Origin of the sequence: Halomonas sp. CSM-2, assembly GCF_002119345.1 — a bacterium.
GTDB classification, from domain to species: domain Bacteria; phylum Pseudomonadota; class Gammaproteobacteria; order Pseudomonadales; family Halomonadaceae; genus Vreelandella; species Vreelandella janggokensis.
The window spans coordinates 115,093-156,328 of the sequence record NZ_NBYR01000011.1; the positions used below are offsets into that span (position 1 = coordinate 115,093).

At 59.4% G+C, this 41,236-nt stretch carries 51 protein-coding genes, 3 tRNA genes and 2 rRNA genes (1 of these 56 cut by a window edge); 41 read left to right on the plus strand and 15 right to left on the minus strand.

Annotated features, from left to right (window positions below; all coding sequences use genetic code 11):
- From B7L15_RS19565 to B7L15_RS11390, 24 genes are all read left to right on the plus strand, one after another.
- Positions 1–62: the end of a hypothetical protein gene (locus B7L15_RS19565; RefSeq protein WP_176243673.1), read on the plus strand. The gene continues 97 nt to the left of window position 1, outside the view; only the last 62 of its 159 coding nucleotides appear in the window; its start codon lies beyond the left edge, outside the window; it ends in the stop codon at positions 60–62.
- On the plus strand, positions 59–214 hold the full coding sequence (locus B7L15_RS19570) for a hypothetical protein (RefSeq protein ID WP_176243674.1): 156 nt from the start codon (positions 59–61) through the stop codon (positions 212–214). Before B7L15_RS19565 ends, B7L15_RS19570 begins: the two co-directional genes overlap by 4 nt.
- Positions 211–873, plus strand: coding sequence for a transglycosylase SLT domain-containing protein (locus B7L15_RS11285; RefSeq protein WP_085919075.1), 663 nt, complete (start codon positions 211–213; stop codon positions 871–873). The genes B7L15_RS19570 and B7L15_RS11285 overlap by 4 nt, the downstream gene beginning before the upstream one ends.
- Positions 861–1,238 (plus strand): hypothetical protein, encoded by a 378-nt coding sequence (locus B7L15_RS11290; RefSeq protein WP_085919076.1) that lies wholly within the window; start codon positions 861–863, stop codon positions 1,236–1,238. Before B7L15_RS11285 ends, B7L15_RS11290 begins: the two co-directional genes overlap by 13 nt.
- Positions 1,235–1,537, plus strand: a complete 303-nt coding sequence (locus B7L15_RS11295) for a hypothetical protein (RefSeq protein WP_085919077.1) — start codon at positions 1,235–1,237, stop codon at positions 1,535–1,537. The genes B7L15_RS11290 and B7L15_RS11295 overlap by 4 nt, the downstream gene beginning before the upstream one ends.
- A gap of 9 nt (positions 1,538–1,546) precedes the next feature.
- Positions 1,547–1,888 carry a DUF2730 family protein gene (locus tag B7L15_RS11300; RefSeq protein ID WP_085919078.1) on the plus strand — a complete coding sequence of 114 codons (342 nt, stop codon included), beginning with the start codon at positions 1,547–1,549 and terminating at the stop codon, positions 1,886–1,888.
- A complete protein-coding gene (locus tag B7L15_RS11305; protein ID WP_085919079.1) occupies positions 1,885–2,184 on the plus strand; it encodes a VpaChn25_0724 family phage protein in 300 nt (99 codons plus the stop codon). The genes B7L15_RS11300 and B7L15_RS11305 overlap by 4 nt, the downstream gene beginning before the upstream one ends.
- A 2-nt stretch (positions 2,185–2,186) precedes the next feature.
- Positions 2,187–2,735 (plus strand): DUF3486 family protein, encoded by a 549-nt coding sequence (locus B7L15_RS11310; protein WP_085919080.1) that lies wholly within the window; start codon positions 2,187–2,189, stop codon positions 2,733–2,735.
- Positions 2,735–4,249: a terminase large subunit domain-containing protein gene (locus tag B7L15_RS11315; protein ID WP_085919081.1), complete on the plus strand. Its 1,515-nt coding sequence runs from the start codon at positions 2,735–2,737 to the stop codon at positions 4,247–4,249. Before B7L15_RS11310 ends, B7L15_RS11315 begins: the two co-directional genes overlap by 1 nt.
- A complete protein-coding gene (locus B7L15_RS11320) occupies positions 4,243–5,832 on the plus strand; it encodes a DUF935 domain-containing protein (RefSeq protein ID WP_085919082.1) in 1,590 nt (529 codons plus the stop codon). Before B7L15_RS11315 ends, B7L15_RS11320 begins: the two co-directional genes overlap by 7 nt.
- Positions 5,832–7,058 carry a PBECR2 nuclease fold domain-containing protein gene (locus tag B7L15_RS11325; RefSeq protein WP_085919083.1) on the plus strand — a complete coding sequence of 409 codons (1,227 nt, stop codon included), beginning with the start codon at positions 5,832–5,834 and terminating at the stop codon, positions 7,056–7,058. Before B7L15_RS11320 ends, B7L15_RS11325 begins: the two co-directional genes overlap by 1 nt.
- Complete coding sequence (locus B7L15_RS11330) at positions 7,058–7,504, plus strand: phage virion morphogenesis protein (protein ID WP_085919084.1); 447 nt, start codon at positions 7,058–7,060, stop codon at positions 7,502–7,504. Before B7L15_RS11325 ends, B7L15_RS11330 begins: the two co-directional genes overlap by 1 nt.
- Positions 7,505–7,653: 149 nt before the next feature.
- Positions 7,654–8,319, plus strand: coding sequence for a hypothetical protein (locus B7L15_RS11335; RefSeq protein WP_085919085.1), 666 nt, complete (start codon positions 7,654–7,656; stop codon positions 8,317–8,319).
- A gap of 46 nt (positions 8,320–8,365) precedes the next feature.
- Positions 8,366–9,490: a phage protease gene (locus B7L15_RS11340; protein ID WP_085919086.1), complete on the plus strand. Its 1,125-nt coding sequence runs from the start codon at positions 8,366–8,368 to the stop codon at positions 9,488–9,490.
- A gap of 37 nt (positions 9,491–9,527) precedes the next feature.
- Positions 9,528–9,965 (plus strand): hypothetical protein, encoded by a 438-nt coding sequence (locus tag B7L15_RS11345; protein WP_085919087.1) that lies wholly within the window; start codon positions 9,528–9,530, stop codon positions 9,963–9,965.
- Positions 9,966–9,980: 15 nt separating this feature from the next.
- Positions 9,981–10,883, plus strand: a complete 903-nt coding sequence (locus tag B7L15_RS11350; RefSeq protein WP_085919088.1) for a Mu-like prophage major head subunit gpT family protein — start codon at positions 9,981–9,983, stop codon at positions 10,881–10,883.
- A 65-nt stretch (positions 10,884–10,948) separates the two neighbouring features.
- Positions 10,949–11,512 (plus strand): hypothetical protein, encoded by a 564-nt coding sequence (locus tag B7L15_RS11355; protein ID WP_085919089.1) that lies wholly within the window; start codon positions 10,949–10,951, stop codon positions 11,510–11,512.
- Between the two features lie 3 nt (positions 11,513–11,515).
- Positions 11,516–11,929, plus strand: coding sequence for a gp436 family protein (locus B7L15_RS11360; RefSeq protein WP_085919090.1), 414 nt, complete (start codon positions 11,516–11,518; stop codon positions 11,927–11,929).
- A complete protein-coding gene (locus B7L15_RS11365) occupies positions 11,929–12,492 on the plus strand; it encodes a phage protein Gp37 (RefSeq protein WP_085919091.1) in 564 nt (187 codons plus the stop codon). The genes B7L15_RS11360 and B7L15_RS11365 overlap by 1 nt, the downstream gene beginning before the upstream one ends.
- Positions 12,493–12,494: 2 nt before the next feature.
- Complete coding sequence (locus B7L15_RS11370) at positions 12,495–12,740, plus strand: DUF2635 domain-containing protein (protein ID WP_085919092.1); 246 nt, start codon at positions 12,495–12,497, stop codon at positions 12,738–12,740.
- On the plus strand, positions 12,737–14,215 hold the full coding sequence (locus tag B7L15_RS11375; RefSeq protein ID WP_085919093.1) for a phage tail sheath subtilisin-like domain-containing protein: 1,479 nt from the start codon (positions 12,737–12,739) through the stop codon (positions 14,213–14,215). The genes B7L15_RS11370 and B7L15_RS11375 overlap by 4 nt, the downstream gene beginning before the upstream one ends.
- 36 nt (positions 14,216–14,251) lie before the next feature.
- Entirely contained in the window at positions 14,252–14,602 is a 351-nt protein-coding gene (locus B7L15_RS11380) for a phage tail tube protein (protein WP_085919094.1), read from the plus strand.
- Positions 14,602–15,039, plus strand: coding sequence for a phage tail assembly protein (locus tag B7L15_RS11385; RefSeq protein ID WP_139839368.1), 438 nt, complete (start codon positions 14,602–14,604; stop codon positions 15,037–15,039). Before B7L15_RS11380 ends, B7L15_RS11385 begins: the two co-directional genes overlap by 1 nt.
- A gap of 65 nt (positions 15,040–15,104) precedes the next feature.
- Entirely contained in the window at positions 15,105–16,976 is a 1,872-nt protein-coding gene (locus B7L15_RS11390; RefSeq protein WP_085919095.1) for a phage tail tape measure protein, read from the plus strand.
- A 2-nt stretch (positions 16,977–16,978) separates the two neighbouring features.
- Here the strand turns inward: B7L15_RS11390 and B7L15_RS11395 are convergent, their stop codons facing one another.
- Complete coding sequence (locus B7L15_RS11395; RefSeq protein ID WP_085919096.1) at positions 16,979–17,449, minus strand: hypothetical protein; 471 nt, start codon at positions 17,447–17,449, stop codon at positions 16,979–16,981.
- A gap of 35 nt (positions 17,450–17,484) precedes the next feature.
- Here B7L15_RS11395 and B7L15_RS11400 point away from each other — a divergent pair, with 35 nt between their 5' ends.
- The 11 genes from B7L15_RS11400 (at position 17,485) to B7L15_RS11445 (ending at position 24,941) form a co-directional block, all read left to right on the plus strand.
- The gene (locus B7L15_RS11400) at positions 17,485–18,648 is read left to right on the plus strand and encodes a DNA circularization protein (protein ID WP_085919097.1); all 1,164 of its coding nucleotides are present in this window, start codon (positions 17,485–17,487) and stop codon (positions 18,646–18,648) included.
- Positions 18,641–18,817, plus strand: coding sequence for a phage baseplate assembly protein (locus tag B7L15_RS19970; RefSeq protein WP_369596860.1), 177 nt, complete (start codon positions 18,641–18,643; stop codon positions 18,815–18,817). The genes B7L15_RS11400 and B7L15_RS19970 overlap by 8 nt, the downstream gene beginning before the upstream one ends.
- Positions 18,757–19,692 (plus strand): phage baseplate assembly protein, encoded by a 936-nt coding sequence (locus B7L15_RS11405; protein ID WP_085919098.1) that lies wholly within the window; start codon positions 18,757–18,759, stop codon positions 19,690–19,692. Before B7L15_RS19970 ends, B7L15_RS11405 begins: the two co-directional genes overlap by 61 nt.
- Positions 19,686–20,273, plus strand: a complete 588-nt coding sequence (locus tag B7L15_RS11410; protein ID WP_085919099.1) for a phage baseplate assembly protein V — start codon at positions 19,686–19,688, stop codon at positions 20,271–20,273. Before B7L15_RS11405 ends, B7L15_RS11410 begins: the two co-directional genes overlap by 7 nt.
- Entirely contained in the window at positions 20,273–20,710 is a 438-nt protein-coding gene (locus B7L15_RS11415; protein ID WP_085919100.1) for a phage GP46 family protein, read from the plus strand. Before B7L15_RS11410 ends, B7L15_RS11415 begins: the two co-directional genes overlap by 1 nt.
- Position 20,711: 1 nt before the next feature.
- A complete protein-coding gene (locus B7L15_RS11420) occupies positions 20,712–21,770 on the plus strand; it encodes a baseplate J/gp47 family protein (protein ID WP_176243675.1) in 1,059 nt (352 codons plus the stop codon).
- Entirely contained in the window at positions 21,761–22,357 is a 597-nt protein-coding gene (locus B7L15_RS11425) for a YmfQ family protein (RefSeq protein WP_085919102.1), read from the plus strand. Before B7L15_RS11420 ends, B7L15_RS11425 begins: the two co-directional genes overlap by 10 nt.
- Positions 22,351–23,271 (plus strand): gp53-like domain-containing protein, encoded by a 921-nt coding sequence (locus tag B7L15_RS11430; protein ID WP_085919103.1) that lies wholly within the window; start codon positions 22,351–22,353, stop codon positions 23,269–23,271. Before B7L15_RS11425 ends, B7L15_RS11430 begins: the two co-directional genes overlap by 7 nt.
- A 15-nt stretch (positions 23,272–23,286) precedes the next feature.
- Entirely contained in the window at positions 23,287–23,853 is a 567-nt protein-coding gene (locus B7L15_RS11435; RefSeq protein WP_176243676.1) for a tail fiber assembly protein, read from the plus strand.
- 151 nt (positions 23,854–24,004) lie between these two features.
- Complete coding sequence (locus tag B7L15_RS19975; protein ID WP_139839369.1) at positions 24,005–24,157, plus strand: Com family DNA-binding transcriptional regulator; 153 nt, start codon at positions 24,005–24,007, stop codon at positions 24,155–24,157.
- Positions 24,150–24,941: a DNA adenine methylase gene (locus tag B7L15_RS11445; protein WP_085919106.1), complete on the plus strand. Its 792-nt coding sequence runs from the start codon at positions 24,150–24,152 to the stop codon at positions 24,939–24,941. The genes B7L15_RS19975 and B7L15_RS11445 overlap by 8 nt, the downstream gene beginning before the upstream one ends.
- A 237-nt stretch (positions 24,942–25,178) precedes the next feature.
- On the opposite strand, the gene B7L15_RS11450 is transcribed toward B7L15_RS11445, so the two are convergent.
- The 7 genes from B7L15_RS11450 to B7L15_RS11480 all read right to left on the minus strand — a co-directional run bounded on the left by B7L15_RS11450 (position 25,179) and on the right by B7L15_RS11480 (position 29,825).
- Positions 25,179–25,254: transfer RNA gene (locus B7L15_RS11450), tRNA-Thr, on the minus strand.
- Between the two features lie 18 nt (positions 25,255–25,272).
- Positions 25,273–25,347: transfer RNA gene (locus B7L15_RS11455), tRNA-Gln, on the minus strand.
- A 6-nt stretch (positions 25,348–25,353) separates the two neighbouring features.
- Positions 25,354–25,429 (minus strand) — tRNA-Phe (locus B7L15_RS11460).
- Positions 25,430–25,507: 78 nt separating this feature from the next.
- Entirely contained in the window at positions 25,508–25,786 is a 279-nt protein-coding gene (locus tag B7L15_RS11465; protein ID WP_085919107.1) for an oxidative damage protection protein, read from the minus strand.
- Positions 25,787–25,819: 33 nt separating this feature from the next.
- Positions 25,820–26,914, minus strand: coding sequence for an A/G-specific adenine glycosylase (mutY, locus tag B7L15_RS11470; RefSeq protein ID WP_085919108.1), 1,095 nt, complete (start codon positions 26,912–26,914; stop codon positions 25,820–25,822).
- 80 nt (positions 26,915–26,994) lie between these two features.
- On the minus strand, positions 26,995–29,331 hold the full coding sequence (locus B7L15_RS11475; RefSeq protein ID WP_085919109.1) for an AsmA family protein: 2,337 nt from the start codon (positions 29,329–29,331) through the stop codon (positions 26,995–26,997).
- 23 nt (positions 29,332–29,354) lie between these two features.
- On the minus strand, positions 29,355–29,825 hold the full coding sequence (locus B7L15_RS11480; protein WP_085919110.1) for a GNAT family N-acetyltransferase: 471 nt from the start codon (positions 29,823–29,825) through the stop codon (positions 29,355–29,357).
- Positions 29,826–30,027: 202 nt separating this feature from the next.
- On the opposite strand from B7L15_RS11480, the gene hisB reads away from it, so the two are divergent.
- From hisB to hisF, 4 genes are read left to right on the plus strand one after another with little or no spacing between them, the layout of a single operon-like run.
- On the plus strand, positions 30,028–30,621 hold the full coding sequence (gene hisB, locus B7L15_RS11485; protein WP_085919111.1) for an imidazoleglycerol-phosphate dehydratase HisB: 594 nt from the start codon (positions 30,028–30,030) through the stop codon (positions 30,619–30,621).
- 10 nt (positions 30,622–30,631) lie between these two features.
- On the plus strand, positions 30,632–31,273 hold the full coding sequence (hisH, locus tag B7L15_RS11490; protein ID WP_066319841.1) for an imidazole glycerol phosphate synthase subunit HisH: 642 nt from the start codon (positions 30,632–30,634) through the stop codon (positions 31,271–31,273).
- Positions 31,274–31,284: 11 nt separating this feature from the next.
- Positions 31,285–32,031 carry a 1-(5-phosphoribosyl)-5-[(5-phosphoribosylamino)methylideneamino]imidazole-4-carboxamide isomerase gene (hisA, locus tag B7L15_RS11495; RefSeq protein ID WP_085919112.1) on the plus strand — a complete coding sequence of 249 codons (747 nt, stop codon included), beginning with the start codon at positions 31,285–31,287 and terminating at the stop codon, positions 32,029–32,031.
- On the plus strand, positions 32,028–32,801 hold the full coding sequence (hisF, locus tag B7L15_RS11500; protein WP_085919113.1) for an imidazole glycerol phosphate synthase subunit HisF: 774 nt from the start codon (positions 32,028–32,030) through the stop codon (positions 32,799–32,801). Before hisA ends, hisF begins: the two co-directional genes overlap by 4 nt.
- Before the next feature lie 39 nt (positions 32,802–32,840).
- On the opposite strand, the gene B7L15_RS11505 is transcribed toward hisF, so the two are convergent.
- A complete protein-coding gene (locus B7L15_RS11505) occupies positions 32,841–33,440 on the minus strand; it encodes a YjaG family protein (RefSeq protein WP_066319837.1) in 600 nt (199 codons plus the stop codon).
- Between the two features lie 119 nt (positions 33,441–33,559).
- On the opposite strand from B7L15_RS11505, the gene B7L15_RS11510 reads away from it, so the two are divergent.
- Positions 33,560–34,246, plus strand: coding sequence for a type 1 glutamine amidotransferase (locus B7L15_RS11510; protein ID WP_085919114.1), 687 nt, complete (start codon positions 33,560–33,562; stop codon positions 34,244–34,246).
- Between the two features lie 13 nt (positions 34,247–34,259).
- Here B7L15_RS11510 and mnmH read toward each other — a convergent pair whose 3' ends face one another.
- The 4 genes from mnmH to B7L15_RS11530 form a co-directional block, all read right to left on the minus strand.
- On the minus strand, positions 34,260–35,366 hold the full coding sequence (mnmH, locus tag B7L15_RS11515) for a tRNA 2-selenouridine(34) synthase MnmH (RefSeq protein ID WP_085919115.1): 1,107 nt from the start codon (positions 35,364–35,366) through the stop codon (positions 34,260–34,262).
- On the minus strand, positions 35,363–36,400 hold the full coding sequence (selD, locus tag B7L15_RS11520; RefSeq protein ID WP_085919116.1) for a selenide, water dikinase SelD: 1,038 nt from the start codon (positions 36,398–36,400) through the stop codon (positions 35,363–35,365). The genes mnmH and selD overlap by 4 nt, the downstream gene beginning before the upstream one ends.
- A gap of 54 nt (positions 36,401–36,454) precedes the next feature.
- On the minus strand, positions 36,455–37,828 hold the full coding sequence (radA, locus tag B7L15_RS11525) for a DNA repair protein RadA (protein WP_085919117.1): 1,374 nt from the start codon (positions 37,826–37,828) through the stop codon (positions 36,455–36,457).
- Between the two features lie 77 nt (positions 37,829–37,905).
- Positions 37,906–38,352: a copper resistance protein NlpE N-terminal domain-containing protein gene (locus B7L15_RS11530; protein WP_085919118.1), complete on the minus strand. Its 447-nt coding sequence runs from the start codon at positions 38,350–38,352 to the stop codon at positions 37,906–37,908.
- Between the two features lie 161 nt (positions 38,353–38,513).
- On the opposite strand from B7L15_RS11530, the gene hisC reads away from it, so the two are divergent.
- The gene (hisC, locus tag B7L15_RS11535; protein ID WP_085919119.1) at positions 38,514–39,575 is read left to right on the plus strand and encodes a histidinol-phosphate transaminase; all 1,062 of its coding nucleotides are present in this window, start codon (positions 38,514–38,516) and stop codon (positions 39,573–39,575) included.
- Between the two features lie 278 nt (positions 39,576–39,853).
- On the opposite strand, the gene rrf is transcribed toward hisC, so the two are convergent.
- Both rrf and B7L15_RS11545 read right to left on the minus strand, forming a co-directional pair.
- Positions 39,854–39,969 (minus strand): 5S ribosomal RNA (rrf, locus tag B7L15_RS11540).
- A gap of 148 nt (positions 39,970–40,117) precedes the next feature.
- Positions 40,118–41,236: ribosomal RNA gene (locus B7L15_RS11545) — 23S ribosomal RNA — on the minus strand; the annotation flags it as partial.

The window sequence follows — 41,236 nt, forward strand, 5'->3', positions numbered from 1 at the left end:
ACATGCGCCTGCAAGACACCGTCGAGCGTGCTGAATCCGCGCTAAGCGAGGAACACCCATGAACTACGTATTCGCCATGGTGCTGTGCCTCGCGTTCAGCGTGATGCACGCTCTGACCGCTAGCGACAGCCTTTACTGGCTCCTGGTCTCGGACGTAAACGTTGCGATTTGGCTGTGGGTTGCCTGGCATCTTGGCCGGAGGAAACGCTCATGATGCATGACGTCAAAAGCTTCCTACGCGCCAACTCCACATGGCTGGCCATGTCAGGCGTGTTGCTCGTGATGCTGATGATCGAAGCGTGCCAACCCGCCGCTGCCCAGGTTCCCGCTGCCGCCAGCCAGTACAAGCGTGAGCTGACGCGCGTGGTGCAGCAGGAATGGGGCATGAATGGCCGGGTGGCCGTCCACGCTGCGCAGGTCCACCAGGAGAGCGCCTGGCGCGCCAACGTCGATAGCCCCGTGGGTGCGCAGGGGCTGAGCCAGTTCATGCCCTCCACGTCCCAGTGGATCGCCGAGATCTACCCAGACCTGGGCAGCGCTGCACCTTACTCCCCAGGCTGGGCAATGCGCGCACAGGCCCGCTACAACCGCTGGCATTGGCAGCGGATCAAAAGCACCGCTGACCAATGCCAGCGCTGGGCCATGACGCTTAGCGCTTACAACGGCGGGCTGGGCTGGGTGAACCGCGATAGACGTCTAGCAACCGCCGCCGGTGATGACGCCGGTAAGTGGTTCGGGAGCGTCGAGCGCTACACCAACCGGGCAGGCTGGGCAAAGCGCGAGAACCGCCATTACGTTAGCCACATCCTGCTAACCCTCACGCCCCGCTATACGCGGGCAGGCTGGCAAGGGGGTGCGCCATGTCCTTCCTGAAGCTAGTACCCGGCAAGGTCTGGATGGCGGTGCTCGCCCTGGGGCTGACGATTGTCGGTTGGTTCATCAATGAACACCGTATCGACACACTCCAGGCCGAACGCGATAGCGCCCTCGACGGCCTCCAGCGCGCTAATGAGCTGGTGACCGAATGGCGCGGCGTCTCCGAGCAGCTCGGCACCAACCTCAACAATGCCAGGCGTGAGCGCGCCGAGGCTGAGGAAGCGGTCAAGGCATTGCAGGCGGAGCTGATCGAGCAGGCGGCGGATTACCAGCCCATACGCCAGCGCATTGAAGACGCCCCCGATACCGACGACGGCCCAGTAGCCCCGGTGTTACGAGACACCCTGGAGCGCCTGCCATGACCATCAGAGCCGTTGTGATCATCGCCGCTGGGGCAACATTGGGCGCCTGCGGAAGCACGCCGCCTGAGCTGCCACAGCCGCCCGCTATCAACGTCTACCAGTGCGTCACCCCGGCGGGCATGACGGCCCCCGAGCCGCAACCGAAGCGACCGCGCGGCGAGTACACACAAGACGACGTGGCGCTCTACATCACCGAGCTACACCGGTGGGGAACGCGCGGCTGGCTCAAGCTCGCCCGCGTGCGTGAACACGCTGACCAATGTGCAAACAGCGCCGAAGACGATGAAGAAAATAACTAAGGGGACGTCATGGAGGTAATCAACTGGGCGGCCGCCAAGCTGTTCTTTGACATTCTGCAGGCACTCATTCTGGCAGGTGTGTCGATTTACGTCTGGTGGACAAACCGCACACGTGCCACTGGTACCGCGATCACAACCGCTAACGTGCGAATTGATGACGTCGAGAAACGAATGGTGAACCTGGAGCATCAAGTGGAGCGCCTACCTGACCATGAAGATATCGAAAAGCTGCAAGAGCAGATGACAAAAACCAATTTGTTATTAGCTGAGATCAGTGCAGGCCAAAAAGCCATGGCGAACCAGGTTAACCGAATGGATGACTACTTGATGAACCACCGGGGGACCAAATGAATTACCAAGACTTTGAAACCGAGGGCCGTCGCTTGACGATCCTGCGCATTCTGGCCCGCCGCAACCAGTTCACGACTAACGAATATTCGCTCAACGATGAGCTGAAAGGCGCGTATGCCCACATCGTCAGCCGCGACAAGCTGCATGGCGATCTCGCCTGGCTAGAAGAACAAGACCTGGTGATTGTGCAGCAACCCCGCGCCGGTTGGCTGATCACCCTAACCGGTCGCGGTGCCGACTGCGCTGAAGGCTTGGCTAACGTACCCGGCGTCGCCAAACCGCGCCCAGGAGTTTAATCATGCCGCCTCGCAATAAGGTGTTTGACCTGCCGCCAGAGGTGCGTGAGGCGCTAAACGAGAAACTCGTGAGCAGCGGCTTCCAGGGCTACGAAGCGTTAGCCGGGTGGCTCAGTGAGCGCGGTTATAACGTTTCCAAAAGCTCCGTACATCGCTATGGCCAGGATCTCCAGGAGGAGTTTGAAGAGGCAATGGGCGACGTGCGTAAAACCACCGAGCTAGCCCGTGCCATGGCCAGCGAAGGCGAAGACGAAAGCGGCCACCTCATCGACGCTACCGCACGCATCGTGCAAGACCAGCTGCTGCGGATCTCAATCGCCATGCGTAAAGCCGAGCACGAACCCGACGTGGCGGCCAAGCACCTAAGCAGCGTGACCAAGGCGCTGGCTGATATTGGCCGTGTTTCTTTGAGCCAAAAGAAATGGGCGAAAGAGCTTCGGGTGGAAGTCGCCAAAGAGGCAGCGGAGAAGGCCGAGAACAGCATGGCAACGCAGGGCATGAGCCGCGAAGCCATCGACGCGATCAAGCGCGATATTCTGGGGATAGCCTGATGACAGCCGAGCTCCCTGAATCCGTTCTGCTGCCGTATCAGCAAGCCTGGATCGAAGACGAATCCGACCTAAAGCTCGGTGAGAAGAGTCGCCGTACCGGCTTGACCTGGGCGGAAGCGGCGGACGCCGTGCTAACGGCCAGTAGGTCCAAGGTCGCCGGTGGCACCAATCACTTCTATGTGGGCTCCAACAAGGACATGGCCATCGAGTTTATCGATGCCTGTGCCATGTGGGCCAAGGCGTTCAACCGCGCCGCCTCGCACATCCAGGAAGAACTTTACGAAGATGAGGATAAAAACATCCTCACCTTTACTATCCACTTTTCCAGCGGCTTCAAGATCCAGGCGCTCAGCTCACGCCCCAGCAACATGCGGGGCCGCCAGGGCAACGTCACCATTGACGAAGCCGCCCACCACGATCAGTTGGCAGAGGTACTCAAGGCTGCGCTCGCCCTCACCATGTGGGGCTCAAAAGTGCGTCTGATCAGCACGCACAACGGCGTCGAGAACCTGTTCAATGAGCTGATTCAAGATAGCCGTGCCGGTAAGAAGCGCTATAGCATTCACCGCATCACCCTGGATGACGCTTGCGAGCAAGGGCTGTACCAGCGTATCTGCCAAGTGCGTGGCAAGCCCTGGAGCCTGGAAGCCGAAGAGCAGTGGAAAGCCAACCTGCTGGCCGATACGGCCACACGGGAAGACGCGCTGGAAGAGTACTACTGCGTACCCAAAGCGGGCGGCGGTGCTTACCTTTCCCGCGCCATGATCGAAGCGCGCATGGTTGAAGCCCCCGTGGTTCGCTTTGAAGGCAGTGCCGAGTTCAACGCGGTACCGGAGCACTACCGCGCCCTAGAGATCAACGCCTGGTGCATTGAACACCTGCTACCACTACTGGAAAAACTCGACCCTAAGTTGGCTCATTGCTTTGGGGAAGACTTTGGCCGCAGCGGGGATTTAACTGTGATTGCCCCGATGGCCCTCACTCAGCAGCTGGTGCGCCAGGTGCCGTTCCTGGTCGAACTACGCAACGTCCCGTACAAGCAGCAAGAGCAAGTGTTGTTCTTTATTGCTGATCGCCTGCCACGGCTGCAAGGCGGTGCGTTGGATGGGCGTGGCAACGGTAACTACTTGGCCGAGCAAGCAGCGGAACGCTACGGCAGTATCGTCGACGTCGTGATGCTTTCCCAGAGCTGGTACCTCAACAACATGCCACCTTTCAAAGCGGCGTTTGAAGATGAGCTGATCAGCCTTCCTCGCGACAGCAATGTGGTCGATGACCTGCGCGCCCTTCAAGTTATCAAGGGCGTGCCCAAGCTGCCCGATGCCAAAACCGGCGATAGTAAAGACCGTCACGGCGACGCCGCTATTGCCTTGGTATTGGCGTACTACGCAAGCCTGATGGACGTGACCCCCATCGACTTCACCCCCGCGCCCCTGCCTGGTGTTTCTCGCCAGGATGACGACAGCGACGACATTGAACACACCGGATTCGGCATAGGAGGTGGCGCATGGTAAGCCCCAAAGCACTCATCAAAAAACTGTTTGGGAATGAAAGCAGTCAGGCGCTGGAAGAGGAACAGACCCAGGATGCCCGCGTTGGCCAGCTCAAGCGCGAATTTGCCGAGCACCCCACGAAGGGGCTAAACCCGCACAAGCTCTACCAGATCCTGGAGAGTTCAGAGCAAGGCGACCTGAAAGCGCAGTCAGAACTCTTCGACGACATGGAGGAGAAAGACCCGCAGATTGGGGCCGACCTCGGTAAGCGCCGCCAGTTAAGTGCAGAGCGTGAATGGCAGATAGTCCCGCCCGACGGCGCGGATGCACGCGAGAAGAAAGCCGCCGAGCAAGCGGCGGAAGTGTTCAGCGGTATTGAGGTGGAAGACCTTATCCTGGACCTGGGCACCGGCATCGGCCACGGCTGGGCCAACTTGGAGCTTGCCTGGGGTCGCGATGGCGCGATGCGCTACATCGAGCAGCCGACGCTGCGCCCGCATTCATGGTTTCGCCTGCACCCGGATGACCAGAACTGCATTACCCTGCGCGACATGAGCGCCACCGGTGCCGAGCTATGGCCACTGGGCTGGATTCAGCACCGCCACCGCGCCAAGGCGGGCTATGTGGCACGCATGGGCCTGCACCGCATGCTGGCCTGGCCGTACCTGTTTCAAAACTACGCCCTGGGCGACCTGGCGCAACTGCTCGAAATCTACGGCATGCCCGCCCGCATCGGTAAGTACCCGAAGAACGCCACCGATAAAGAGAAAGCCACACTGCTGCGGGCCGTCGTTAGCTTGGGCCAGAACGCGGCGGGCATCATCCCAGACGGTATGTCGCTGGAATTCCTGGAAGCCGCTAGCGGCCGCGCCGATGTGTACAAAGCCATGATGGACTGGTGCGAGCGCGCCAAGGCCAAGGCTATCCTGGGCGGCACGCTCACCAGCGGTACCGGCGAAGGTACCAACACCAACGCCCTGGGCAATGTGCATGAACGCGGGCAAATGAGCCTGATCCGTTCCGACGTGCGCCAGTACGCGGGTAGCATTGGCAAGCAGATCCTATGGCCCATGGCGGCGCTCAACTTCGGGATCGAGAAGCCCAGCCGCGCCCCGCGCTTCTACCTCGACACCGGCGAGACCGAAGACCTGGAACGCCTCTCCAAGAGCCTGCCTACCTTCGTGGACATGGGCGCGCAGATTCCCAGATGGTGGTTCCACGAGAAAAGCGGCATACCCAAGGCTCAGGAAGGCGAAGAGGTGCTAATGCCAAAGGCATCGCCAAGCCCCCTCAGTGCGCTACGTTTGGCACAGCCTACCGCCAGCAACAGCCGCCTCGCAGCCCTTCGCCTGGGCGATAGCAATGAGCCAGACGCCGCTGATCTCCAACTGGAGCGCCTACAGCGTGAAGGCGACGCGGCGCTCGAACCCTGGGTGGAGCGTATCCGCGCGTTGGTCGATGAAGTCGAAAGCCTGGAAGAACTGCGCGACCGCCTGGTCGAGCTGGCCCCCGACCTGCCGGTTGAAGACTTCGCCGAGGTGATGACCGAAGCCCTGGCCGCTGCCCACGTGGCTGGTCGCTACGACATTATCGAGGGGGTCTAATGCCTGCCGCCGAGTTTGGCTCTCTGCCGTTTGCCGAACAGATCGAGGCCATGCGCGAAAAGGTGGCCATCCCCACCAACACCTGGTCGGATGTCTACGGCGCAGAGAATGACCAGGCGTTTATGGTCGCCGGTGCCAGCCGCCAGGCCATCGTTGAGGACTTTCAGCGCTCCATCCAAACGATGATTGAGGAGGGCAAGACGCTGGCCGACTTCCGTAAGGACTTCGACCAGATCGTCGAACGCCACGGTTGGTCGTACAAGGGCAGCCGCAGTTGGCGCACCCGCGTCATCTACGACACCAACCTGCGCCAGAGCTACGCAGCCGGGCGTGAACGCCAGATGGAAGACCCGGAGCTGCGCCGCTTGCGTCCCTTTGGGCTGTACCGCCATGGCGGTAGCGAGAACCCGCGCTCCGCCCACCTGGCCAACGATGGCCGCGTGGTGCCGCTGGATGATCCCTGGTGGGATGTTTGGACGCCTCAAAATGGCTACGGCTGCAGCTGCAAAAAGTACATGATCAGCCGCCGCCAGGCGGAGCGAGAAGGCTACACGGTCTCGGAGCAAGGCCCCGAGATCGAGTACATCGAGCGCACCATCGGCGAGAACGGCCCTAAACCTCGCACGGTGCGCGTCCCCAAAGGCATCGACCCCGGCTTTGACCACCGACCTGGCAGCGGCCGCGCAAGAGGCATCACGCCCAGGCCCAACAGCCAATCCACTACGCGTTCCGGCACTGTTACGCCCGCACGTCAGGCACAGGACGACATGCCCGATTACCGTGAGGCCACCGCCGAACTCCTGGAAGCAGGTCAGCCGCCCGAGCGTTACGTGGATGACTTCCTGGAAACCTTTGGCACCCGGCGCGGTGGTGACACGCGGCGCTTTACCGATGCCGTGGGCGAGTCGCTGCCCATCAGCGAGGATCTATTCCGCGACGGTCGCGGCGGGTGGTCGCTGCCCACTGCTGGCGAAAACCTCGGCGCGTTGGCCCGCACCCTGCGCGAGCCGGATGAAATCTGGACAGCCCTGGAAACCATCGAAGGCGAGCGGCCGCGCCTGCGTCGTCGTTACCTGGCGCGCTTCGCCCTGGATGGCGGCGAGGAAGGCTTGTTCATGGTCGATTGGGGCCGCGATGGCTGGGCTGGCCAGCGCCTGGACGATGCCGCCGCGCTGGAAGCCTGGCGTCAAGGCGTGCGCCTGTATCGTCGTGAGGAGGAAAGCTGATGGCAGGCATTACGCTCGAACACCGTATTGATGACAAGCAGGTTATGCGCGCCCTGGGCGAGCTTAACCAGCGAGGTCGAGACGCCCAGCCTGCGTTTGCTGCGATTGGCGAAGATCTGGACCGGTCTACCCGCGACCGCTTTGATGAGCAAGTCTCGCCCAGCGGTGACCCATGGGAGCCGCTCTCCGACGCGTACCGTAAGCGCAAGCCCCAGCGGCAGGATGAGATCCTGGTGCTCAACGGCTACCTGCGCGACACCAACCGCTACGACGCCGGGCCGGACTATCTCGAATACGGCACCGACCGCATCTACGGTGCCAGCATGCATTTCGGTGATGAGGAACGCGGCATACCAGAGCGCAACTGGCTCGGCTTCTCAAACGACGATGAAGAGAACGCAATAGAGACCCTGCTGGACTACCTGGGCGAGCCATTGGGCGAATAATCAACGCGGCCCTGTGAGCGCCGCTAAGCCCTTACCCGCTACGCTGCCCGACTTTTCCCCGCAAGGCGCGTTAGACCCGCGTTAGATTTTGATTTAGCTTGGCCTTTCATGCTTCAGAGGGCTGCATCGTGTCGAACAAAAGAACGTGGTTGGTTGAGACCATCAAGGCAGACGAAACCCGTGAGCTATTTACTGACGGGATAGACGTAGCGTTAGGAGCGATATTTGAGTCCGATTTTTTAAGCCAAGTTCCGTTCGCTGGCATGGCAGTCAAAAGCTACCAGGCCGCTAAAGTTATCCAAGAGAGAATGCTGATTAAAAAGCTTGCCAAGTTTCTTTACTATCCAAGCCAGATGAGTGAAGCCGAGAAGCGTAAATTTTCTGCCCAGTTTGAAGACGCAGAAAAAGAGGAAGAATTTGGTGAGCAGATGCTGGTTCTGATCGATCAATCAGAAGACACGATAAAACCCGAAATTATTGGCAAGCTTATACACGCTCACGCAAAAGGGCACTTTGACCTTGCAGCCTTGATGCGCTTGTCCAAAATGGTCACCCGGTCTTTTGCAGAGGACCTTGATTATTTAAAGAACATGGATGGTCAGCATCAACGACGTGATAGCGATATCGAACATAGCCTTAACACCGTGGGCTTTTTGCGCCTAAAAGCTTATGAATATGGTCAGATGGGAGAAAGTGAAATTGCTCCAAGCGACATCGGCTATGAGAAAACGGTTTATGGTACCTGGGTAACAGAACTGGGGTTAATCGAAGGCCCACCTCCAGATCCTGAAGAACCTAACACTCTTTTTTCCTAAAGCGCTTTAAATCCACGCCCCGCCCTAAGCCCCCGATCATGGGGGCATGACAACACAAAGCCTTCACACCAAGCCCCGCGCTATCCATGTCGCCGTCTGCGCTCTCCGCGTGCAGATCACCGACGACAAAACGCGCCTGATGCCCGCTGGCACCTTTCACGCACCGCGTGGGGCTGCTGAGGGCTCTGGCCCGTGGCACCTATCTGCCGAAGCTGCTCAAGCGATTATCCGCCTGGCCGCTGCGCGCAGTACTGATATCGCCATCGACTACGAACACCAAACCCTTTACAGCGAACAGAACGGCAAGCCCGCGCCTGCCGCTGGCTGGGTCGACCCGCGCTCGCTTGAGTTTCGGGACGATGGCCTTTACGGCGCGATTGCATGGACCGCCAAGGCCCGCGCGGCGATCACGCCGGGACCAAACGGCGAGCCGCCTGAATATCTCTACCTCTCCCCCGTATTCCCGTACGACGCCAACGGTGTGCCGCTCGACCTGCTGCACCTGGCGTTAACCAACACCCCCGCCATCGACGAAGGTGCCGCGCAGCTTGCCGCTGCACGCATGTCGGTAACGCACGAACCCTCCGAGGAGACTGACACCGTGGACCGTGAACAACTGATTGCCGCACTCGGCCTGGCCAAAGAGGCCACCGACGAACAGATCGACAGCGCCATCGCCGCGCTGAAAACCGCCGCCGACGATGCCGCCGCATTCCGCCAGGCATTGGGTGCCAAAGACGACGCAAAACCGGATGAAGCCGTCGCCGCACTCAAGGCAAAAAGCGCTACTGCCCCGCCGGACATGACCCAGTACGTGCCCATTGCGGTATTCAAAGAGACCACCGACCAGTTGGCCGCACTGAGAGCCAACAGCAACTCCGCCGAGCTGGACGCGCTGATCAAGGAAGGCCTTGACGACGGGCGAATCCCCGGCAAAGCCACCGCCGATTGGCTGCGCGAGCAAGGCATTGCCGCGTGCAAAGCCCACCTTGAGGGCGCGCCCAGCATCGCCGCGCTAAAAACCGGCCAGACCCAAACCCAGGGCAAGCAGCCCGACGGTGGCAAGGGCGGCGATGACGACAAGCTCAACGAATCAGAGCTGGCCGTCTGCAAAGCGATGGGGCTGACGCCTGAACAGTATCGCAAGGCGAACCCGGCCCCAGCCGAGTAAGCCCCGCCGTTAACCCAACAGCCAAGAGGATCACCCCGTGACCGCCGCTACCAAAAACCGAAACACCGCCACGCGCTTGGGCTTGTCTCGCGGCCTGTTAGTCGCCGCTAGTGCCCAGTGCTTTGCGGGCACCATCGCTGTCATTAACGGCGATGGTTATACCCAACCCGGCACCACCGCCACCGGTTTAACCGCTGCGGGGGTATTCAGTTACTACCAGGACAACACTGACGGCGCTGACGGCGACGAAGTTGTCGAGGTCGAGCGCGGCAACTTCTGCCTGGACAACTCCACCGGTGCCGATGAAATCACCCGTGCCGACATCGGCAAGGTTTGTTTCATCGTTGATGACCAGACCGTGGCCAAAACCGACGGCACCACTACCCGCTCCCCCGCTGGCATTGTCGACGACGTCGACGATGCGGGCGTGTGGGTCAACATCGACCCGACTAACGGCGTTGCCGCTAGCGCTTGATAAAGGACTGACTTCATGAACCTTACTCCCGCTAACTTGCAGGCCTTGTTCCGGGCCTACAACACCAACTTCCAGCAGGGCTTTAGCTCGCTGGGGGAACAGGCCGCGCTGTACGAGACCTTCTGCACCGTCGTGCCCAGCACCACCGCCGTTGAGGTGTACCCCTTCCTCAAGTCACTGCCGCGCCTGCGCGAATGGCTGGGCGACCGGGTTATCCACTCACTGGAAGGCGGCGAGTTCAGCTTGAAGAACCGAAAGTTCGAGCTGACCGAGGGCGTACCCCGCGACAACATCGACGACGACACCTACGGACTTTGGTCCCCGGTCTTTGAGGAGTTCGGCCGCAGCTCACGTGAGCACCCAAACGAACTTGCCGTGGAAGTGCTGGAAACCAACCCGGAATGCTACGACGGCCAGCCGCTGTTTGATGCCGACCACCCCGTGCTGGATGAAAAGGGGCAAGAGATCTCGGTGACAAACGACATGGGAGGATCGGGCGACGCCTGGTACGTGATGGACAACACCCGCGTGATCAAGCCCGTCGTGTTCCAGAAGCGACGTGACTACAACTTCCGCTCGATCACCGACTTGAACGATACCCAGGTCTTCATGACCGACAAGTTCCTGTTCGGCGTAGACGCCCGCGTGAATGCCGGTGCAGGGCTATGGCAGCTCGCCGTTCGCTCTCGCCAGCCGTTTACCGCCGAGAACTATGAAGCGGCACGCCAGACTTTGACGAAGATGAAAGGCGACCATGGCCGCCCCCTGGCGCTGCGTCACTCGCACACCATGGTGCCCAACTCAATGGAAGGCGCTGCCCGTGCCGTGCTGCAAAGCCAGCTTGCCGCTGGCGGTGAGACCAACAAGTGGGCCAACACCTCGACGCTGGTACTCAACCCCTGGTTAGCCAGCGCCTAACGGCACGTTAACCGGTGATGAATCGCAGTGCCTGCCCCGGCGGGCACTGCGCAACGGAGATCCTCATGGCAACACGTAAAACCACCACGACAAAGGCCAAGCAGCCTACACGTGCAAAACCGACCGAGGCGAAAGCCGAGTCGGTAGCAGAAACGCCAGCCGAAGCTAGCGCGCCGGAGACTGACCAGGAAGCCCCGAAAGCGAGCACCGATGCAGCGGCTGTGCAAACCACGCCGGAAGCGAACGAGGCCGCAGTTCAGCCGGTACCTGAAACGCAAACACCGGCGGATGCCGGAGCGGCCACCGCCGATCAGGAAGCCCAGGCTAACGCAGGCGCGGCAACACCAGCACCTCAGCCTGCCGAGATCCAGGGCAATACCGTCTCGGGTGATGGCTCTGGTAACGCGCTGCCGCCTATCGAAGAGGCAGAAATTGACGCCGTGATGGTGCGCACAAAGCGCCGGGTCAAAAGCCGCCGCCGTGCTGGTCATCGCTTCAACCGCGAAGGCACCGCCATCGCTCTTGAGCTTCTGAGTGATGATCAGCTCAAGCAGCTACGCAGCGACCCTGCGCTAGAGGTCATGGACTGCACGGTTCCAGTGGCAGGTTTCAGCGAGCCGGAGGCCTAACCCATGCCCTACTGCACTCAGTCGGACCTCATCGAGCGCTTTGGCGAGAACGAGCTGCTTGACCTCGCTTCCGACGATACCGGCTTGGCCATTGATACCCCTGTCGTGCAGGGCGCTATTGCCGACGCCAGCGGCGAGATCGACGGCTACGTGAGTGCAGCGGGCTACACCGTGCCGCTTTCCAATGTGCCGCGCATCATCACCGCCTACGCCTGTGACATCGCCCGTTATCGGCTATCCGATGACCGCGCCACCGAGCAGGTCACCAAGCGCTACAACGACGCGGTGAAGTTCCTACGCAGCGTCGCCAAGGGCGAAGTGCGCCTCGGCATCGCCTCATCGGAAAGCGCAGCGGGAAGCGCTGGCAGCGTCATGATGGACACCGGCCGCCGCGTGTTTAACGGGGGTGGCTTCTAATGCTGGCCAAGATCGAAGACGCCATCATCGACCGCTGCAAACGGGTGCTCGGTGATCGCGTAAAGACCGTCGAAGACCTGCCAGGCAAATGGAACCAAAAGACCCTGCGTGCAGCGCTACGCAAAGTGCCAGGCGTGTTTGTCGCCTGGGGCGGCGCGCGCGGTGACGGCGACCTGGTCCAGCCCGCGACTCAAAACCGCTACGTGGTGTACGTGGTGACCGGCCACGCCAGCGGCGAGCGCGAACGCCGCCGGGGCAATACCCGCCAAGTGGGTGCCTATGAACTGCTCGAACGCGTGGTGCCCGCCGTGCATGCGCTCACCGTGCCTGATGTGGGCAGCCTGACGCTTGAGAGCATCGACAACCTCTACGCCGATCACTTCGACAAAGAAGGCGTTGTTGTTTACGCGGCTGCCTTCCGACTGAAAGTGCTGTGGCCAGGAGCCTTGAGCGTCAACGACCTCTACCCCTTCGAGCTATACACCGGCACCCACCACGTCGGCGGCGATGACGATCCCGACACAGAGAGCCGCGTCGAGCTACCCCAACCCCAGGAGGACTAACCGTGCCATCCATTTACGTTAAACCGCGCCTGCGCGATGCCAAAAAGCCCGACCAGGGCGTGCTGCTGGTGCGCCGCGAAAGCAACGGCAAGCCCATCCCCGCTGAGGGCGCGCACGTTGAGCATACCCCCTACATCCGCCGCCGCTTGCGCGATGGCGACTTAGTGCGCGCCCCGGCCCCGGTGAAAACCAGCCGTGCCAAAGCTAGCGCAAAACCGGATGCCACGCATAAGGAGGCTAGCCAATGATTACCTCTGGTGTCTTCAACGACATTCCCTCGGCGCTTCGCACGCCAGGCGTATTGATCGAGTTCGACGCCCGCCTGGCCAACAGCGGCGTATGGCAGACCCGCCTGCTGGTTATCGGCCAGCGGCTGGAAAGCGGCGAGAAAAACGCCCTGAGCGCTGACCGCGTGACCAGCGGCGAGCAGGCCGACCGCTACTACGGTCGCGGCTCCATGCTCGCTGAGATGCTGCGCGCAGCGTTAGCGATCGACCCCTACATGGAAACGATTGGCCTCGCGCTGGATGACCTGGTCGCGGGCACTACCGCCAGCGGCTCTATCGGTGTGGCGGGTACCGCCCTGCGCGGCGGTACCTTAGCGCTGTACATCGGTGGCTACCGTGTACGCGCCGGAGTGGAAGCAAGCGACAGCGCCGAGACAATTGCCCAGGCCCTGGTCGATGCGGTCAACGACGAAGGCCGTGTACCGGTTACCGCCACCGTCGATGGCACCGATGCCACCAAGATCAACGTGGTTTGCAAGTGGGCAGGCGAAACCGGCAACGATATTCACCTGGTGTTTAACGCCAAAGGCGAGCGTGGGCTGGACGGCGTGACGTTTACCCTGACCCAGCTCAGCGGTGGCGATGGCAACCCGGACATTGGCGATGCGATCGCGGCCATGGGTGATGAGTGGTACCACTACATCGCATGCCCCTTCACCGACACTGCCAACCTGGGTGAGCTGAAAACCGAACTGACCCGCCGTTTCGGGCCGATGGTGCAAACGGGTAGCCGTGCCTTCGGCGCGTTCCGCGGCACGCTTAGCGAGACCAGCACCTTCGGGAGCACTCTCAATGGCGAGCACCTGACAGTGATGGGTACCGGTCAATCGGTTAGCCCCACCTACCTATGGGCGGTCACCTACGCGATGGTCGCCGCCGGTGCGCTAACGATTGACCCGGCCCGTCCTCTGCAATACCTGGCACTGCCCGGTCTGATCGGCCCGCTCAAGGAAGACCAGTGGACCAAGGCCGAGCGCAACCTGCTGCTGTTCGATGGCATCGCCACGTTCACGGTGGCTGATGACGGCACGGTGCAGATCAACCGCGAGATCACCACCTACCAGGTCAACGAAGCGGGTATCGAGTCGGACGCCTACCTGGACATCCAGACGCCCGAAACATTGGAGCGCATCCGTTATGAGCAGATCAGCCGCATCCTGAGCAAGTACCCGCGCCACAAATTGGCCACCGACGCTGACGCGGCGCTCTACGGTGCTGGCCAGCCGATCATGACCCCCAATGTCTGCAAGGCCGAGCTGCTCGATCTCTACCGCGATTTTATAGAGAACGGCTGGGCGCAGGACTACGAGGGCTATGCCGCCAGCCTCACCGTCAACATCGACCCCGACAACCCGGCGCGCCTCAACGTGATCGACTCGCCCAAGCTCGTTGGCCAGTACCGCATCCACGCGATGCAAACCCAATTCCGCCGCTAAGCGGCCATTAACCGCCGTTTAAGGAGTGCGTAAATCATGACGCAACTAACAGGCAAGGCCACGGTGAAAGTCGACGGATCGGAGATGCTCACCGACGTCGACTCAACCCTCAACGTTGGGGGTGTAAGCCGTGAATTCATTGTTGGCCCACGCGGCCCCCAGGGTTACCGAGAGAGTCCCGAAGCTCCCGCGCTCACCACTACCGTGCGCCATACCGCCGATACCGACTTGATCGCACTTAGCCGTATCAAAGGTGCCACGGTGATCTTTACCACCGATACCAATGACGGCTACGTGCTTCGTCGGGCTGCGGTGACCGATACCGTCGAATTATCCGGCGGCAACATCCGCCTCAACTGGGGCGCCATGGGCGTGGAGAGACTCTAATGGCAGGTACACGAATCGACGTACCCCTGATCCACGGCCTCAAGATCGGCGAGGCCGTTTGTAAAGACGCGAAGCTGCGCGAAGCCACCGCTGGCGACGTGCTCGAAGCACAGGAAGCCGCCGAGCGGCTGATGATGGTCCCGACCCAGAACGGCGTCGAACCCATGCTAGTGGTCAGCCCTTCCCGCGTAGGCGTTGAAGTACTGCGCCGCCAGATCGTCAGCATCGGCGACGTCTCCGGCCCGCTGGACCTCAAGCTGATGCATAGGCTCCACCCCGAAGACCTCAACTTGCTACTGGCCAAGAGCGAGCAGCTAGATGGCGCCGCCGTTGCCCAGACCCAGGAGGGAGTGACGCAGCGGGGGCGAGGCGATAGCGATCGCCCAGCATCTGACGGGGCTGATGTGGGCGATCGCGTCAAGAACGGGATGGAGTGAAGCCGAGCAACGCGGCATGACGCTGCGACGCTTGCTCTGCTACTTGAATCAGGCAAGGAGTTAACATGAGCGAATTGCGCGCCAGTGTGGTGATGGATCTGCGTGGCAACCTCGAACGGCAATCACGCCGTTACGAGGGGGCCATGCGTACCATGGCCAACAACGGCCAACGCCACATGACCCGCTTGCAGCGCGTCACCGGCGGTGTTGGCCGCCAGCTCGACCGAGTCGGCAACCGCTGGATGGCACTGGCCACCGGTGCCGCTGGTTTCGGCACGGTGCGCAACCTGGTCAACCTGGAGGAACGCTTCACCCGCCTGGGCATTCAATCCCAACGCAGCGCAGAGGAAATGGAAGAGCTGCGCCGCCAGATTTTCGAGACCGCACGCGAGCCGGACATTCGCGTTGACCCTTCACAAATCACCGGGGCTATCGAGGCCATCGTCGAGAAGACCGGCGACCTCGAATTTGCCAGAGAGAACATCCGCAATATCGCTATGGCCATCTCCGCGACCGGCGCTGAAGGCGGCAACATCGGCGAGATCCTCGCCGAGTTCCAAAAGATGGATATACGCGGCATGGATGCGGTGCTGCAATCCATCGACACCCTAAACGAACAGGGCAAGGCCGGTGCCTTCACGTTGCAGAACCTGGCATCGCTAGGCCCTCGCGTGGTCACCGCCTATACCGCCTTGGGGCGCCAAGGGCCAGAAGCTATACGCGAGATGGGCGCGGCGCTTCAGGTCATCCGGCAAGGTACGGGTAGTTCTGAGGAAGCCGCTACAGCATTTGAAGCACTTTTGCGAACTTTCTCAAACGCTGAGAAGGCGGGTGAGATAACACGTAAAAGCGGTGTGCAAATTTTTGACCCTGAAGCTTTAAAAGAAGGTCGAGAAGTTTTGCGCCCGATCAACGAACTAATGGTAGAGCTTGTTGAGGCCGCCGATGGTCGTGCCTCTAGGATGTCGGATGCATTTCCCGATTCTGAAGCATTGAAGGCTTTCAGGTCTTTGATGGGTGAATACAACCGTACTGGTTCAGTGGAGAGCATGGGTCGCTTCTTTCAAGTACAGGGTGACGGCGCCACTACCGTGGCCGATTCCGCCCGCGCCGCCGACACCGCTGCCGGTTCAATGCGCAACCTCTCCAGCGCCTGGCAAAACTTCGCGGATTCCAACCTGACCGAGTACATCCAATCTGCCGCCGATGCGCTGAACAGCCTGGATCAAGAGACCGTCGACCGCTGGTTGCAGATTGCAGGCATGGCCGCTGGTGGTATTGGTGGCCTCTACGCGCTTCGCTCTCTTGGCAAACTAGCCATCGATTATAGACGTGGTGCAGGTGCCTTATTAGGCCGCCGCAGCACTAGCGGCGGCATTGCGGGTGCAGCGAGCAGCCTCGCCCCGGTGCCAGTATTCGTCACTAATATGGGCACCATGCCTGGCGGCCGTGGCCCTGGCGGTGGCTCTACAAACCGTACCACCCGCAAAGGCGGCGGCTATACCCCGCCCAATACGCGCACCGGCGGCAATAACCCAGCGCCACGCCCTCAACCATCACAACGGCCCACGCTATCGGCCAATGCAATCAACGCGGCCTCTAAAGTGGGTATGAATGGCGCCAACGCTAGGCTGGCTATTCCGGCCGTTAGCACGGTGCTGGCCGCACAGAGTATTGGCGCGATTATCGAAGACGCCGTAGAGCGTACCGAAACCGGCGGCAGGATCGGCAACTACGTAGAGCTGGCCAGAGAAACGGCTAAGCAAGCCGTGATGGAGTATGGGCGCAATTCAGTCGATACCTTCCGCGAAACCTCGGAAAGCGTACTGCGAATATTCGTTGATCAAGACGGGCGAGTGACATCTACCAGCGCCGAGCGGGGTCAGGGTGGGCCGGAGATTGATGTGGATCTAGGTAACTGGGGGACGTGGCCGTGAGTTTAGCTCTTCTCAAAACCAACATATGTTTCTTTCATGTGCTCAGGTTGCTGACCGCAAAATTCCGCTCCTTGTGCTTTTTGCACAACCCATCCGTCTGTCCAAATGTAATAGTCCAGGGTATGGCCGCTGGCAGTACGGCCATCGTTATCGACGATGAACTGGAGGTGCACCTCCCATGGCCAGCCATATTTATCTTCGCGGTAGGACATAGAGTCGATAAGCCTAACTTCAGGCTCGGTTATTCGGCTTTTAAAGACACCATCAACATGAGGACAGGTGTCGATAAAGTTCTTCAATGCAGTCTTGGCACCTTGGCGCTGATCCTCGGTTGCCTCACTCGCATACTGCATATCAATCACAAAAGTGTCGCTGTCATCCCCTTCAGTGAGGGAATCACCGATTACGCCACCCGCAAATTGCAAGCCAATAGCAGCTGCAAAACCGGCACCAATCAACATCGATTTCTTCATTTTTCTTCTCCCTTGCGTCAACGGAGTGTAGCCCAATGAGCTGGCGTGATCGAATCGGCGATGGTATTGCCGTGTTTCGCGGTGTCACTTTGTTCCTGGAGAAAGTCTCGATCAGCCCCGGCCGCCGGGTGCAGGTGCATGAATACCCGCTGCGCGATGAGCCCTACGTGGAAGACATGGGCCGCAAAGCGCGTGAGTGGCAAGTTACCGGCTATTTGCTGGGCGAAGAATACGACATCCAGCGCAACCAGCTCGCCGAAGCCCTGGAGCTGCCCGGCGCGTTTGAAATGCGCCACAGCTACTACGGCACCCATCGCGTGGTGCTGACCGGCGACCCACGCATCACGGAAAGCACCCGCGAAGGCGGCATGGCCCGTGTGACGCTGACCGTCGTGCGCGCCGACGATGCCCCGCGCTACCCACTGGCCGTGGCGGATACCCAACAAGTAGTAGGTGCCGCCGCTGAGTCGTCACGCCTGGCGATTCTGGATGAATTCATCGCCGCGTACGAAATCTTTGAGCTGGCCGTTGACCGCGTCGAGGCCATTGAGGCCACGATCCTGGGCGCGATCAGTGAGATCGAAGGCATCATAGGCGGTGTCACCGGCACCATCAGCCGCTTGATACGTACCCCCGCTGAGTTGGGTGCGGCGATTCTTTCCAGCATTGGCCAGATCAAGAACATGTTCGGCGAGCCTGGCCGTGCGCTGGGTGTTTATCGCGCGATGTTTGGCACTAATAACGGCCAGGTAGCCACAGTGCCACTGAGCGCACCGGCACCGCAAGCCACCCAGATACGCGCCCAGAATGCCGCCGTTGCCTTGGTGCGCCGCGCGGCAGCGGTCGAGCTAGCCGCAGCTAGTGCCGAATGGCGCTACCCCACGCGAGAAGCCGCCACCGAAACATTGGAAGCGGTGCATCTGGGCATTACCGAACAAATCAGCGGCAGCGTGCCGCCACTGCCGCAAACCACCCAACGCCTGGTGAGCTTGCGCGCCGCTGCCGTGCAGGATCTCCGCCGTCGCGGTACCGCGCTGCCGTCCCTCAAGTACTACACCCCCGGTGCGCGCCTGCCTGCCTTGGTGCTGGCCCACCGCCTCTACGGCGACGCACGCCGCGACGGTGACATCATTAGCCGCAACCGCGTGCGCCACCCTGGTGATGTTCCTGCCGAGCGTTTGGAGGTGCTGAGTGAGTGAACTCGCGCTAATCGTCGACGGCACCCGCCACCTGGGCTGGAAGGAAATCCAGATACGCCGCTCATTGGATGAGATGGCTGATGGTTTCGAGCTGGTGCTCTCCGAGAAGTGGCCGACCGCGACGGCACCACCGTCGAGCCGCGCCGCTTGCGCACTGGCCAACCGGTAGTCGTAGAGATCGACGGCGAGCCAGTAATCACTGGCCATATTGACGACGTACTACCCAGCTACGACGCCCGCTCGCACAGCCTGGTCGTCTCGGGTCGCTCCAAAACCGCCGACCTGGTCGATTCATCCAGCACCGCCCAGCCCTGGTCAACCGGCCAAACCGTGCTGCAAGTCGCCCGGCGCGTAGCTGAGCCGTTCAACATTGAAGTCATAGCAGAGGTCGACGTCGGCGCGCCGCTTAGGGCGCTGGAAGTCGAGCCGGGGCAAACCTACGGCGAGGCATTGATACAGATCGCCAGCTACCGCGCCCTGTTATTAGTCGCCGATGAGCAAGGTCGCCTGGTGATCACCCGCCCGCCACGCGCCACGCTGAAAACCGAGCTTGCCCTGGGCGAAAACATCCGCATCGCGCGTGGCCGGTTTTCCGACCGTGACCGCTTCGGCGAGGTGATCGTCCAGGGCCAAGGGGCTGCCGATGACACTTGGTATGGTGCCCCGGCCAGTGGCGCCTCTGGCCGTGCCAAAGATGACGGCATCAAACGCCACCGGCCCACGCTGGTGCTCTGCGATACCAGCACCGACTCTGCCAGTTGCCGCCAGCGCGCCGAGTGGGAAGTGCGACGCCGTTGGGGTAAATCACGCGGCATTACTTACACCGTGGCGGGCTGGCGTCATCAAGAAGGCCTATGGCGGCCCGGTGACCTGGTACCGATTCGTGATAAGTGGATGTTCGATGAGCCCGTTGAATGGTTGATTACAGAAGTGCAGCTGCTGCTCGATGAGCGCGGCGAACGTGCGGAGATCCGCGTTGCCCCGTTGAGTAGCTACGACATTGAAGCCGCACAAGAACCGGAACGGGAGAGCGACGTATGGTAGGCCGCGAGACAACCAAGCTGCTCAGCCCGCTGTGGCGTCGGCTGCGCCTGTTGATCAGCCGCGCCGTGGTCACCCGCACCGACAGTGCCAAAGGGCTGCAAATTCTCCAGCTCGACCTGCTGCGTGATGAAACCCGCGAGGTAGAACATATCGAGCCCTACGGCTTCACAGCTCGCCCGCTGCAAGGGGCCGAAGCCATCGCCGCTGCTGTAGGTGGTGCCCGTGGCCACCTGGTCGCGCTGCTGGCCACCGACCGCCGCTATCGCAAGAAAGGGCTAGCCGAAGGTGAAGTCGCGCTCTACACCGATGAAGGCGATGAGCTGGTGTTTAACCGCGGCCGCATCGTGCGTTTAAACGCCGGTTCAGCGGTCGAGGTTACTGCTCCCAAGGTGACGATCACCGCAAGCACTTCAATCACCCTGGCCACCCCGGATGTTTTCGCCACCGGCAACATCAAAGCCCAGGGCGATATCAGCGACGGCACTGGCAGCATGCAGGGCATGCGCGATACCTACAACGGCCACAATCACCCAGGCGATAGCGGTGGTACCACCAACAAACCCAACCAGGAGATGAGCTGATGGATATCACCCTGGATTGGCTTGACCAGGCGTTGGACGTCGCCTTGATCGACGGCGACCTGGCCACCGACGACGGCCTGCGCACTGCCGTAGCGCTCTCGCTGCTGTGCGATCGGCGCGCCGAGCCAGACGACATCATCCCCGACGGCACCGATAACCGGCGCGGCTGGTGGGCCGATGCCATCGCCGATACCGAGGGCGATAAATGGGGCAGCCGCCTTTGGCTGCTAGGCCGCGAAAAAGAACTGCCGGAAGTGCGCCGCCGCGCCGAGGCCTACGCCCGCGAGGCGCTCGCCTGGTTGCTGGAGGATGGCGTGGCGACCGAGATAGACGTCACCGCCGAGACCCTCGACCGCGACGTGCTCTGGCTAAAAGTGATCATCAAGCGAGGCGATGGCAGCCGCCTCGCCGACCGTTACCAGTACGTGTGGAGTTAATATGCCCTGGCAATCCCCAACACTAACCGAGCTGGCTGAACAGATCCGCGCCGACATGCGCGGGCGGCTCTCCGACGCCAACCCGGCACTACGCCGCGCCATGCTGCGCGTGATTGCCGATGTGGATGCCGGTGCGGTGCATGGCCTTTATGGCTATCTCGCCTGGCTGTCAAAGCAGCTGATTATCGACACCGCCGAGGCCGAATGGCTAGAACGCTGGGCAAGCATTTGGCGCATCTACCGCCAAGGCGAAGTCGCGGCCACCGGCCCGGTATTGCTTACCGGTAACCCGGAGGCGCAACTGCTGGCGGGTGAGGAATTCGAGAAAGACGGCATACGCTACACGCTTGATAGCACCGTTACCCTGGACGAAAGCGGCGAAGTGACCGGCGATGTGACCGCCGTTGATGCCGGTGATGAAGCCAACTTGGCCGCCGGTGAGACCCTACGCCTGGTGCGCGCCGTCAGCGGCATCGACGGCGAAGCCACCGTGGGTGGTGACGGCCTTACCGGCGGGGCCGAGCAAGAGCGCGACGACCGCCTGCGCGAACGGCTGTTGGAGCGCATCCAGCGCCAGCCTCACGGCGGCAATGCAGACGACTACATCATGTGGGTACGCGAAGCCCACCCGGACATTACCCGCGTCTGGGTCTCTCGCCACCAGCCCGACATCGGCGAGGTGACCGTGCGCTTCGTGTGCGACGATCTAGCCGACATAATCCCTACCGCCGCCGTGGTTGAAGCGGTGGATGAGTACGTTGATGACGTTCGTCCGGTAACGGCACGCGGCTTCTATGCCGTTGCCCCCGAGGCTTCACCCTTGAAGCTGGCTATTCGCCTCACACCAGACACTGCCGCAGCACGCAGCCGTGTGCAGGCTGCGCTGGATGACTTCCTCGGCCAAACCGCCGAACCGGGCGGCACGCTCTACCGCGAGCAGCTATCGGGCGTTATCTACGTCGCCGCCGGTGACAGCCGCCATGAGCTGGATAGCCCCTCAGCCGATGTCACCCACGGCGTTAACGACATCCCCGTGCGCGGAGCAATCTCATGGCTCTAACCCGCGACGATTATGCCGATCAACTCAATGCGCTAACGCCGCCAGGCCGCGCGTTACCACGCGAGACAGACAGCCAATGGCAGCGGCTCACCCAGGCCCGAGCGGGAGCGTTTTCCCGCGTGGACGGGCGCGCGGCGTCACTGCATGAGGAGGCCGATCCGCGTACCACCTCGGAGCTGCTGCCCGATTGGGAGCGCGTCACCGCCATGCCCGATCCGTGCGTTATTGGCGAGCAAACCGTCAGCGAACGGCAAGACGCCGTGGTGCGCGTACTCACCGGCACCGGTGGCGCGTCACGACCCTACTTTATCGGCCTCGCAGCCGACCTCGGCTACGACATCGAGGTCGAGGACTACACCGCCCACACCGTCGGCAGTGACGTCAGCGAGCCGATACGCAGCATCGATTGGCGCTGGGCTTGGACCATCCGCGCCGCCGAAGAGACCGTGCGAGCGCTGACCGTTAACAGCGGCGTCAACGAAGCCCTGGCCACCTGGGGCAATGAGCGCCTCGAATGCGTATTCGAGCGGCTCGCCCCGGCCCATTCCATCCTCATCTTCGCCTATGGAGAGCAAACCTCATGGTAGATCGTGTCTATCAACGCAACACCTCGGACTCGGCTCCCCAGCCACCCACTGACCCGAGCATCGGCTACCCCACCGGTGGTAATCCCGCCCAGGGTGTACCCGCAACGATCCCAGGCCCGTACTGGTACCACATGATTACCGAAAGCCTACGACGTGTCGTCGTAGAGGCTGGTCTAACGCCCGATCATCAGGAACTAGATCAGGTTGTTAGCGCACTCACGCGCCTCACGGCTCGTAATGTGACAACGATCACCGCATCCGGCTCCCCAAAGGCGTTGACAGTTGCCGACGCTGGGCTAGTGCTGATCGATGCGACCAGCGGAGCCGTTTCAATCACTCTGCCCAGTGCCGTTAGTAATCCTGGCGTTAGCTATCGAATAGTGCGCACCGACACCGCGAATGCCAACGCAGTCACAATTACACCGGATGACACCGACACGATTGAAGCTGAAGAAAACTTAAGCATTGTCGTGGGCGATAGCCGCAATATTGAGTCTGACGGTGAAGCCGACTGGAAGCGATCAGAGCCGGTCGCTTCTGAAACTCTCCAGGGCATGCTAAAGGTCGCAACCCAAGCCCTTGTAGATGCGGGAGACGATGACGCGACAGTGGTAACGCCGAAAAAAATGCGCTGGGGTGTCTCGTTTAGCGCGGGCAGCGATGGTTATCTGGCATTACCTAGTTGGATGGGTGGCTTTATTTTTCAGTGGTTAAATCAAGCAGGAAGCGCAGGAGAACGCACATCACAATTCCCGATACCTTTTCCGGAGGCTCACTATCGTTCAGCGCTCATGCAGGCATCAACTTCGGGAACGTCAGCCGGAACGGCGCTCTATAGAAACGCAACACAAGAAGCAATCACAATGTATTACTCGACTAATTACACCGGATTAATCATCTCGATCGGCCGATAAATGAGAGTTAAAAAAATGCACTATAGCGCAACGAAAAAAGCATTTTACCCGACTAATATGCGTAGCACTTATCAAGCGAACGGGTCCTGGCCAGTTGACGCGATCAAAGTTACTGACGCCGAATGGAAAACTTACGGTCAGAGCCAGCCACCCGACGGAATGCAGCGCGGCGCCGATGAAAAAGGCCGCCCGTCATGGGTGCCGATCCCGCCGGACGATCTCGACACTCTCGCCGCCAAAAAGCGCGGTGAGATCGATTCGGCTGCTGCACGTGCGGTCGCAGACATACGTAGTCTATACCCCGATTTCGAACGGGAAACATGGGGAGATCAAGAAGATGAAGCCCGCGCCTGGACAGCTGACAACACGGCGCCAACCCCGACGCTAACCGGAATCGCCGAGGCACGCGGGGTGACGGTAAAGTATTTAGCGCCGAAGGTCATCGAAAAGGCGGACCAGTACCGAACCTTAGCTACAAGCGTCGCTGGCAAGCGACAGCGGCTGGAGGACGATATTGCCGCAGCCCTGGAGGCCGAGGATCGGGAAGGCCTGGAAGCCATCGAATGGAGCAACGCTGAATAAAACGTAGAAGGGAGTGACCACCGAAGGTGCGGTAACACCAACAGTGGACACCAACAAGCAGCACACACCTGCAAGTCGGCCAAGACTCCCCCGCCTCGCGAGGCGTTAGAGAGTCTAAGCTAAACGTTAGATTCGTTATAGGCTTGACAGAGTGTTAACTGAAATCCGTTGTAAACAGTGCAGCCGCAAGCTGGCCACCGCCAGCGACTATCAATTCATTGAAATCAAGTGCCCGCGTTGTAAGCACTTAAACCAGCAGAGAGCCACGAGCTCCAAACCACCAAAGGAGATGCCTCGTGGCTAACCCAATCATTCCCTGGATGGGCGGCAAGCGCCGTCTCGCTGACCGTATTTTCCCACTAATGCCGCCGCACCAGTGCTACGTAGAGCCCTTCGCAGGAGGGGCCGCGCTTTTCTTCCTGCGCCCATCTCCTGCCGAGGTGGAAGTACTCAACGATGTAAACGGTGACTTGGTGAACCTATACCGCGTAGTGCAGAACCATCTGGAAGAGTTCGTAAGGCAGTTTAAATGGGCACTCTCAAGCCGCCAGGTGTTCGAGTGGCTGAAGATGACACGGCCTGAAACGCTCACTGACATCCAACGGGCAGCCCGCTTCTACTACCTACAGCAAAACGCCTTCGGGGCCCGCATTGAAGGCCAGAGCTTTGGCACCGCTACCACCACGACGCCAGGCTTAAACCTGCTGCGCCTGGAGGAGACGCTATCAGCGGCGCACTTGCGCCTATCAAGCACCTTTATAGAGCACCTAAGCTGGCAGGATTGCATCGAACGTTATGACCGACCACATACCCTCTTTTATATGGACCCACCCTACTGGCAGACGGAGGGATATGGGGTACCCTTTGGCATAGAACAGTACGAGGAAATGGCGAGCATGCTAGCCAAGCTCAAAGGCAAGGCCATCATCAGCCTCAACGACCACCCAGACATCCGCCGGATCTTCGCGGACTACCACATCGAAACCACCGATATACGCTACACCGTCGGCGGCGGCAAAGGCTCAGACGCCAAAGAGGTGCTGATCTTCAGTTGGGATGTTGAGGACGAACCGGCAGGCTTGTTTTAAGTGCCAAAGGAAATGCAAAGGCGAGTGTTTTACCAGCTATAGCGCTGTGCCAAATGCGGCGCAAGAAAGTGCCAAATGCGGCGCGCGGTTACACCAACGGGCGGATGAAACAAGCCGCCAAGCCATCCCATTGGCAATGTCTACGCTGTGGACACTTTGTAGACACCCACAAAAAAGCCGCCCTAGAAGGCGGCCTTTTAAAATTCTTTAACGTGCTAGTTTTAAACCACTTTTTAGTGGTGCCGACACCAGGAGTCGAACCCGGGACCTACTGATTACAAGTCAGTTGCTCTACCAACTGAGCTATGTCGGCTACACGTAAAGTCGGCAATGGCTGGGGTACCAGGATTCGAACCTGGGAATGCCGCTACCAAAAAGCGGTGCCTTACCACTTGGCGATACCCCAGCAGTGTGGTGGCCAGAGACGGAATCGAACCGCCGACACGGGGATTTTCAATCCCCTGCTCTACCGACTGAGCTATCTGGCCGCTGCCAACGGTGCGTATTAAACAAGAATCTCGGCTTTTCGTCAACTCCTTTATAAAACTTTCCGTTTTGTCGGCAAGTTATGTGGCTTGTGTCGGCGGCACGTAACCTTCGGCCTGGTCGGTTTCCTGGTTATCGAAAAAGCGCTGCATCTGCTCCATCAGGTAGGCGCGAGCCTCGGGGTCTAACATGTTGAGGTGTTTTTCATTGATCAAGCGCGTTTGCAATGCCTGCCAGTCTTCCCAGGCCTGCTTGGAAACGGTTGCCTGGATTTCCTGGCCCTGCTTCCCCGGCAGGGGTGGAAATGGCAGGGCTTCCAGCTCTTGTTGATACTTGCGGCAAAATACGGTCTGCGGCATGAGATGGCTCCTAGACTTAGCGGCTACTCAGGGTCAAGCGTGCCCTGGCGTCGACGTCAGTGTGAAAGGGGTAAGTTGATTGATCAGCGACTTTACGGGGGCGGCCAGGCCGAGCTCAGCCGGTTGGCTGGGGTCGTACCAGACACCTCCTTCGCGCACGCCCTTCAGCCTATCGCAACTGACTGGCTGCGGGGTAATCGCCAGACGAAAATGACTGAAGGTATGCTGAAAACAGGCCAGAGGTGGCAAACGCTCAGGCCCCAGCACATGGTCATCCAACCATGAGGCCAGTTGGCTTTGGCTGTCAAACTGCGGCAGGCTCCAAAGCCCACCCCAAAGCCCGCTTGCCGGACGTTGCTCAAGCCACACCCGTCCGTCTGGGTCGTAAAGCATCAACATGATGGTTTCCCGCGTGGGTAAGGGTTTCTTGGGCTTGGATTCAGGATAGCGCTTGGTCTCGCCTTGCGCGTAGGCCAGGCAGACATCATTGAAAGGACAATGCCCGCAAAGCGGGGTACTGCGCTTACATAGCGTGGCACCAAAATCCATCATGGCCTGGGTGTAATCCGCCACGCGGGAATCGGGCGTGTAGTAGTCAGCGAGGGCCCACAGTTTGCGTTCGACGGCAGATTTACCCGGCCAGCCCGCCACCGCATGCAAGCGCGTCAGCGAACGCTTGACGTTGCCATCCAGGATAGCAGCACGCCGCCCGGTGCTCTGGGCGATAATCGCTCCCGCCGTCGAACGGCCGATGCCAGGCAGCGCCATGAGCCCCTCGACGCTGTCGGTGGGTAGTTCCCCGTTGTGGGCCTCAAGCGCCACTTGCGCGGCTTTATGCAGATTACGCGCTCGGGCGTAGTAACCTAGCCCGGTCCACAGGTGTAGCACTTCATCCTGAGGCGCCTCGGCCAGTGCCTCCAGCGTCGGAAAACGCGCCATAAAGCGCTCAAAATAGGCAATGACCGTGGCCACCTGGGTCTGTTGCAGCATGATTTCAGAGACCCAAACGCGGTAGGCGCTGCGCGGTGATTGCCAGGGCAGATCATGGCGACCGTAGCGGTCAAACCAGTCTAGCAAACGCTGTTGAAACACCTCAGCGGCCAGCCGCGGCGCGGGCATGTCCGTCATGCAAACTCCTTAATCAAGCATTGCGCTGATATAAAAAAACAGCGCCGATTCAAGACCGGCGCTGTTCGGGCTGATGGCCACTAATCAAATAAACGCTGCAGCCCCTCACGCAAGGCATTGCCACTGCCTTCACCCAGACGTTCGTCAAGTGAATCAAGCGATTCGCCCAGGCGTTCCTCAAGGGCTTTGCTTACCTGCCCACCGGCTTCTTCCTGAATGAGCTCGACAACAGCACCCTGAAAAGCATCACGATCAAAACGACACCACTCGCCACGGGCGTCGCTGATATGGCCCTCGCAACGCAATGGCAACGGCAGTGCTTCAAGACGGGGATTCACATCGCACGCGGCATCTGCGGTATCCACAAGCCCGGCATTGGCATGCGTATCAAACCGTTGGCTGGTGAGGTCGTATTCGCCCTCGCCCTTTACCTCGATCCCCGGCACGGTGATGATCAAATCGTCGCTGCGCACCACGCCGTCTCGAATCTGCAGCGTTGCGGCAAACTCATCGAAGGCGGTATCGCTTGACCAGTCACGCTGGACTTCCTCGCCTTCCAGCCGGGCAGCAAGCTCGCACATCTCTTGAGAGACATTAATGTCGAGAATGGCGCCCTCCGTTAACCGGGCCTTCAGGTCGCCATTCAGGTGGCGCAGCAATGCCTCGCGCTGATTACCGCGCGTTGTGAGATCTCCGCTCAGATTAAGTCGCCCCCTCAGCGGAGACGCCTCATCACCCTCGCTCAACGTCTCGATAAGCGGCGCTACCTGAACATTTTGCATGGTGGGTGAAAGCGCCCACTGCAGTTCATCCTGAGTGGCGTCTATGCGCCCGCTCGCGGTCAATTCGCCTTCGTAAAAGCCCGCTTCAAAATTGCTTAGCTGATGCAGCCCCTGATCGCCCTGCATCTGGAGGCGCGCATCGCTGAACGCCATGCCCGCCAGCTCAAGCGACTCGATATTCAGGCTGCCATTCACGCTTGACGACGCCAACCACGCCTGGGGCAGGAGCTCAGCCGGGCCGTCGGCAACGGCGGCCTTGATAACCTCCAAGCTTGCTTGCTGTTCGGTTTCTTGGCGCGGCAGATAACGGTCCAGGTTGAGCACGTCACCTTGAAGGTCAAAGTCGACACGCGACCCGTCCAGTCGCGACGCGATATTGCCAGTAAAAGTACTGTCATCCACTACCAGCGAGAGGCTGGGTAGCGATACTTTCTGCAAGTCCCCTTCAATGGGGCTGGTCATGGCAACATCGCTGAGTGCCGCTTCACTTGCCGTCTCAAGCACCACACCCGACCGAGCCAACCACGGGCGCAAGGTGAATGGCGCGACGGTTAACTGACCTTGGTATTCCGGCGCATCGCGGAATTGCGACACGTTAAGGTGACCGCTGACACGCAGGTTATCAGGCCCGGTCAGTTGCAGTTCTTTTAACCGTGCGGTTTGCGCCTGCCAGTCTCCATCCAGACCAAACGCAAGCGCCAGCGCCAGCCCACCATCCCAGTTTTCCGGATGGCGAAGAGTGGTTTCCAGCTTTCCATCGCGAATGCTCAGTTGCTGCTCAGCGAGCCGGACAATGGCTTCAGTCGCTGATACGTCGAACTGCTGCGGTTCGCCTTCAGCCTCAAACCGTGTGCGCGTACTAAGTTGGGTGTTTTCCAGCACAAACTTCTGTTCTGACAAGCCAAGTTGCATGCGTGTTTCAAGGCCGATATCGCTTGATATATTGGGCGCTCGCTCCAATGCCTCAGCGTCCAGGTTATTGTGCTTTGTCAAGGTGAACATGGCCTTAAGCGGAAAGGCACGAACAGGATTGACGTTACTACCAGAGACATTCAGGTCTCGCACATGCCACAGCGCTTGGGCCTGCTCATCCCGGAAACGGATATTGGCCCCGCTGATATTGACATTGGCAATACTCAACACGACTTCCAGGCTGCCAGCATCCACGTTGGGACCCGCACTCGCTGGCGCCAGCACGGTTTCGGCTTCTTCGCTTTGCTCTACAAGCCTGTCCAGAAGCGGCTCCCAGTTGCCCTCGCCGTCGGCATTGCGCTGCAGATTTAAACGCACGCCGTTCAGGGTCAAGCCATCAACGGCTATTTCACCGCGTAACAAGGGCGCAAAAGCGACGCTGACCTCGGCACGGTCGACCGCCGCAAACGCCGTGTCTTCTTCATCTTGACTGGGAAGCCTGGCATTGGCCGTCTCTACGCTGACGCCAATACGCGGATAAAACGACCAGTTGATCGGTCCATCCAGATCCAGGTTCAGTCCTGTTTGTTCTTCGACCACGGCAGTGAGGCGAGGCTTAAAGTCCTCCGGGTCTAAAAATGTCGTTACGTACACGACAGCCGCGACAGCCACAATCGCCAAAATACCAATTGCAGCGAGTACAATGCGTAATAATTGTCTCATTACCCTTTCCTTGTGGGTTTAATTCAACGAGGGTCTAATTCAACAAAATCGCTGGTTACCGGGGCCTCTAAAGACGGCTTTTCAGTATTTGCGACAGGCCGGTACCCCAGTTTTGACAACAAGACGCGGTCGGCCAACGGTAGCGACGACGTGGCGATGCGCAAGACACGCCCATCCTGCTTGGCTTTTTCACCGAGTAACGCCATCAAACGGGACCCTACGCCCCGGCGCCGGGTAGTCTTGCGAACACACAAATCTGATAGCCACCAGGCACCGTCTTGACCCTGTTTGATCGCGACAGCCCCCAATAAGCGGTCATTGAAATGGGCGCAGCCGAAAAAATGCTGCTGCAAATGCTGCTCGATAAAAGGCTCGACCGTTTGGCTGGGCATTCGGTCCTGTGGCGCATCATAATAGATGCGTATCAGATCAAGGCGCACTTGCTCATCGGCTTGCCACCGGGCTTGGTCGACGTAATGCAGTGTCACCGGCATGGAGTATTCCTCTTCACCAACGCAGCAAGGCTGCTTTTTCTTCACAATGGAAGGCGGTTACCTTTTAAGCATTGTAGCGGATGGGGGCACCGATTCACTATAATGGCCGCTTTGCAGAAGGCTTTATCCTTCTCGCTCGGTGGTATGTTCATTTGGGCCATCGGCTTTCTTCTAGAGTGCGCAACAGCGCAGGAGTTGCATGATGTCAGCGCGAATCGCCACGGTAAGCCGTGACACCAACGAAACGCAGATCAGCGTCAGCGTCAACCTTGACGGCGAAGGTCACCTGTCTGGACAGTCCGGCGTACCGTTTCTCGATCACATGCTCGACCAGATAGCACGTCATGGCATGATAGACCTCGACATCAATGCCAAGGGCGACCTGCACATCGATGACCACCACACCGTTGAGGATTTGGGCATCACGCTTGGCCAGGCATTTGCCGAAGCCGTGGGCGACAAGCGCGGCATTTATCGCTACGGCCATGCCTATGTCCCGCTGGATGAAGCATTATCCCGTGTCGTGGTGGATTTCTCGGGTCGCCCCGGTTTGTATATGAAGGCAGACTTTACACGCGACACCATCGGCCACTTCGAAACCCAACTGGTTGCCGAGTTTTTCCAAGGATTCGTCAATCATGCACGTGTTACGTTGCACATCGATAACCTGAAGGGCCTGAACGCTCACCACCAGGTCGAGACCATTTTCAAAGCCTTCGGCCGGGCACTGCGCATGGCGGTTAGCGAAGATCCGCGCATGGCAGGGCAAATGCCCTCGACCAAGGGAAGCTTATAAGGAGCGCTTAATGACCATCGCTGTCATCGACTATGGCATGGGTAATCTGCACTCGGTCGCCAAGGCACTCGAGCATGTTACTCATGAAAACGTGGTCATTACCCGTGACCCACGACGCATTTTAGGGGCCACCCGGCTGGTCTTGCCTGGCCAGGGGGCGATCCGCGATTGCGTCGGCGAACTGGAGCGGACTGAACTACGCGGATTGGTCGACGACATCCTGACGCGCCAGGCCAAGCCGCTTTTGGGTATCTGCGTAGGCCAGCAGATGCTGTTGGAACGCAGTGACGAAAACGGTGGCGTTGATTGTCTGGGCTTTTTCCCTGGCAACGTGAAGCGCTTTCCCGCCACCATGCGCGACCAGCACGACCAGCGCTTGAAAGTGCCACATATGGGCTGGAACTTGTTACATCAGCGTCAGCCGCACCCGCTATGGGAAGGCATCGAGCAGCATGAACATTTCTACTTTGTGCATAGCTACTATGTGGAAGCGGCGGATGACGCTCACGTATTCGGTACAACGGACTATGGCAGTGTGAATGCTCATGTCGCCATCGGCCGCGACAGCACCTTCGCCGTGCAGTTTCACCCCGAGAAAAGTGCCCGCGCGGGTCTACGCCTGCTGGAAAACTTTGTCACCTGGACGCCTTAAGAGGTTTGGTTATGTTGGTAATTCCCGCGATTGATCTCAAAGACGGCCAGTGTGTCCGTTTGAAGCAAGGCCGAATGGACGATGCCACCTCCTATGGCGATGACCCCGTTGCCATGGCCGCCCGTTGGGTGGAAGCGGGGGCACGCCGCCTGCATCTGGTGGATTTGAACGGTGCGTTTGAAGGCAAGCCGGTCAATGGCGACGCAGTGACGGCCATTGCGCGGGCTTATCCGGACCTCCCCATTCAGATTGGCGGCGGCATCCGCTCGGCCGAGACCATTGAGCACTACCTCAAGGCAGGCGTTTCTTATGTCATCATCGGCACCAAAGCGGTGAAAGAGCCGGATTTCGTCACTGATATGTGCCGCGCTTTCCCGGGCCATATCATTGTCGGTCTCGATGCAAAGGAAGGCTTTGTGGCCACCGACGGCTGGGCAGAGGTCTCCACGCTCAAGGCCACCGATCTGGCCAAACGCTTCGCCGACGACGGTGTATCGAGCATTGTTTACACCGACATCGCCCGAGACGGCATGATGCAAGGCGTCAATATCGAGGCGACTGCGGAGCTTGCCCGAGAAGGCGGCCTACCGGTCATCGCCTCAGGTGGTGTGACTAATCTTGACGATATCCAAGCCCTTTGCAAGGTCGCTGATAGCGGCATCCTGGGCGCCATCACCGGACGCGCTATTTATGAAGGCAGCCTGGACCTTGCCGACGCCCAGCGCCTGAGCGATCAACTGACGGGAGGCCGTAAATGAGTCTCGCCAAACGCATTATTCCCTGCCTGGATGTCGATGCAGGCAGGGTGGTCAAAGGCGTGAATTTCGTGGGTATCCGCGATGCCGGTGACCCGGTGGAAATCGCCAAGCGCTACAACCAGCAGGGCGCCGATGAGATCACCTTTCTGGACATCACCGCGAGCCATGAAGACCGCGCCACCACGGTGGAAATGGTGGAGCGTATTGCGGGGGAAGTGTTTATTCCGCTTACCGTGGGCGGCGGTATCCGCAGCTGCGACGATATTCGCACCATGCTGAATGCCGGCGCCGATAAAGTCTCCATCAACACGGCAGCGGTCACCAACCCCGACTTCGTCTTTGAGGCGGCTGAGCGCTTCGGCAGTCAATGCATTGTGGTGGCCATTGATGCCAAAAAGGTATCCGGCGAGGGTGAACCGCCACGCTGGGAGATTTTCACCCACGGTGGACGCCGCCCGACAGGGCTGGATGCCATCGAGTGGGCAAAAAAGATGGTGGACCTCGGTGCAGGCGAGCTACTGCTCACCAGCATGGACCGCGACGGCACCAAGTCAGGCTTTGACCTGGGGGTGACCCACGCGATTGCAGAAGCGGTCAGCGTGCCGGTGATTGCGTCGGGCGGGGTAGGCAACTTGGACCACCTCGTTGACGGGGTACTGAAAGGCGGCGCTGACGCCGTCTTGGCCGCCAGCATTTTCCACTTCGGTGAATACACCATTCCTGAAGCGAAGCGTTACATGGCCGAACGCGGTATCGACATGCGCTTGTGACCCGCTCAAAGCCGTCGACTTGTCCGGCGGCGTCCAGCGTTATGCCTCGTCCAGCGATAATCCCAGGTTACTGACGCCGCCATTACGGCCAAGCTGGCGAATATCTTTCAGGGTGTCTTTGGTCAGCGGCTGCGACACTTCTTCTAAAACAGCGTCCTGGAAGTTATTTTCGTCTTCCGTCAATGGATGGTCACGGATGAGAAGCGCCAGCGCGTTGGCGTCTTCTTCGCCTTCGGTCAGCTCGATAAAGGCGCGTACTCCGGCGCGTGAGGTGCGGCTGACATCCAGCACGGCTTCCGGCGACTCGCCCTGCAGCGTATCCAGCAATGCCGATATCGACACGACCGCATCCAGAGCCCGACGCGCGCCAAAGCTTTCGTCGCCTTCGGGCGGCTCACATTCGGCCAGTTTTTCTGCCTGACGGGCAAAATCGATGCTCGCGCCGGGCACGCTGAGGCGCTCCCAGACCAGGTTGAGCACCGCCCGCAGCGTATGCCCATCGCCATGCCCGGTGGTCTGTTCATAAAGCGCATAGTTGGGCAGTAGTCGCTCACAGAGTGCGGCCATAAATGCTTGCTGAGCGGCTAGCGGCAACTGTTGTAGCCGTTGATAAAAGCCGGGGGGATTGGTGGACGCCATACGCTATTCCTGGATTGAGTGACTCAAGTTATTGGTGAACGCCGGACAATACGTTATCGTCGCCATCGTGTCGGCAGCCTCTGTTGGCAAATTGCCGCAAGGCCGGCGAGGAGATTACCATGCATATTCATCTGCTACAGCACGGCCCTGACCATGGACCCGCCCGATTAACCGACTGGCTAACCAGTATGGGGCACAGCTTCACCATTTTTCATCTCTATGATCATGAGTTGGTCCCACGCGCCAGCGATAGTGACGCCCTTATCGTTCTGGACGGGCCAGACCGCTTCATCGAACAGCCACCGGCCTGGTTCAAGGCCGAAAACAAGCTGATTAATCGCTATCTGGATGGCCAGAAGCCTTTACTGGGTATTGGCCTGGGAGCGTTATGGATCGCCGACGCGCTCGGCAGCGTGGTCGCCCTCGGCACCTACCCCGAATCAGGCTGGCACACCATCCACCTGGCACCGGAAAGTCCCATCGACCTGCCCGAGCAGTTCGATGCCTTCATGTGGCATCGCTATGTCTTCAGCCTACCCGATGATGCCTTACCCTGTGGGGGGAGCGAAGCGGCACCGCTTCAGGGCTTCAGTTGGGACGCAGGCCGCGTGGTCGGGCTGCTATGCCACCTTGAAGTCACTCAAGAAAGTATCGAGCCGCTATTGGCGCGCCATCCTCTCGAGGCAGAACGCCGCGACTTCCTGCAGACCGAGGCGGATATACGCCAGAGCCCCAAGCGCTTTGACACACTGGCGGCACTGCTTGACCGCTTGCTGAGTCAGTGGCTTCGCCCCGCATCGCTCTAACCATCTCGATTGCTTAGCGAGCAGTTGTCTGGTCGAGGCTCCATTGGCGGGCCGCCGCCAGGCAGCTTTCCCAGTCCCCCGCGTGGTATTCAGGTACACCAGCGTCACGCTGGCGTTCCAGATGATAGCGATACATGGGGTCGTAATATTCCGTGAGCAGCGGGGCTAGCCAAGCCTCGTGCGCTTGTGTATTGCCCTGCTCATGCGCCGTAAAAGCCAGTGCTTGCAGCCTCTGCAACCGCTGCAACCTCTCGTTGCCCAGTCGCTTCTTCAACCGCAACAAGGCGTTACTTAGCTGCCGACACATTCGCTGCCACCCTTCTTCAGGCCCGTAACGGAGCCGGTAGGCGTGCTCGAGATCGAGAATATAGTCGCGCCGCAGCTGCTCCAGACGCCAGTCCAGGGGCATCTCGACGCGTAAACGCGGCGCGTGTTCCATCGCACCCCAAAAGCTTAACGGCACATTCACTTCACCTATTTGCCGCGACTCGTCTTCCACCACCAGAGGACCGGGAAGCGCAAGCAAGCGCTTTGACAATCGGTGTTCAAAGTCGATCTGGCAAGGTGGAGGCTCAGGCGAACGACCAAAGGCGGAGCCTTTGTGCTTGGCAAAGCCTTCCAGATCGACGCCATTGGCTAAGCGATTGACCAGCACTGTTTTAGCGCAGCCCGTCAAACCGCCCACTATCAGCAGTGGCTGTTGAGCCGCCACATCTATATGGGCGATCAGGCGTTGGCGCAGCGCTTTCCAGCCTCCCTCGATACGTGGCCTGACCACGCCTGACTCGGCAAGCCACTGCTGAACAATTTGCGAGCGCAAGCCACCTCGAAAACAGTAAATCACGGCTTCGGGGTGACGGGTCAAATAATCCCGCCAAGCTGCCATACGGGCCTCCTTGACGGCCCCGCTGACCAGCTCGTTGCCCAGTGCAATCGCCGCTTGCTGGCCCTGTTCCTTGTACGCAATGCCGACGCGGCGGCGTTCTTCATCTTCCATCAGTGGCAAGTTGACAGCACCGGGCAAGGCCCCCTTGGCAAACTCAACAGGCGCGCGTACATCAATCAATGGATGGCCCTGACGAATAAGCTGAAGATCGGCAGACACCGTTGGCAATATCACCCGATAACCTCAATCAGTGACTCGCCCTGGGGCTTTTTGAGCTTCCCAAACGGCTGCAACGTCAGCCCGAACGTACGTCCAATGCGTTCGACATCGTCTTCCCACGCCGGATCGACCGCCAGCAGCAAGCCACCTGAGGTTTGTGGATCACACAGCCATTGCCAGTGGGCTTCATCCATATCGGGTAGCGCACTGCCCAGCGCATCGCGATTGCGTTGCGTACCACCAGGCACTGCCCCTTGCCGACGATAGCTTTCCGCTTCAGCCAGGCGCGGCAAGCGACGAAAATCAATTTGTGCCATGACACCACTGGCTCGGCACATCTCGGACAGATGGCCAGCCAAGCCGAACCCGGTGACATCCGTCATGGCATTCACGCCTTTTATCTCAGCCAGCGGCACCCCAATACGATTCGATTGCAGCATGGTTTCGCGTGCCAACCCATGATGGCCCGCGGCTAGCAGGCCACGTTTTTCCGCCGTCGTGAGCATGCCAACGCCAATCGGTTTGGTAAGGAACAGCAGGTCACCGGGCTTGGCATGGGAATTTAGCTTCAATTTATCAAGCTCCACCAGGCCATTCACCGACAGCCCAAATATCGGCTCGGGCGCGTCGATGGAATGGCCTCCCGCCAGAGACACGCCAAGTTCACGACAGACGGCCTGGGCCCCGGCCACCACATCACCGGCGACGTCGGCACTTAATTTATCCAGGGGCCAGCCCAGAATCCCCAACGCCATGACCGGGGTGCCGCCCATGGCGTAGACGTCGCTGATCGCATTGGTGGCGGCAATACGCCCAAAATCAAACGGATCGTCGACAATGGGCATAAAGAAATCAGTGGTGGCAATCATGCCGCGACCGTCACCCAGGTCATAAACAGCCGCGTCTTCACGCCCCTGATTACCGACGACAAGCCGCTTATTCTTGGCCGCAGGGCCTGCCTTGGCAAGAATATGATCCAAGACATCGGGCGCAATTTTGCAGCCACAGCCAGCACCATGACTGTATTGCGTTAATCGAATGGAACTCATGGTGTCTCTCCTTGGCTCATTGATATCAATTCAGTGTAACCCAATCGCAACCGGTTAGAGGGCATCGAGCGCATCGCTCAATTTATCCACGGCGATGACCTCCATCCCCTTTGGTGGCTGTTTCGGGGCGTTGGCGCGTGGCACAATGGCTCGCTGAAAGCCATGCTTTGCCGCCTCGGTAATCCGCTCCTGCCCGCTCGGCACCGGACGTATTTCGCCCGACAGGCCGACTTCACCAAACACCACCAGTTCTCGTGGTAAAGCACGGTTTTGCAGGCTGGAAACAACTGCCAAAAGCACGGCCAGGTCCGCGCTGGTTTCGAGTACCTTGACGCCCCCCACGACGTTTAAAAACACGTCCTGGTCGCCGGTAAACAAACCGCCATGGCGGTTAAGAACAGCCAATAGCATGGCGAGGCGGTTCTGATCCACGCCCACCGCCACCCGCCGTGGATTACCCAGCGCCGACTCATCCACCAGCGCCTGCACTTCTACCAATATAGGCCGCGTGCCTTCCCAGACCACCATTACCAGGCTGCCCGGCGCTTGCTCTTCCTGCCGGGACAAGAAAATCGCACTGGGATTTTTGACCTCTTTCAAGCCCTGCTCGAGCATGGCGAACACGCCCAGTTCGTTGACAGCGCCAAAGCGGTTTTTCTGGCCGCGCAGGGTACGAAAACGGGAGTCGGCCCCACCTTCAAGTAACAGCGAGGCATCAATCATATGCTCAAGTACTTTCGGCCCTGCCAGCGTGCCATCTTTGGTGACATGCCCCACCAATAGCAGAACGGTATTCGTTTGCTTGGCAAAACGTGTGAGAGCCGCGGCCGACTCACGTACCTGGGCAACCCCACCCGGTGCCGAGGCGATATCTTCAAGGTGCATGGTCTGAATCGAATCGATCACCAGAACCTCGGGGTTTTCCCGTTCGGCTACTGCCAGAATGGTCTCCACACTGGTTTCCGCCAGCATCTTCAAGCCTTGGGTGGGGAGCTGCAGTCGATGGGCACGCATGGCCACCTGAGAAAGCGACTCCTCTCCCGTCACGTAGACGATACGTCGTTGCTGGGCCAGCTTGCAGGCGGTTTGCAGCAGTAGCGTCGACTTCCCTGCTCCAGGGTTACCACCCAACAACACCGCAGAACCTGGCACTAGGCCACCGCCCAGCACACGGTCAAATTCGGCAAAGGTCGACGTTAGCCTCGGGACTTCGCTGAGATCAACCTGGCCAAGGTCTACAATCTGTCGAGAGTGATCCCCCGCATAGCCTGCCCGCCCGGTGCCACCAGCTCCACTGCCGGGGCGGGCACTTGCCAGACGCACCTCGCTTAGCGTGTTCCATTCCTGGCAACTGGAACATTGCCCCTGCCATTTCCGGTATTCCGCACCGCATTCGGTGCAAACGAAAGCGCTTTTGGCTTTTGCCACCGCAGTGAGCCTCCATTTCATTCATTACATACACAAAAGGCGGCCAATGGCCGCCTTTACATGTGCAACATGTGCCGTTACTGGCGGGTAAGCTGCAGCGTTTCACCATTTTCAAAGCGACGACGCTCGGGGTCGATCAACTCCAAGGTGCTTTCATCGATGCGTAAAAAGTAATAGATCTGGCCATCGCCGTTAGGCGTCAGCTCGTAAACAGTGGCATCGGGATTCGATGGTGTTCCACTGAGAACTTCCCAATTACCTTGATAGTTTTCATCCGGTGGATTTTGCGGATGGTTGCGATAGGACGCATTCAGCGTGAAGGTGCGTTCTTCTGCAGCACTCATTTCTTCACCCATCATGGTGACATCCAGATCGATACCGTCGCAGTTACGGCAAGGCAGTGAGCCCTGATAAGTCGCCTGTGCGGTCGCTTCCTCTTCTTGCGGCTGTTCCATTGGGCCGCTCGCGCAGCCAGCTAGAAGTGCCAACATAGCCGAACCGGCTAGCAAACTCCTGAGTTGCATTGGGTCTCTCCTTATCGTGTTGGACATTTTCTTTGTTACGCGCACTTGTGACAGCATAACGCCTACAAGGTGCGACGCCCACCCCTGAGAGCTGAATGCTTGCGCTCAGTTAGCCTTCAAGCGACCATGGGCTATCTTGCAAGGATAATCAGGTTACCCCCATGAGCCAATACTGGAGTCCGGCCGTTCGCGAACTTACGCCATACGTGCCCGGTGAGCAGCCACGTGAGCAGCTTGTAAAGCTCAATACCAATGAAAACCCTTACCCGCCTGCCCCTGGTGTCGGCAACGCGCTCCGCGATTATGCAACCGATCATCTGCGTCTCTATCCGGACCCAACCTCTACAGCGCTGCGTGAGGCGCTCGCGGAGACGTTTAAGGTAGCCAGCAGCCAGGTGTTTGTCGGTAATGGTTCCGATGAAGTGCTCGCCCTTGCCTTTCAGGCGTTTTTCCGCCATGGCGCGCCGCTAGACGTTCCCTCGATTACCTACAGCTTCTATCCCGTTTACGCCAATCTTTATGGCGTTGAGTTGCGTAAGCACCCACTCAATAAGCAGTGGGAAGTCGATATCGATGCGTTGACGGCGGAAACTCATCGAAGCGGCGTTATCTTCGCCAACCCGAATGCACCTACCGGCCACGCACACTCGCTGGAGGTCATTGAGTCGCTGCTTAACCGGGTCACGGATCGTGTGGTATTGGTGGATGAAGCCTATGTCGATTTCGGCGCTGAGAGCGCTGTAGCGTTGATTGACCGCTACCCCAACCTGCTCGTTACCGGGACATTCTCCAAATCCCGCAGCCTGGCAGGCCTGCGCCTTGGCTATGCGGTAGGTTCGGAGGAATTGATTGATGGCTTGCTGCGGGTAAAGGATTCCTTTAACTCTTATCCCGTGGATAGTCTGGCCAGCCTGGTGGGCATCGCCGCACTGAAGGATGTCGAGCATTTTGAAGCCTGTCGCGAGCATGTGATTACCACCCGTGAGCGTACCCGTCAGCGCCTTGAAGTGCTGGGATTTGAGGTATTGCCCTCCAAGGCTAACTTTGTGCTTGCCCAGCACCCTGATTATGCAGGGGCTCAGATATTTGCTGACTTACGTGAACGCGGCATCCTGGTCCGTCATTTCAATACCCCGGAACTCAACAACTTCCTGCGCATCACCATCGGCACCGATGACGAGATGGACAGCTTGATTGAAGCGCTGGAAGTGATCTGCGGTTAATGACCAGCATCGTTTTTAAGGGCGGCGCAAGCCGCCTTTTCAATAGCGGTTTTCTTCCACGCACACAAAAACCCCCGAGCACGATGTGCTCGGGGGTTTCTGCGGTATAGGTGCCTGACGATGATCAGGGCGGCTCTCCACTACTTTACTCGTCTCATCCTGAGACTCGCCCTTCGGGCCCGCTAAAGCGGTTCCCGTTTGTTCCCGACAAACGGGTCCATGGGGAGACCCCTAAAAACAAAGCCCCGACCAAATGGCCGGGGCTTCGTTAAATAAGTGCCTGACGATGACCTACTCTCGCATGGGGAGACCCCACACTACCATCGGCGCGAAGCGGTTTCACTGCTGAGTTCGGCAAGGGATCAGGTGGTTCACGCTTGCTATGGTCGTCAGGCGTAACTTTAAATGCCTATCATGCTGTGCTTTGTGTGCGTCTCTTACCAAGCCCTGTGTCATCAACACTTGCCTCAGTACGCGTATCCGGTTCTCTGAGTGCTTCAACACTCATCGTTATCATCACGACCAGACCCCTTGGGTGTTATAGGGTCAAGCCTCACGGGCCATTAGTACACGTTAGCTCAACGCCTTGCAGCGCGTCCACACCGTGCCTATCAACCAGCTGGTCTCGCTGGGCCCTTCAGGAGGCTCTAGGCCTCAGGGATGTCTCATCTTGAAGGGGGCTTCCCGCTTAGATGCTTTCAGCGGTTATCCCGTCCGCACATAGCTACCCGGCAATGCCACTGGCGTGACAACCGGAACACCAGAGGTGCGTCCACTCCGGTCCTCTCGTACTAGGAGCAGCCCTTCTCAAACATCCAACGCCCACGGCAGATAGGGACCGAACTGTCTCACGACGTTCTAAACCCAGCTCGCGTACCACTTTAAATGGCGAACAGCCATACCCTTGGGACCGACTTCAGCCCCAGGATGTGATGAGCCGACATCGAGGTGCCAAACACCGCCGTCGATGTGAACTCTTGGGCGGTATCAGCCTGTTATCCCCGGAGTACCTTTTATCCGTTGAGCGATGGCCCTTCCATACAGAACCACCGGATCACTAGAACCTGCTTTCGCACCTGCTCGACGTGTCTGTCTCGCAGTCAAGCACCCTTATGCTCTTGCACTCATTGCACGATGTCCGACCGTGCTGAGGGTACCTTCGTGCTCCTCCGTTACGCTTTGGGAGGAGACCGCCCCAGTCAAACTACCCACCACACACTGTCCTCGATCCGGATAACGGACCTGAGTGAGAACGCCAATGATGCCAGGCTGGTATTTCAAGGCTGGCTCCACCCGAACTGGCGTCCGGGTTTCTAAGCCTCCCAGCTATCCTACACAGGCAACATCAGCGTCCAGTGTGAAGCTATAGTAAAGGTTCACGGGGTCTTTCCGTCTAGCCGCGGGTACACCGCATCTTCACGGCGATTTCAATTTCACTGAGTCTCGGGTGGAGACAGCGTGGCCATCATTACGCCATTCGTGCAGGTCGGAACTTACCCGACAAGGAATTTCGCTACCTTAGGACCGTTATAGTTACGGCCGCCGTTTACCGGGGCTTCGATCAAGAGCTTCGCCTTACGGCTAACACCATCACTTAACCTTCCGGCACCGGGCAGGCGTCACACCCTATACGTCCGCTTACGCGTTAGCAGAGTGCTGTG

What these genes read in the sequence shown, in the direction of transcription:
- B7L15_RS11330 (WP_085919084.1), top strand. Translation starts at nt 7,058, where the DNA reads ATGGCAGGCATTACGCTCGAACACCGTATTGATGACAAGCAGGTTATG.
- B7L15_RS11315 (WP_085919081.1), top strand. Translation starts at nt 2,735, where the DNA reads ATGACAGCCGAGCTCCCTGAATCCGTTCTGCTGCCGTATCAGCAAGCC.
- B7L15_RS11285 (WP_085919075.1), top strand. Translation starts at nt 211, where the DNA reads ATGATGCATGACGTCAAAAGCTTCCTACGCGCCAACTCCACATGGCTG.
- B7L15_RS11435 (WP_176243676.1), top strand. Translation starts at nt 23,287, where the DNA reads ATGCACTATAGCGCAACGAAAAAAGCATTTTACCCGACTAATATGCGT.
- B7L15_RS11320 (WP_085919082.1), top strand. Translation starts at nt 4,243, where the DNA reads ATGGTAAGCCCCAAAGCACTCATCAAAAAACTGTTTGGGAATGAAAGC.
- B7L15_RS11325 (WP_085919083.1), top strand. Translation starts at nt 5,832, where the DNA reads ATGCCTGCCGCCGAGTTTGGCTCTCTGCCGTTTGCCGAACAGATCGAG.
- B7L15_RS19570 (WP_176243674.1), top strand. Translation starts at nt 59, where the DNA reads ATGAACTACGTATTCGCCATGGTGCTGTGCCTCGCGTTCAGCGTGATG.
- selD (WP_085919116.1), bottom strand. Translation starts at nt 36,400, where the DNA reads ATGAGTTCCATTCGATTAACGCAATACAGTCATGGTGCTGGCTGTGGC.
- B7L15_RS11420 (WP_176243675.1), top strand. Translation starts at nt 20,712, where the DNA reads ATGCCCTGGCAATCCCCAACACTAACCGAGCTGGCTGAACAGATCCGC.
- B7L15_RS11305 (WP_085919079.1), top strand. Translation starts at nt 1,885, where the DNA reads ATGAATTACCAAGACTTTGAAACCGAGGGCCGTCGCTTGACGATCCTG.
- B7L15_RS11375 (WP_085919093.1), top strand. Translation starts at nt 12,737, where the DNA reads ATGATTACCTCTGGTGTCTTCAACGACATTCCCTCGGCGCTTCGCACG.
- B7L15_RS11400 (WP_085919097.1), top strand. Translation starts at nt 17,485, where the DNA reads ATGAGCTGGCGTGATCGAATCGGCGATGGTATTGCCGTGTTTCGCGGT.
- B7L15_RS11505 (WP_066319837.1), bottom strand. Translation starts at nt 33,440, where the DNA reads ATGGCGTCCACCAATCCCCCCGGCTTTTATCAACGGCTACAACAGTTG.
- B7L15_RS11300 (WP_085919078.1), top strand. Translation starts at nt 1,547, where the DNA reads ATGGAGGTAATCAACTGGGCGGCCGCCAAGCTGTTCTTTGACATTCTG.
- B7L15_RS11290 (WP_085919076.1), top strand. Translation starts at nt 861, where the DNA reads ATGTCCTTCCTGAAGCTAGTACCCGGCAAGGTCTGGATGGCGGTGCTC.
- B7L15_RS11355 (WP_085919089.1), top strand. Translation starts at nt 10,949, where the DNA reads ATGGCAACACGTAAAACCACCACGACAAAGGCCAAGCAGCCTACACGT.
- B7L15_RS11360 (WP_085919090.1), top strand. Translation starts at nt 11,516, where the DNA reads ATGCCCTACTGCACTCAGTCGGACCTCATCGAGCGCTTTGGCGAGAAC.
- B7L15_RS11410 (WP_085919099.1), top strand. Translation starts at nt 19,686, where the DNA reads ATGGTAGGCCGCGAGACAACCAAGCTGCTCAGCCCGCTGTGGCGTCGG.
- B7L15_RS11465 (WP_085919107.1), bottom strand. Translation starts at nt 25,786, where the DNA reads ATGCCGCAGACCGTATTTTGCCGCAAGTATCAACAAGAGCTGGAAGCC.
- hisH (WP_066319841.1), top strand. Translation starts at nt 30,632, where the DNA reads ATGACCATCGCTGTCATCGACTATGGCATGGGTAATCTGCACTCGGTC.
- B7L15_RS11395 (WP_085919096.1), bottom strand. Translation starts at nt 17,449, where the DNA reads ATGAAGAAATCGATGTTGATTGGTGCCGGTTTTGCAGCTGCTATTGGC.
- B7L15_RS11365 (WP_085919091.1), top strand. Translation starts at nt 11,929, where the DNA reads ATGCTGGCCAAGATCGAAGACGCCATCATCGACCGCTGCAAACGGGTG.
- mutY (WP_085919108.1), bottom strand. Translation starts at nt 26,914, where the DNA reads ATGACGGACATGCCCGCGCCGCGGCTGGCCGCTGAGGTGTTTCAACAG.
- B7L15_RS11350 (WP_085919088.1), top strand. Translation starts at nt 9,981, where the DNA reads ATGAACCTTACTCCCGCTAACTTGCAGGCCTTGTTCCGGGCCTACAAC.
- B7L15_RS11530 (WP_085919118.1), bottom strand. Translation starts at nt 38,352, where the DNA reads ATGCAACTCAGGAGTTTGCTAGCCGGTTCGGCTATGTTGGCACTTCTA.
- B7L15_RS11385 (WP_139839368.1), top strand. Translation starts at nt 14,602, where the DNA reads ATGGCAGGTACACGAATCGACGTACCCCTGATCCACGGCCTCAAGATC.
- B7L15_RS11510 (WP_085919114.1), top strand. Translation starts at nt 33,560, where the DNA reads ATGCATATTCATCTGCTACAGCACGGCCCTGACCATGGACCCGCCCGA.
- hisF (WP_085919113.1), top strand. Translation starts at nt 32,028, where the DNA reads ATGAGTCTCGCCAAACGCATTATTCCCTGCCTGGATGTCGATGCAGGC.
- B7L15_RS11430 (WP_085919103.1), top strand. Translation starts at nt 22,351, where the DNA reads ATGGTAGATCGTGTCTATCAACGCAACACCTCGGACTCGGCTCCCCAG.
- hisC (WP_085919119.1), top strand. Translation starts at nt 38,514, where the DNA reads ATGAGCCAATACTGGAGTCCGGCCGTTCGCGAACTTACGCCATACGTG.
- B7L15_RS11340 (WP_085919086.1), top strand. Translation starts at nt 8,366, where the DNA reads ATGACAACACAAAGCCTTCACACCAAGCCCCGCGCTATCCATGTCGCC.
- B7L15_RS11310 (WP_085919080.1), top strand. Translation starts at nt 2,187, where the DNA reads ATGCCGCCTCGCAATAAGGTGTTTGACCTGCCGCCAGAGGTGCGTGAG.
- hisA (WP_085919112.1), top strand. Translation starts at nt 31,285, where the DNA reads ATGTTGGTAATTCCCGCGATTGATCTCAAAGACGGCCAGTGTGTCCGT.
- B7L15_RS11480 (WP_085919110.1), bottom strand. Translation starts at nt 29,825, where the DNA reads ATGCCGGTGACACTGCATTACGTCGACCAAGCCCGGTGGCAAGCCGAT.
- B7L15_RS11415 (WP_085919100.1), top strand. Translation starts at nt 20,273, where the DNA reads ATGGATATCACCCTGGATTGGCTTGACCAGGCGTTGGACGTCGCCTTG.
- B7L15_RS11475 (WP_085919109.1), bottom strand. Translation starts at nt 29,331, where the DNA reads ATGAGACAATTATTACGCATTGTACTCGCTGCAATTGGTATTTTGGCG.
- B7L15_RS11390 (WP_085919095.1), top strand. Translation starts at nt 15,105, where the DNA reads ATGAGCGAATTGCGCGCCAGTGTGGTGATGGATCTGCGTGGCAACCTC.
- hisB (WP_085919111.1), top strand. Translation starts at nt 30,028, where the DNA reads ATGTCAGCGCGAATCGCCACGGTAAGCCGTGACACCAACGAAACGCAG.
- B7L15_RS11295 (WP_085919077.1), top strand. Translation starts at nt 1,235, where the DNA reads ATGACCATCAGAGCCGTTGTGATCATCGCCGCTGGGGCAACATTGGGC.
- B7L15_RS11380 (WP_085919094.1), top strand. Translation starts at nt 14,252, where the DNA reads ATGACGCAACTAACAGGCAAGGCCACGGTGAAAGTCGACGGATCGGAG.
- B7L15_RS11425 (WP_085919102.1), top strand. Translation starts at nt 21,761, where the DNA reads ATGGCTCTAACCCGCGACGATTATGCCGATCAACTCAATGCGCTAACG.